Consider the following 57,671-nt stretch of genomic DNA (forward strand, 5'->3'; position numbering starts at 1 on the left):
GGGTGCTCTTCGCCGGCGACGCGCGAGGGGCCGCCGTCTTGGTGCGGAAACTGCGCGAGGCCGGTTTCGAGGGCGCCTTCGTCACCATGGACGGCTCGATGACCGAGGAATTCGTCGACGAGGCCGGCGGCGCAGCCCGCGATGCCCTGGTGTCGTGTCCCTGTGCGCCGGCTCCTCCGGAGTTCGCCGATGAGTACAAGAGCACCTTCGATCAGCTGCCGGGCCCGTACGCCGCCGAGGCCTACGACCTGGGCACCATTCTGCTCAAGGGGATCGATTCGGGCGCCATCACCCGTGCGGCGCTGCTGGACTTCGTCGCAAGCTACGACGGGCAGGGGATAGCCCGGCGATATCAGTGGGTCGCGGACGGGGAGCTGGCGAATCCCTCGGTCTGGCTCTATCAGGTGCGGTGATTTCTGCGCCCCGGACGGGAAGCGGATTCAGCGCGCGACGACGACTGAGGACCCGTGGCCGAACAGACCCTGGTTGGCGGTGATGCCGACCTTGGCACCCTCTACCTGGCGTCCCGTCGCCTGACCCCGGAGTTGCCAGGTGAGCTCACAGACCTGGGCGATGGCCTGGGCGGGGATCGCCTCGCCGAAGCTGGCCAACCCACCCGAGGCATTGACCGGGATCCGGCCGCCGATGGTCGTCGCTCCGGTGCGCAGCAACTGCTCTGCCTCACCCCGGGCGCACAGCCCCAGGTGCTCGTACCAGTCCAGCTCCAGCGCTGTGGACAGGTCGTAGACCTCGGCCAGGCTCAGGTCTTCGGGTCCGAGCCCGGCCTCGGCGTAGGCGGCGTCGAGGATCTGGTCCTTGAATACCCGTTCCGGCGCGGCGACCACGGCGGTGGAATCGGTGCCGATATCGGGCAGTTCGGGCAGGTGCTGCGGATAACGCGGCGTGACGGTGCTGATCGCGCGCACCGAAGGTACCCCTTCCAGTGACCCGAGATGCTTTTCCGCGAACGACCTGCTGGCCACGATCAGCGCGGCCGCGCCGTCGGAGGTCGCGCAGATGTCGAGCAGCCGGAGCGGGTCTGATACCACCGGGCTGGCCAGCACGTCCTCGACGGAGGCTTCCTTGCGGTAGCGGGCGTTGGGGTTGTCCAACCCGTGGCGCGCGTTCTTGACCTTCACCTGTGCGAAGTCCTCCAGCGTCGCGCCGTAGAGGTCCATCCGCCGGCGAGCCAGCAGCGCGAAGTACACCGTGTTGGTGGCACCGATCAGGTGAAAGCGTTGCCAGTCGGGGTCGTTGCGGCGTTCGCCGCCGACAGGCGCAAAGAATCCCTTGGGCGTGGTGTCGGCGCCGATCACCAGCGCCACGTCGCAGAACCCGGCCAGAATGTGGGCGCGGGCGCTCTGCAGCGCCTGGGAACCGCTGGCGCATGCTGCATAGCTCGAGCTGACGGACACGCCGTTCCAGCCCAGCTTCTGGGCGAACGTCGCGCCCGCCACGAACCCCGGATAGCCGTTGCGGATGGTGTCGGCACCGGCCACCAGCTGGACTTGACACCAGTCCAGTCCGGCCTCCGCCAGTGCGGCGCGCGCCGCGACAGTGCCGTACTCGGTGAAGTCGCGACCCCACTTGCCCCACGGGTGCATCCCCGCACCCAGGATGTAGACCGGTTCGGGAGGTGATGTCGCCGCCGGGGCGGCTCCGGATCCTGATGTCGCCGCCGGGGCGGCTCCGGGCATCACGCGGGCCTCCAGGCGTGCACGACGCGCTCGACGCCGTCGTCATCAACGTAGAGCGGCATCATCACCAGTTCCATCTCGATACCGATCTTCAGGTCGGCGGCCAGCGTGCCTTCGACAACTTTGCCCAGCACGATCAGGCCCTCCTCGGCCAACTCGACAGCAGCGACAGCGAACGGCTCGAAGGGGTCGGCCTGCGGGTAGGGCGGGGGCGGCTGGTATCGGTTCTCGGTGTAGCTCCACAGCCGGCCCCGGCGCGAGAGCGGCACCTGCGCGAGTTCATCCCCGCCGCACCCGGGGTTGGGGCAGTTGTCGGCGCGCGGCGGAAAAACGTAGGTGCCGCACTGATGGCACTTGCCACCGATCAGATACGGGTCACCGGCTCCATCGATGGCGAACCATCCGTCTACTGCAGGTTGCATCGTGAGTCCGGAATCTGACACGCGGTCAGCGTACCCAGTCCGGCCCCCAAACTGAAACGTGTTCCAATCCGTGACTCGCACCAGCGGGACCGGACACGTGTCGCAGCCGGTGCTTAGAGTAAAGGTCGTGAGCCCAGCCAATACCGCATCGGACAGGAAGGCCGGCAGTAAACCAGCTGCTGATCAGAACGCCGAAAAGCCGACCCTGATGCTTCTTGACGGCAATTCGTTGGCCTTCCGGGCGTTCTACGCGCTGCCCGCCGAGAACTTCAAGACCCGGGGCGGGCTGACCACCAACGCGGTCTACGGTTTCACCGCCATGCTGATCAATCTGCTGCGCGATGAGCAACCCGGCCACATCGCGGCGGCCTTCGACGTTTCTCGGCAGACGTTCCGGTTGGAGAAGTACCCCGAGTACAAGGCCGGCCGGTCGGCGACACCCGATGAGTTCCGCGGCCAGATCGACATCGCCAAGGAAGTGCTTGCTGCACTGGGTATCACAGTGCTCGCCGAGGTCGGCTACGAAGCAGATGATGTGATCGCCACGTTGGCCAAACAGGCAGAGAAGGACGGTTACCGGGTGCTGGTCGTCACCGGCGATCGCGACTCGCTGCAGCTGGTCAGTGAGGACGTCACCGTTCTGTACCCGCGCAAGGGCGTCAGTGAGCTGACCCGCTTCACACCCGAGGCCGTCGTTCAGAAGTACGGGCTGACGCCGCTGCAGTACCCGGATTTCGCCGCTCTGCGAGGCGACCCGAGTGACAACTTGCCGGGTATCCCGGGGGTGGGGGAGAAGACGGCGACCAAATGGATCGTCGAATACGGTTCGCTGCAGGAACTTATCGACAACGCCGACAAAGTCAAGGGCAAGGTGGGTGATTCACTGCGCTCCCACCTGTCCAGCGTCGTGCTCAACCGCGAACTCACCGACCTCGTCAAGGATGTGCCGCTGGCGCACACGCCCGACACCCTGCGGATGCAGCCCTGGGACCGTGATCAGATCCACCGCTTGTTCGACGACCTCGAGTTCCGCGTACTCCGTGACCGGCTCTTCGACACGCTGGCGTCGACGGACCCCGAGGTCGAAGAGGGGTTCGAAGTGCGTGGCGGCGCGCTGGAAGCGGGAACTCTGGCGGCGTGGCTGGCCGAGCACAGCAACGGTCAACGTTTCGGCCTGGCGGTGGTGGGCAGCCACCTGGCCTTCGACAGCGACGCTTCCGCGGTGGCGATCGTTGCGGCCGACGGTGACGGCCGCTACATGGACACCTCGGGCTTGAACCCCGAGGATGAGGCCGCGCTGGCATCCTGGTTGGCCGACCCCGGCGCGGCAAAGGCGCTGCATGAGGCCAAGCTCGCGATGCACGACGTGCAGGGTCGCGGCTGGACGCTGGCCGGGGTCAGCGCCGACACCGCGTTGTCCGCCTACCTGGTCCGTCCCGGTCAGCGCAGCTTCGCGCTCGATGACCTGTCGCTGCGCTACCTGAAACGCGAGTTGCGCGCAGATCGCCCTGAGCAGCAGCAACTTTCGCTGCTCGATGACGAGAGCAGCGTCGATGATCAGACGGTACAGACGTTGTTGTTGCGGGCCGGCGCGGTGAAGGACCTCGCTGAGGCGCTCGACGAAGAGCTGGCCCGAATCGATTCCTCGGCGCTCCTGAGCAGCATGGAATTGCCGGTTCAGCGGGTGCTCGCCCAGTTGGAGACCGTGGGTATCGCCGTCGACCTGGAACGGCTCTCGGAGTTGCAGAGTGAGTTCGCGGGCCAGATCCGCGATGCCGCCGAGGCGGCTTATGCCGTGATCGGGAAGCAGATCAACCTCGGCTCACCCAAACAGCTTCAGGTCGTGCTGTTCGACGAGTTGGAGATGCCGAAGACCAAGCGCACCAAGACCGGCTACACCACCGACGCGGATGCGCTGCAGTCACTTTTCGACAAGACCGGCCACCCTTTCCTGCAGCATCTGCTGGCGCACCGTGATGCCACTCGCCTCAAGGTGACGGTGGACGGGTTGCTGAACGCGGTCGCCTCCGACGGGCGCATTCACACGACGTTCAACCAGACGATCGCGGCGACCGGTCGGTTGTCGTCCACCGAGCCGAACCTGCAGAACATCCCGATTCGCACCGAGGCCGGACGCCGCATCCGTGATGCGTTCGTCGTGAGAGGCCCCGCTCCGGGCGCCGGCAGCGGGCCGGAATTCTCCGAATTGATGACAGCGGACTACAGCCAGATCGAGATGCGGATCATGGCCCACCTGTCGCAGGACGAGGGTCTGATAGAAGCGTTCAACACCGGTGAGGACCTGCACTCGTTCGTCGCGTCGCGGGCATTCTCGGTAGCGATCGACCAGGTCAACGCCGAACTGCGGCGTCGGGTCAAAGCGATGTCGTACGGATTGGCCTACGGATTGAGCGCCTACGGTCTTGCCGCGCAGCTCAAGATCTCGACCGAAGAGGCGAAGGTGCAGATGGAGCAGTACTTCGACCGGTTCGGCGGAGTGCGCGACTACCTGCGTGACGTTGTCGACCAGGCCCGCAAGGACGGCTACACATCGACGGTGTTCGGCAGGCGGCGTTACCTGCCAGAACTGGACAGCAGCAATCGCAACGTGCGTGAGGCGGCCGAACGGGCTGCCCTCAACGCGCCGATCCAGGGCAGTGCCGCCGACATCATCAAGGTCGCGATGATCAACGTCGATCAGGCGATCAAAGACGCCGGGCTGGCCTCACGCATGCTGCTGCAGGTGCACGACGAGTTGCTGTTCGAGGTGGTCGACGGAGAGCGTGACGTGCTCGATGCGCTGGTGCGCGAGCATATGGGCAATGCCTATCCGCTCGATGTGCCGCTGGAGGTCTCGGTGGGTTACGGCCGTAGCTGGGATTCCGCGGCGCACTGAGCCAGGGGTGCACTGAGCCAGGGGCGCACTGAGCCAGCGGTGCACTGAGCGCTGCTCACCGACTGCGGTAGCCCGCCATCCGAGCCAGGGCGGGCGATGCGTTCCGCGTCGCGTACACCCCGTAGGTCTCTTCGTTGAGCAGTGCCGCCACCCGTTGGTCACCGAAACCCCGGTCGATGCGATCCCGCACGAACGCCAATTCGACGACCTGGTGAGAAAAGTCCCGCACCGACCTTCCGGCCTGCTTGCCGCCGAATCGGGTCGCCTCTGCGACGGCCAGCTTGCGCGTTCGGATGGACCCCAGCCAGGTCGCCTCGTTGGGTGTCACCACGCCCGCGGCCACCATGCCGGGCAGTTTGGCGGCGACCACTCGCTGTTCGCGGCGCCGACTGCCGATGGCGATCGTGATAGCCAGCCCGAAAATCGGCATCATCCAGAACACATACAGACCGAAGTAGGCCTCGACGCCCAGCAGCGAGGACCCGTTCCACATTGCGTGCAGCAGCACCGCACCGAAGTAGCCGAGCAGAATGCAGCCGGCTTTTCCGATGCCGCTTCGCTTGTGCAGGGCAAACCACACGCCCAGGCCGAACAGCGTGGTGAACAGAGAATGTGCGAAGGGCGCCATGATCAGCCTCAACGCCGCGGTGACCAGTGAGTCGGCAGTCGATTCGCCGTTGGCGATGTAGAGGATGTCTTCCAGCCACGCGAAACCCGCGCCGACCAGCCCCGCGTAGACCAGGCAATCAGTCAATGAGTTCAGCTCTTTGCGTCGTGCACCCGTCATCATGAGCAGCAGGAACATTCCCTTGGCCGCCTCTTCGGTGACCGGTGCGCCGATCACCAGCGTGACGGCGTTGCTCCCGGTTGTCGCGGCAGTGTCCGCCATCCCGGGATAGAGCCAGGCCTCGAGGAAAATCTGCATGACGGAGGCGATGACGACTGCCGCCGAGGTGCCCCAGATGAACGCAAAAACGAGCAGGCGCGGCGGTTCGGGCTCCCACCTGTCGAGCCACACGTAGGCCAGGACCACGATGGTCATCGCGATGCTGGACAGTACGAAGCCGATTGCGGTGCCGACCGGATTGAGCGCAGTCAGCAGGATGATGATGAGACCCGCGACGGTGCCGAGCGCGATGACCACACCCAGCGGTGCGCCGACCGTGCGAACGCGGCGCGCTAACGGCGCAGGGAGTCGATGGGGCTGTCCTCGGGCACCGGTGTGTGACACGTCAGCAGGTTAGCCGCCGGCCCGGCACTAGTTTGTCCTGCGTGTGCCCCGTCGAGTAACCTCTACCGGTACCTGTGTGTGCGATTCGCGGGTACAACCAGAAAAAACACCCATTCCTACGATCACACCTGTCCGGAGCAACCCACCAAATGCCAAGTCCCTCCGTCACCTCGCCGCAAGTAGCCGTCAACGACATCGGCTCGGCTGAGGATTTTCTCGCCGCCATCGACAAGACCATCAAGTACTTCAACGATGGCGACATCGTCGAAGGGACCATCGTCAAGGTTGACCGTGACGAGGTCCTGCTCGACATCGGTTACAAGACCGAAGGTGTCATTCCTTCCCGCGAACTCTCCATCAAGCACGACGTCGACCCCAATGAGGTTGTGTCCGTCGGCGATGATGTCGAAGCCCTGGTCCTGACCAAGGAGGACAAGGAAGGGCGCCTGATCCTGTCCAAGAAGCGCGCTCAGTACGAGCGTGCCTGGGGCACCATCGAAGAGCTCAAGGAAAAGGACGAGGCCGTCAAGGGCACCGTCATCGAGGTCGTCAAGGGCGGCCTGATCCTGGACATCGGTCTGCGCGGCTTCCTGCCTGCATCGCTGGTCGAGATGCGGCGTGTCCGCGATCTGCAGCCGTACATCGGCAAGGAGATCGAGGCCAAGATCATCGAGTTGGACAAGAACCGCAACAACGTCGTGCTCTCGCGCCGCGCCTGGCTGGAGCAGACGCAATCGGAGGTTCGTAGCGAATTCTTGAACCAGCTCACCAAGGGCGCCATCCGCAAGGGTGTGGTTTCGTCGATCGTCAACTTCGGCGCGTTCGTCGATCTGGGCGGCGTGGACGGTTTGGTGCACGTGTCCGAGCTGTCCTGGAAGCATATCGATCATCCCTCCGAGGTCGTCAACGTCGGCGATGAGGTCACCGTCGAGGTTCTCGACGTCGATATGGACCGCGAGCGGGTTTCGTTGTCCCTCAAGGCAACTCAGGAAGATCCTTGGCGGCACTTCGCCCGTACCCACGCGATCGGGCAGATCGTGCCCGGCAAGGTCACCAAGCTGGTGCCCTTCGGCGCGTTCGTCCGCGTCGAAGAGGGCATCGAGGGCCTGGTGCACATCTCCGAGCTCTCTGAGCGCCACGTCGAGGTTCCCGACCAGGTTGTTCAGGTCAGCGACGACGCAATGGTCAAGGTCATCGACATCGACCTGGAGCGTCGCCGTATCTCGCTGAGCCTCAAACAGGCCAACGAGGACTACACCGAAGAGTTCGAAGCGTGGAAGTACGGCATGGCCGACAGCTACGACGACCAGGGCAATTACATCTTCCCCGAGGGCTTCGACGCGGACACCAACGAGTGGCTCGAAGGCTTCGAGAAGCAGCGTGACGAGTGGGAGGCGCGCTACGCGGAGGCAGAGCGTCGGCACAAGATGCACACCGCGCAGATGGAGAAGTTCGCCGCTGCCGAAGCTGCCGAGGCCGCGGCGCCCGCCTCGAACGGCTCCTCGCGTTCCGAGGAGCCTTCTTCGGGAGGGTCGTTGGCCAGCGATGCCCAGCTGGCGGCTCTGCGGGAGAAGCTCGCCGGCAACGCCTAGCCGGCCGCGGCGAAACTACCGGCGCGGTCTAGTCGTTCTGGGCGGAGGCGCCCGTTCGGGGCAGCACCCGGCGCACCACGTCGGTCAGCGTCACGACGCCGAGCAGTTGGTCGCCCCGCTCGACGACCGCCAGCTGGACCCGTTGATCCCGCATTCGCCCGAGTAACTCGTAGACCGGTGTCGTGGCGTTGACGCGGAAGGCCGCGCGCGCGAAGTCCTCGGCTCGCTGATCGTCGGGGGCATCGAGGGTGTCTCGAACGTGCACGACCCGCAGGAACCGGCCGCCGTCGTCCCTCAACAGGATGCGCAGGTGTCCGGACGCCAGCACTGCAGCACGGACATCGGCGACCACGGCTTCGGGACCGACCGAGGTGGGTGCCGCGTTCGGTGTGGTGATCGACTCGACGGTCAGCCCTTCCAGCGTGATGACCTCGCTGATCTGGTCCTGCAGGGTGGGTTTGAGCGTGCCTGCCTGCGTTGAGTACTCGACGAGATGCCGGATGGTTTCGGCGTCGCGGCCTCTGACGGCGGCCCTGTCGACGGGCGTCACGCCGGACCTCGCGACGAGCCAGTTGGCGATGCGGTTGACCCAGCCGAGGAACGGCCGGAACACCCAGATGAACCCACGCGACGGGATGCCGATGATGCGGGCGGCGAGCTCGGGGTGGGCGATCGCCCAGGATTTGGGTGCCATCTCCCCGATGACAAGGTGCAGAAACGTCACGGCCAGCAGGGACAGGGCGAAGGCAGCGCCGCCGGCGAGCCACGGGGGCACGCCCCAGGAGCCTAGAATCGGACCGAGCCGGGCATCGACTGCCGGCTTGGTCACCGCCCCGAGGGCGAATGTGCACGCCGTGATGCCGAGCTGGGCGCCGGCGAGCATGATCGTCAGCTCGTTCATGCCGCGCAGCGCGGCACGAGACGAGCGGCTATGCACCGCGCTCTGCTCGAGACGGTGCCGTCGGGCACCGAGTAGGGCGAACTCGATAATGACGAAGAACGCGCTGAGGGCGATGAGCGCGACCGTGATGGCGGCAACTGCCCACCCGTTCATCCTCGGTCCTCCTGCCCGGCCTCAGAACCCTGCCGGGCCTCAGAACCCTGCTGGGCCTCAGAACCCTGCCGGACGATGAGAACCCGCAGCAGGCTCGGCACAGAGCGTTGCACCCTCAGCACCTCGATCCGCAGCTGCCAGCTCACGGGCTTATCCCCGACGAGGTCGGCCGCGGTCGCAGGTAACTCGACGTGGATCGTGTCCCGCTCTGCGGGCAGACTGCCCACCTGGTGGATGACGAGCCCGCCGATGGTCTCGTAGTCACCCCTGGGCAGGTCGCGCCCGATGGTGCGTTCCACCTCGTCGAGGGGCAGGTCCCCGTCCATGACCCACGCCTCGCCGTCGGACTGGGCCGAGACCTCGTCGGTCGTGTCGTGCTCGTCGCCGATTTCGCCGACCAACTCCTCGGCGAGATCTTCCATCGTGAGGATGCCGCAGAACCCGCCGTACTCGTCGATGACGCACGCCAGCTCGTTTCTGGCCCGCGCGAGTTGCTCCAGCGCGTCTGGGAGCGGCATGGGCGTCGGGACGACGAGCGGCGCCCGCATCACGGCTGTGACCGGGCGTTCGTCGTCGGGTTCGACCGCCAGAATGTCGACGAGTTGTACCACGCCGACGGGCTCCTCGAGTTCGCCGATAACCGGGTAGCGCGTATGTCCGCTCGCCATCAGGGCTCGTAGTTGCGCAATGGAGGTCCCGGGCTCCACCACGTCCACCCGGGCTCGCGGTGTCATGGCGTGCCCGACGTCGCGGTCCGGGAAGTCGAGGATCCGGTCGAGCATGATCGACAGCTCCTCGGGCAGCTCGCCGCTGGCCCGGGAGTCGTCGATGATGTGCTCGAGGTCCTCCGCGGTGGCGCTGCTGTCGAGGTCGTGCACCGGCTCCACCCGCAGCATCCGCAGCACCGTGTTCGAGGCCAGGTCGAAGAACGCGATCAGCCACCCGAAGAGGGCCAGGTACACCTGCGTAGACCGGGCGAGCGACCGGGCGAGCGGCTCCGGGTTGGCGATGGCGAGGTTCTTCGGGTAAAGCTCGCCGAAGATCATCTGGACGACGGTCGCGAGGATGAGCGCGAGCACTGTGCCCACGGCGATGCCGACCCCCGTCGGGACCCCCGCCGTGCCGATCAGTGCGCCCAGCGACTTCCCGATGAACGGTTCGGCGACGAAGCCGACCAGCAGGCCGGTCACGGTGATGCCGAGTTGGGCGCCCGACAGCATGAACGACGTTCGCTGCGTGACAGCCAGCGCCCGCTTGGCCGCGGCGTCGCCGTCGGCAGCCTGCGCGCGCAACCGGACACGGTCCACGGACATGTAGGCGAACTCCTGCGCCACGAAGTACCCGTTGACGGCGATGATGAGCGCGGTCAGCAGCAGTCCGGCGAGCAGCACGAGCACAGTGGTCATGACTGCATCACAACGGAGCGCGAAGCGGCGTGCACGTGGTTGTCCAGCCTTCGAAGGAGTTGGTGGGTGGTTCACCAGCCTACGGTTCTGGGCGGCAATAACGTGTCAACCGGGTGCGGGTTCGTCAGAGCGCGTTGTGTTGCCCTCGGCTTCGTGTGCCTCAGACGCAACAGTTGCGCCATTCGAGCCCGGCTGCTGTCAGACTTATGCCGTGCTGCGTATCGGGTTGACCGGAGGAATCGGTGCAGGCAAGTCCACGGTGGCCGCCACATTCGGGGAGCTGGGGGGCATCGTCGTCGACGGTGATGTGATCGCCCGGGAGGTTGTCGAACCGGGCACCGAGGGTCTGGCCGGTCTGGTCGACGCGTTCGGCGAAGGCATCCTGCTGCCCGACGGAGCGCTGGACCGGCCCGCATTGGCCGCAATCGCCTTCGGCGACGATCAGAAGCGCGCAACGCTGAACGGCATCGTGCATCCCCTTGTGGCGCATCGGCGTTCGGAGCTGATCGCGACTGCGCAGGAGGCCGACGAGAACCCGATCATCATCGAGGACATCCCGCTGCTCGTCGAATCGCAGCTGGCGCCGATGTTCCCGCTGGTGGTAGTCGTCCATGCCGACATCGAAGCGAGGGTGGAAAGACTCATCCGCCACCGGGGCTTCAGTGTGGAGGACGCGAGGGCGCGCATCGCCGCGCAAGCCGACGAGGAACAGCGCCGGGCGGTTGCCGATGTCTGGCTGGACAACTCCGGTAGCGCCGGGGAGCTGGTCGAACGGGCCCGCGCGCTGTGGCACGACCGGATCCAGCCATTTGCCCACAACCTTCACGCCGGCCGGCCCGCGCATTCCGAGCCGCGTCTGGTGCCCGCCGACCCGAGCTGGCCTGCTCAGGCGGAACGGATTCTGGCACGGCTGCGGACCGCGTGCGGTCACCGTGCGGCACGCATCGACCACATCGGCTCTACCGCGATTACCGGGATGGACGCCAAGGATGTCATCGACATCCAGGTCACCGTGGCTTCGATCGAGGTCGCCGACGACCTTGCCGGTGGGCTGCTCGCGGCCGGATACCCACGCACCGCCATCAGTCAGGACGTCGGCAAGCCGGATGGCCGCAGCACCGTCGGGGAGTTCGACCGCGTGGACGACGATTCGCTGTGGGCCAAACGGCTGTACTGCTCGGCCGATCCGGCGCGGCCGACCAATGTTCATGTGCGGGTGGAGGGTTGGCCCGGTCAGCAGTTCGCGTTACTGTTCGTCGACTGGCTGAGGGCGAACCCGCAGGCCCGGTCAGACTATGCGGCGCTGAAGCGCGCCGTGGCCGTGCCGGGCCCGGTCGACGTCGGCGCCTACGCCGAGGCGAAGGAGCCGTGGTTCCTGGATGCCTATCGCCGGGCGTGGGAGTGGGCGGACACCACCGGCTGGCGACCGTGAAGGTGTGTTCACTCCCGTGGCCCAGCGTGACGCTGTCTTCACGGTCGACCCGTCACCACCGGTAACCCTTGCGTCACCACGGGTAATGCTTCCGTTGCCGCCGGCGGTTGCCCTTCCAACGGCGGTTGCGCTTCTGCCGGTGCTTCAGCAGGGTCCACCGGTGCTTCAGCAGGGTCCACCGGTGCGGCAGGGTCCACCGGTGCGGCAGGGTCCACCGGTGCGGCAGGGTCCACCGGTGCAGCAGGGTCCACCGGTACCTCATTGGCGATCCCGCTCACCGGAACCTGGCAGGTCAGCGTACCGAAATCGGGGTCGTCCCGCTGGGGCGTCGCCCGCGGGCCGATGAAATCGTCGGCCTGCGCGACCAGCGCGTCGTCGACCAGGATCTCGCAGTGCAGGTTGGCTGAGTACGGCCATTCGATCGAAACCCGCATGTTGGCGATCTCAGATGCGGGCAGCACGGTGTTGGCCTCGAAAACCCGACCCGGAATCATCGTCGGCTCGGCGGTCTGAAGTTCGTTGCCCTCGGCCCGGTACCTGATCTTCGCTCCGCGGGACACCCCGTCCACCCGGGCCCGGTAGATGACGTTGTGGAGCACCTCGGCGGTTTGGGCGGGCTGCGCTTCGGTGGGCGTTTCGGGGGTCGGCTCGGCCAGCGCTGCCGCCGGGGTCCAGATCACCCAGGATCCGGTCACAGCGACGGCCGCCAATCCCAGCCAGCTCCGCTTGGTGACGCTCATGCCAGCCGACATTACAATCCGGACCCCGTTCGAGGCATCTCGGCGGCGGCGCGCGGTAGGCATCATCAAGGTTATCCGCGTGGCGCGACCGATCGTTACCGCGAATCGGCTCCCCGCCACGTCAGGGCCATGCCGATACCCGCCAACCACCGGTGAAGATCGTAATCATGCCTGGCCAGCGCTTCGACGGTGGCGATCGCGGTGCGAACGGCACGGTTGCCGCGCTCGGGGCTCAGGAGTCCTTGCCCGACCGCAGCAAACAATTCATCGACGTCGGTGACCTGTACGCCGGCGCCGGTCCGCAGGATCAGGTCAAGGTAGTGATCCTCACCACGCCAGCTGGTCGGTCCCGGGACGTACTGACCGATATCGAGGTAGAAGTCCTGGTCGCGTTCGTGGCCGGGGTTGAAGTGGAACACCGTCACGCGCAGGTCCAGCGAGGGCAGCAGCCAGGATTCGATGTAGTGGAATTGGAGGCGCCCGGGTGTGGGCCGGGCCATGTAGAGGCCCCACGGTTGGACGGTGTAGACGTCCACGGCTCGGACGACGCCCTTGGGGTCGGTGTTGGTTTTGGCCGTGAGGTCGAAGGTCTCGTGCTTGGGAGGGTGGATGCCGACCAGGATATGCGCTGATAGGACACCGCAGGGTGATTGTGGAGCCGAGCATGGACCGACGGTGTCGGGGCCGGGTTCTAGGCTGGTGAACATGGCCTTCGCGACTGAACACCCCGTGCTCGCGCACTCGGAGTACCGCGCCGTGGATGAGATCGTCCGCGAAGGCGGTCGTTTCGAGGTGGTCAGCGAGTACGAACCTGCCGGCGATCAGCCCACCGCGATCGAGGACCTGGAACGCCGGATCCGCTCGGGCGAGCGCGACGTGGTCCTCCTTGGCGCCACCGGCACCGGGAAATCGGCGACCACGGCGTGGCTGATCGAGCGTCTCCAGCGGCCCACCCTGGTGATGGCGCCGAACAAGACGCTGGCGGCCCAGCTGGCCAATGAACTTCGGGAGATGTTGCCACACAACGCAGTCGAGTACTTCGTGTCGTACTACGACTACTACCAGCCCGAGGCCTACATCGCTCAGACAGACACCTACATCGAGAAGGACAGCTCGATCAACGACGACGTAGAGCGGTTGCGTCACTCGGCGACTTCCAGCTTGCTGTCGCGCCGCGACGTCGTGGTGGTGGCGTCGGTGTCCTGCATCTACGGGCTCGGAACACCGCAGTCCTACCTGGACCGCTCGGTGGAGTTGACTGTCGGCGACGAGGTGCCGCGCGACGCGCTGTTGCGGCTGCTTGTCGATGTCCAGTACAACCGCAACGACATGGCGTTCACCCGGGGCTCGTTCCGGGTTCGCGGGGACACCGTCGAGATCATCCCGTCCTACGAAGAGCTCGCCGTCCGCATCGAGTTCTTCGGCGACGAGATCGAGGCCCTCTACTACATGCATCCGCTGACCGGCGACATCGTGCGCAAAGTCGACTCGCTGCGGGTGTTTCCGGCCACCCACTACGTGGCCGGGCCGGAACGGATGACGCACGCGATCTCGACCATCGAGGCCGAGCTCGAGCAGCGGCTGGCCGAGTTGGAGGGCCAGGGCAAGCTGCTGGAGGCTCAGCGGTTGCGGATGCGCACCAATTACGACGTCGAGATGATGCGTCAGGTCGGGTTCTGCTCTGGCATCGAGAACTATTCGCGCCACATCGACGCCAGGGCAGCGGGGACGGCGCCGGCGACCCTGATCGACTACTTCCCGGAGGATTTCCTGCTGGTCATCGATGAGTCGCACGTCACAGTGCCGCAGATCGGTGGCATGTACGAGGGCGACATGTCGCGCAAGCGCAACCTCGTCGACTTCGGATTCCGTCTCCCCTCGGCGGTGGACAACAGGCCGTTGACGTGGGAAGAATTCGCCGACCGGATCGGCCAGACGGTCTACCTGTCGGCCACGCCGGGGGCGTTCGAACTGAGCCAGGCCGGCGGGGAGTTCGTCGAGCAGGTGATCCGACCGACCGGTCTGGTCGACCCGCAGGTCGTTGTCAAGCCGACCAAGGGCCAGATCGACGACTTGATCGGCGAGATCCGCGCGCGCACCGAGCGCGACGAGCGGGTGCTGGTCACCACCCTGACGAAGAAGATGGCCGAGGATCTCACCGACTACCTGCTCGAGATGGGGATTCGGGTTCGGTACCTGCATTCGGAGGTCGACACATTGCGCCGGGTCGAGTTGCTGCGCCAGCTGCGTCTGGGCGAGTACGACGTGCTTGTCGGTATCAACCTGCTGCGTGAGGGTCTTGACCTGCCCGAGGTATCGCTGGTTGCGATTCTCGATGCCGACAAGGAGGGTTTTCTGCGATCGCCGCGAAGCCTGATCCAGACCATCGGCCGCGCTGCCCGAAACGTCTCCGGCGAGGTCCACATGTACGCCGACAGGATGACCGACTCGATGCAGCAGGCGATCGACGAGACGGAGCGCCGGCGGGCCAAGCAGATCGCCTTCAACGAAGAGCGAGGCATCGACCCAAAGCCGTTGCGTAAGAAGATCGCCGACATTCTCGACCAGGTCTACCGGGAGGCGGACGACACCGAGTCCGTCGAGATCGGCGGCTCCGGCCGCAACGCCTCGCGGGGCAGACGTGCCCAAGGCGAGCCCGGTCGGGCGGTGAGTGCGGGTGTGTTCGAGGGCCGCGACATAGCCAGCATGCCGCGCGCCGAGTTGGCCGACCTCATCAAGGAACTCACCGCGCAGATGATGGCCGCCGCACGAGATCTCCAATTCGAGTTGGCCGGCCGTATCCGAGACGAGATCGCCGACCTGAAGAAGGAACTGCGCGGTATGGATGCTGCGGGTCTCAAATGACTTGATTCCACATGCTGTTGAGGTCCTGCGTGATGGTGTTGAGATCCTGCGGTAGTCCCTGACCGACAGCTGTGGCGCAGGCACGTTATTCGGCGCCAGTGTGACGTTGACGACGCGGCAGTGCCGAATCCTGGGCGAATACCGTCCCGGTGTAGTGATTCGTACCCATGTTCGGCCGATACCGGGTTAGTGTCTGTGGCGTTGCATCTGACACTGGGAGGATATGGATGAGCGCCTATCAAACCGTTGTGGTTGGTACTGACGGGTCAGATTCGTCGTTGCGTGCCGTTGACCGCGCCGGCCAGATCGCAGCCGGGGCCAACGCGAGGGTTATCGTCGCCACGGCCTACTTCCCGCAGAGCGAGGATCAGCGAGCCGCTGACCTTCTCAAGGACGATGGCTACATGGTGTCGGGCAATGCCCCGATCTACGCGATCCTGCGGGATGCGAAGGATCGTGCGAAGGCGGCCGGCGCCGAGAACGTCGAGGAGAATGCCGTAGTCGGCGCACCGGTGGATGCACTCGTCGATCTTGTCGAGGAAGTGGGCGCGGACCTGCTGGTGGTGGGCAACGTCGGACTGAGCACCATCGCCGGGCGGTTGCTCGGGTCGGTGCCCGCCAATGTCGCGCGGCGATCCAAGTGCGACGTGCTGATCGTGCACACCTCCTGATCGGAGGCCGACTATCGGGCGACCCCGGGCCGGTGATCTGCCGGCCCAGGGGCTTCGCACGTCACCAACCGCGAGCGCGCCATTCGCCCAGATGTGGGCGCTCTGCCTGAAGCGTGGTGTCGTCGCCGTGCCCCGGATACACCAGCGTGTTGTCTCCGAAGACGTCGAACACCCGGCTGCTCACGTCGTCCAGCAGTTGCTCGAAGTCACCTTCTTGCCAGGTCTTGCCGACACCGCCGGGAAACAGGCAGTCACCGGTGAACAGTTGGACATCATCGCCGGCGGCCGGGCCGCCCAACGCCAGCGCAACGGAGCCGGGCGTGTGACCGCGTAGGTGGATGACAGCGAAACTGAGCTCGCCGACATTGATCGTGTCACCGTCGGCCAGCAGCAGGTCGGGGGTGACGGGCAGCGGTTCGGCATCCAATCGGTGAGCGGCGGTCGGGGCGCCGGTGGCAGCGGCGACCTCCGCCAGCGCCATCCAGTGGTCCGGATGCTGATGGCTGGTGACGATCAACGACAACTTCGGCGCATGCTGCGCGATCAGGTCGAGCAGAATGGCGGGGTCGTTGGCGGCGTCGATGAGCAAGGTTTCGCCGGTTCGGGAACAGGTCACCAGGTAGGCGTTGTTGTCCATGGGGCCGACGGACACCTTGAGGATCGAGGCGCCCGGGAGTGTGCGCCGAGCTGCTTTCTGGGGTTCGACGTGTCCGGTGTAGTTCTCATCGACGACGGTCATGGTGACCCAGGTTACTGCCCGCCGCCGAGGTACTGCCGAGACTGTCGTCAGCGGCTAACGACAGCTGGACGGGGACCTGTCGGTACCGGCACCTAGCATGGGTCTGTGTTGCACCTGCCGGACGAAATGGCCTACCAGTGAGCAGCGCCGATGATTGTTGGGAAGGACATCTCGTGGGGAAGGACGCAGTTGGCTGACCGCTTGATCGTTAAGGGTGCCCGTGAGCACAATCTGCGTGGCGTCGATCTCGACTTACCGCGCGACGCGATGATCGTGTTCACCGGGCTCTCGGGCTCGGGCAAATCATCGTTGGCGTTCGACACGATCTTCGCCGAGGGGCAGCGTCGCTACGTGGAATCGCTGTCGGCATATGCGCGGCAATTCCTCGGTCAGATGGACAAGCCCGACGTCGACTTCATCGAGGGACTTTCACCTGCGGTGTCCATCGACCAGAAATCCACCAACCGCAACCCGCGCTCGACGGTCGGCACCATCACCGAGGTCTACGACTACCTGCGGCTTCTCTATGCCCGGGCCGGCACACCGCATTGCCCGGTGTGCGGACAGCGCATCGCCCGTCAGACTCCCCAGCAGATTGTCGACCAGGTGCTCGCCATGGACGAGGGCCTGCGATTTCAGGTACTCGCACCGGTGGTTCGCACCCGCAAGGGGGAGTTCGTCGACCTTTTCGACAAGCTCAACACGCAGGGCTACAGCCGGGTCCGGGTCGACGGTGTGGTGCACTCCCTGGCCGAACCGCCGAAGCTGAAGAAGCAGGAGAAGCACGACATCGAGGTGGTCGTCGACCGCCTGGCGGTAAAGGCGAGCTCCAAGCAGCGGCTCACCGACTCTGTGGAGACCGCGCTGAACCTGGCCGACGGCATCGTCGTGCTGGAGTTTCCCGACGATCGAGATCTCGAGACCGATGCACCGCGCGAGCAGCGCTTCTCCGAAAAACTGGCCTGCCCCAACGGCCATGCACTGGCAGTGGACGATCTCGAGCCCCGATCGTTCTCGTTCAACTCGCCCTACGGTGCCTGCCCGGAGTGCGTCGGCCTGGGCATCAAGAAAGAGGTCGACCCCGAGCTGGTCGTGCCCGACCCCGACCTGACTTTGGCCGAGGGCGCCGTGGCGCCGTGGTCGATGGGACACACCGCCGAGTACTTCACCCGAATGCTGTCCGGCCTGGGTGACCAATTGGGGTTCGACGTCGACACGCCGTGGAAGAAGCTTCCCGTCAGGGCCCGCAAGGCGATCCTCGAGGGTTGCGATGAGCAGGTCCACGTGCGGTACAAGAACCGGTACGGGCGAACCCGGTCCTACTACGCGGACTTCGAGGGCGTCATGGCGTTCCTGCACCGCCGCATGGAGCAGACCGACTCCGAACAGACCAAGGAGCGCCTCGAAGGCTTCATGCGGGACGTGCCGTGCCCGGAATGCGACGGCACCCGGCTCAAACCAGAAATTTTGGCCGTCACATTGACCGCGGGGGATCTCGGGACGAAATCGATCGCGCAGGTCGCTCAGTTGTCCATCGCCGATTGTGCGGCGTTCCTCAACGGGCTCACGTTGGGAACCAGAGAGCAGGCGATCGCCGGCCAGGTCCTCAAAGAGGTTCAGTCGCGGCTGGGGTTCCTGCTCGATGTCGGTTTGGATTACTTGTCGCTATCCCGTGCGGCCGCGACGCTGTCCGGTGGAGAGGCGCAGCGCATCCGGCTGGCCACCCAGATCGGGTCCGGACTGGTGGGCGTGCTCTACGTGCTCGACGAACCGTCGATCGGGTTGCACCAGCGCGACAACCGTAGGTTGATCGACACCTTGGTGCGGCTGCGCGACCTGGGAAATACCCTGATCGTGGTCGAGCATGATCTCGACACCATCGCCCACGCCGACTGGGTCGTCGACATCGGCCCGGCAGCCGGTGAGCACGGCGGTCAGATCGTGCACAGCGGTCCGTACGACGAGTTGGTCAAGAATCCGAATTCGATTACCGGAGCGTATCTTTCAGGAAAAGAGGAGATCCAGGTCCCGGCGCTGCGGCGGCCGGCCGACCGCAAGCGCCAGCTCACGGTCGTCGGTGCGCGCGAGCACAATCTGCGGGAAATCGACGTGGCGTTCCCGCTGGGAGTGCTGACCTCGGTAACGGGCGTTTCCGGATCCGGTAAATCGACCCTGGTCAACGACATCCTCGCGTCGGTGTTGGCCAACAAGCTCAACGGAGCCCGGCAGGTTCCCGGGCGGCACACGAGGGTGACCGGCTTGGACAAGGTCGACAAGTTGGTCCGTGTCGACCAGTCGCCGATCGGCCGGACGCCGCGCTCCAACGCCGCCACCTACACCGGCGTATTCGACAAGATCCGCACGCTGTTCGCGGCGACCACCGAGGCCAAGGTTCGCGGCTACCAGCCCGGGCGGTTCTCCTTCAACGTCAAGGGCGGTCGCTGCGAGGCGTGCTCCGGCGACGGCACCATCAAGATCGAGATGAATTTCCTGCCCGACGTGTATGTGCCGTGCGAGGTCTGCCAGGGTGCCCGCTACAACCGAGAAACTCTCGAGGTGCACTACAAAGGCAAGACCATCGCCGAGGTGCTTGACATGTCCATCGAGGAGGCAGCCGAGTTCTTTTCGCCGATCACGTCGATCCATCGCTACCTGAAGACGTTGGTCGACGTCGGACTGGGTTACGTCCGGCTGGGCCAGCCCGCACCGACACTGTCCGGCGGCGAGGCGCAGCGGGTGAAGCTCGCCTCCGAGCTGCAAAAGCGCTCGACCGGTCGCACGGTCTACATCCTGGACGAGCCGACCACCGGGCTGCACTTCGACGACATTCGCAAGCTCTTGATGGTGATCAACGGCCTTGTCGACAAAGGCAATACGGTCATTGTCATCGAGCACAACCTGGACGTGATCAAGACTTCGGACTGGATCGTCGACATGGGTCCCGATGGCGGGTCCGGTGGCGGCACCGTGGTTGCGACGGGCACCCCCGAAGACGTCGCTGCCAACCGCGACAGCTACACCGGCGGTTTCCTGGCGGAGTCGTTGGGTCTGCCGCGCCGGAAACCGGCCAAAGCTCGCACCCGCCGCAAGGTCAGCGCCTGACGGGGCGAACGTCCCGGTGCGCGGTGTCAGCAACGGCAGGCCGGGCACGGCCGACTGTGATCAAGATCGTCACGGGGGCTATGCAATCGAGGTAGCGTGCGCCGAGTGATCGGCCACGCCATGAAGGAACTCACCGCCCGGCTTCTGTGCGCGGCGGGTATTGGCGCGCTCGCGCGTCGCCGGCGGCGTGGGCAACTCACCATTCTGATGTTTCACGGCGTCGAGGCGCAGAGGCTTTCGCCGCCCTGCTGGCACGTACTCGACGTGGCCACGCTGCGGCGCCAGCTGGACTTCGTCCGGCGACGTTTTCATGTCCTGCCACTGGATGAGGCCCTCGAGCGGTTGCGCACCGGCACGCTGCCAGACCGGGCTGCCACCGTGACCTTCGACGACGGAACCCGAAACCTGGCGACACACGCCGCACCCGTGTTGCGCAGTCTCGGGTTACCCGCTGCCATCTTTCTTGCTACGGGTCCGATGGGCAGTGCGGAAGCGCTGTGGCCCGATCGGCTGTGGCTCGCGTTTGCGAACACGACACTGCACGAGGTCGATCTGACCGAACTCGGCCTGGGCACGCGCAGCCTCCGGAGTGCCGCAGATCGCGGCGAAACCTACGGGCTGGCCGTGCACAGCATGAAGGAGTTGCCCGACGACGAGCGGATCACGCGCCTGGAGGCGCTGGTCGCAAGACTGGGCGCAGATCCCAACACCGGGCCGGGTCCGTTCCGGTTGCTCTCGTGGGACGAGGCGCGTGCCGTCGCCAGGGACGCCGACGTGACGCTGTATCCGCACACCGTGACCCATCCCATCCTGTCCCGTTGCTCCGACGAAAAGGTCGAACGCGAGGTCGTGGAGTCCTGTGTGACGCTGGAGCGCGAGACGGGGCGCGCGCCGACGGTCTTCGCCTACCCCAACGGCCGTGTTCGGGATTTCGACGAGCGTGCCAAGGACGCATTGCGTCGCCGTGGCGTGCGGTGGTCCTTGGCGACAACCGAAGGGTTTGCCTACCCCGACTCCGACCCACTGGCGCTGCCACGCTTCGGGATTGGCAGCGACCTCTCGTTTGCCCGGTTCTGTCTTCTCGTTTCCGGTGCACACCCCTGGCGTTGAGCCGATCCTGGGGAACAAGCCGTCACTTGGCTATCAGGGGTCAAGTCGGAGAAGAAAACCCGACCGTGGGTTACCCGGAGTCCTCGGATTCGGAACCCTCACCGCGCATGGAAGCGCGAATCTGCGCCAGACGCTCGGCGGCCGCCTCCTGGTGCGCGTCGTAACGCTCCTCGACGCTGCGTCCCTCCGGAGTCTCGGCCGCGAGTTCCGCTGATCCGATCGAGGTCGCGTATCGGGTCTCGATCTTCTCGCGGACCGACTCGAACGTCGGGATGCCGCCCGCGGTGTAGCCGGCGTCGACGGGCGCAGCGGGCGGTCGGGCCACATCCGGAGCCGCGATGTCGTCGGATTCGGGCGTGGGGTCAGGCTCGCTACGAGGTTCGTCGGCCATGCTGACCACGCTACCTCGCGAAGCCTTCCCGGCGGCGCTCGATGCGGCCGCTTCAGCGCGGTTTGGCCAGGGGGAAAGGCAAGGTCTCGCGGATGCTTCGCCCGGTGATCAGCATGACCACCCGGTCGACACCCATGCCCAGTCCGCCTGTCGGCGGCATGGCGTACTCCATGGCCTGCAAGAAGTCTTCGTCGAGTTCCATCGCCTCGGGGTCGCCGCCGGCCGCCAGCAGCGATTGTTCCTGCAGCCGGCGGCGCTGCTCCACGGGGTCGGTCAGCTCGCTGTAGGCGGTGGCGAGTTCGACGCCCCAGGCGACGAGATCCCAGCGCTCGGCAACGCCGGGGATGCTGCGGTGCGGTCGGGTCAGGGGAGACACCGTCGTCGGGAAGTCCTTGTAGAACGTGGGCTCGCCGGTGCGATCCTCGACCAGCTGTTCATAGAGTTCAAGCACCAGCGCGCCGGTATCCCAGTGGGTGAGGTAGGCAATCCCGGCGGCGTCGCACAGTCGGCGCAGCGTGGCCAGGTCGGTCTGCGGTTCGATGTCTTCGCCCAGCGCCTCGGAGACCGCACCGTGCACGGTCTTGACCGGCCACGGTCCGGAGATGTCGACCGGGTCCAGCGTTCCGTCCGAACCGGGCCTCAGGAACACTTGCGCCCCGTTGGCGGCTACGGCGGCGTTCTGAATCAACTCACGGCATCCGTCGATCCAGACGTTGTAGTCGGCGTGCGCCTGGTAGGCCTCCAGCAGGGTGAACTCCGGGTTATGGCTGAAGTCCACGCCCTCGTTGCGGAAGGCGCGGCCCAGTTCGAACACCCGCTCAACTCCACCGACGCACAACCGTTTCAGATACAGCTCGGGTGCGATGCGCAGATACAGGTCGAGATCGTAGGCATTGATATGAGTCAGGAACGGCCGGGCGTTGGCGCCGCCGTGGATCTGCTGCAGGATCGGCGTCTCGACCTCCAGGAAACCCTTGGCGACAAGGGTTTCGCGGATCGCGTGCAGAACCCCGCTGCGCGCCTTGATCAGGTCGCGCGCCTCGGTGTTGACCGCGAGGTCGACGTAGCGAGTTCGCACGCGAGCCTCCTGGTCGGTCAGGCCCTTCCATTTGTCGGGCAGCGGACGAAGACATTTGCCGATCAGGCGCCACTGGGTCACCAGCACCGACCAGGCGCCAGATCGGCTGTGCCCCATGGCGCCTGTCACTTCGATGAGGTCGCCCAGGTCGATCGTGCGGGTGAAGTCGGCGGTGCTGCCGTCGGCGAGGAGGGAGTTGTCGAACAGCAGCTGAGTCTCGCCGGACCAGTCCCGCAGCTGGGCGAACAGCACGCCGCCGTAGTCGCGCAGCCGCAGAACCCGGCCCGCAACCGTTACCGCGGAGCCACTTTCGGCGGCCAGCGCCTGCGCGACGGTGTGGCTTGGCGGCCGACCTACCGGATAGGCGTCGACACCGGCGTGCTGAAGTGCCCGGAGTTTGGCCATGCGTACCCGGACCTGTTCGGGAAGCCGAGGCAGCTCGTCGGTATCGGCCAGATCGGCCTGGAGGCTGCTGAGGTCGGGGGCGGTGCCGTCGGAGTGGAGTACCCCCGAAGCCACCAGGGTTCCGGGCGCGGCGATGTGCTGGCCGGTGTGCGGCTGTTCGTGGCGCCGCGAAAAGGGAAGCACCAGAAAACCTTCCGCGATCACCGACGCCACTCCGACGCGCGGTACCAGTCTGGCGTCTTCGTAGCAGGCGAAGCGCGGCACCCACTCGGGCTGGTACTTCATGTTCGACCGGTACAGCGTCTCCAGCTGCCACCAGCGGGAGAAGAACACGAGCAACCACCGCCACAGCCGGGCTACCGGTCCGGCGCCCAGTTGGGCGCCCTGTTCGAAGGCCGAGCGGAACATCGCGAAGTTCAGCGAGATGCGGGTCACCCCGATGTCCTCGGACTGCAGGCACAGCTCGCTGACCATCAATTCGATGCTGCCGTTGGGAGATTGGGGCGATCGGCGCATCAGATCCAGAGACACGCCGTTGGTGCCCCACGGCACCAGCGACAGCATCGCCACGACCTGCTCTCGCCGGCCGTCATCGCCCTGGCCGGCGTTGTGCAGGGCTTCGACCAGCAGGCAGTCGCCGTCGGCCGGGTCGCCGATCCGGCCCAGCGCCATCGAGAAGCCGCGTTCGTCGTCGGTGTCGCGCCACGCGTCAGCCCGAATGACCAACTGCGCCATCTCGGCGGCGTCGATGTCGCGATGTCTGCGGATCCGCACGGTGGTGCCGGCGCGCCGGGCGCGGGTCACCGCCTGGCGGACCGCGCGCATGTCGGGTCCCGAGAGCCGGAAACCGTCGGGGTGCAGGATCGCCTCATCGCCGAGCTGTAGCGCGCTGAGGCCGGCCGCACGGAAGGCCTGCGCAGCCGTTGAGCTGGCGCCCATCACGCCGGGCGCCCACCCGTAGCTCTGGCACAGACCCAGCCAGGCTTCGATGGCTTGCGGCCAGGATTTCTGATCCCCGACAGGATCGCCGCCGGCCAGGCACACGCCGACCTCGACGCGGTAGGCGATCGCCGCGCGGCCGTTGGGCGCGAACACCGCGGCCTTGTCGCGGCGGGTGGCGAAGTAACCCAGTGAGTCGTTCTTGCCGTAGAGCTCGAGCAGGCCCCGGATGGCCGATTCATCCTCACCGGTCAGCGCATTATCGGCCCGCTGTGATTGAAACAGCACGATCGCAGCCGCCATCAGGGCCAGCGCGCCGAACAGCCCCAGTAGCGCGTTGACGAATACGTGCGGATGACCGGTGAACGAGTTCGCGTCGGCGCCGCTGAACGCGCTGACCCGGTTCAGGGCGTACCAGAGCCGTTCCGGGCGGGGCAGCGTGCCGGGGAAGAGTTCCAGCAGCGCCCATCCGGTCAGCGTTCCGATGGCCATCGCGGCGACGAGCACCCCGGCCGCCTTGAGCAGTGCGCCGCGGCGCACCCTTGCCCAGAACTCCTTGCGGGCCAACAGCAGAAAAGCGATCGCCGCCACATGGAATGCCAGGCCGATGAACTCACCGATCTCCTGCACCCATGACTCATCGCCGCTGAGCAGTTCGCCAACGTTCAAGCCGACCGCCGCGAGCAGGTAGCCGACCAGGATCAGCCAGGCGATCCGCTTGCGGGCCGCCAGTGCGGCGGCAAGTAGCACCAGCACAAATGCCCACGCGAAGCTGGTGTCGGGGAAGTTGAAGATGTATTCGTTGACGAACTCACGCGGGACTGCGATGGCCGACCGGATCAACGGCGAGATACTGGCCAGCAGGGACAACGTCGCGATGACGCCCACCACCCAGCCGGCGACCGCGGGTACCCACCGGAACCTGGTGGTCGGGCGCGCCCTCGCGGGGGTGGTCAAAGTCATGGGCGGCGAGGATTCAGGGTCATGGGCGGCGAGGATATTGCGTCATCATGGGAAATCGGTGCTACCAGACCGGGCCGGTGTACTTCTCACCTGGACCGTGTCCGGGGTCCTCGGGTGCGGCGCTGGCCTCACGAAACGCCAGCTGCAGCGTTTTGAGCCCATCGCGGACCGGCCCGGCGTGCGGTCCCAGGTACTCCGCCGACGCGGAGACCAGCCCGGCCAGGGCAGTGATCAGGCGGCGGGCCTCGTCGAGATCGCGGTAGGGGCTCTCTTCGGGATCAGCAGCCGACAGTCCGATCTTCTCGGCGGCAGCGCTCATCAGCATCACCGCCGCGCGGGTGATCACCTCGACTGCGGGGATATCAGCGAGCTCGCGGGTGTGCGGGGCCGCCTCTGCAGCGCGAGTTGGGTCATCGGTCATGCCTGCTAGACTGACATGCGCGACCGTCCCGGCAAACGTCAGGGACAGCAAGTGGAGTCCCGCTCCCACCGTTGGCCACCGATTCACTCGAAGGTACAGCGGTCCGGTCACAGACATCCCTGATGTCTGTCCTGGTCGGCTTTGGGCCCTGCTATGAGCAGGGCTTATCTGTTCTTCGGGGCAGAACGTCGGCGGCGTGGGGGACTCCTGAGGACAACATAGGAGGCCCCATCAGCACTGAGACCCGCGTCAACGAGCGTATTCGCGTACCTGAAGTTCGCCTGATCGGACCGGGCGGTGAGCAGGTAGGCATCGTGCGCATCGAAGATGCGCTCCGCGTCGCCGCGGATGCCGATCTCGACCTTGTCGAAGTAGCCCCGGACGCCAAGCCGCCGGTATGCAAGATCATGGACTACGGCAAGTTCAAATACGAGACGGCGCAGAAGGCGCGCGAGTCTCGCAAGAACCAGCAGCAGACCGTCGTCAAGGAACAGAAGCTCCGACCCAAGATCGACCCGCACGACTACCAGACCAAGAAGGGCCACGTGATCCGCTTCCTGGAGGCGGGGTCGAAGGTCAAGGTGACGATCATGTTCCGGGGACGTGAGCAGTCGCGGCCCGAACTGGGCTACCGACTCCTGCAGCGCCTGGGCGCCGACGTCGCCGATTACGGCTTCATCGAGACGTCCGCCAAGCAGGACGGACGCAATATGACGATGGTGCTGGCGCCGCACCGCGGCGCGAAGACTCGTGCCCAGGCGGCCCATGACGCCGATGAGCCGCTGGCGCGAAGAGCATCCCGCACCGATGCTCAGCCCAACCGCTAACCCCGTTACCACCGAGCAGACACCAAGCAGACACCGAGCAGAACTGAGGAACCTATGCCCAAGGCGAAGACCCACAGCGGCGCTTCCAAGCGATTCCGCCGCACCGGAACAGGCAAGATCGTGCGCCAGAAGGCCGGGCGCAGGCACCTGCTCGAGCACAAGGCGAGCAAGCGCACCCGGCGCCTCGAGGGGCGTACCGAGGTGGCCGCCAATGACAAGAAGCGCGTCGCGAAACTGCTGGACGGCTGAACTCTTCGAAACCTTTCGGCACCTTTCGAAACCTTTCGGCACCCCGGGCGCCGAACCCCACCCGAACGATAGGAAGACCTATGGCACGCGTGAAACGCGCAGTCAACGCGCATAAGAAGCGGCGCACCGTCCTCAAGGCCTCCAAGGGCTACCGCGGTCAGCGGTCGCGCTTGTACCGCAAGGCCAAGGAGCAGCAGCTGCATTCGTTGACCTATGCCTACCGTGACCGCCGTGCCCGCAAGGGCGAGTTCCGCAAGTTGTGGATCTCACGCATCAATGCGGCGGCCCGCGCCAACGGCATCACCTACAACCGGCTGATCCAGGGCCTCAAGGCCGCCGGAGTCGAGGTGGACCGCAAGAACCTCGCCGAGCTTGCAGTGAGCGACCCGGCCGCGTTCACCGTGCTGGTTGGGGTCGCCAAGGATGCGCTGCCGGCCGACGTGAATGCTCCCTCCGGCGCAGGCGAGGCTGCCTGACGGAGGGTCGGAGCGTAGCGACCCGGGAAATGTCGACGCTCACCGAACGATCTGCCCGGGTGGCCGCGGCAGTCAAGCTGCACCGCCACATCGGGCGCCGCCGCGCCGCACGCTGTCTTGCCGAGGGTCCGAACCTCGTCGAGGCCGCGTTGCGGCGCGGAGTCGTATCTGAGGTATTCGCCACCGAGATCGCCGCGGAACGGTTCAGTGGGCTGTTGGCCGACGCGTCGGTCCAATTGGTCACTGAGCGTGCGGCAAAAGCGTTGTCGGATACGGTGACTCCCGTCGGCCTGGTCGCAGTGTGCTCGATCCCCGAGGTCGATCTCGGCGATGTGCTGGCCGGCCGGCCCATGTTGTTGGCGGTGCCGGTGGGCGTATCGGAGCCCGGCAACGCGGGCACCGTGATCCGTGTCGCCGATGCCATGGGCGCCGACGCGGTGGTGCTCGCCGGCCATAGTGTCGATCCCTACAACGGCAAATGCCTCCGCGCGTCAGCGGGAAGTATCTTCTCCATTCCGGTTGTCAGCCGGCCCGAAGGCCCCGACACCGTCACTGAGATACGGAAGGCCGGGTTGCAGGTGCTGGCCACCACGCTGGACGGCGACGTCAGTCTCGATACCGTCGACCTGACGATCCCGACCGCGTGGCTGTTCGGACCGGAAGCGCACGGTCTGCCGGTCGACCTCGTGGATCAGGCCACTCACCGTGTGCACATCCCGATGCGCGGAAGCGCCGAAAGCCTCAATATCGCCTCAGCCGCATCGATCTGCCTTTACCAGAGCGCGCAGGCCCACCGGCGAACGGGCTAATCGGACTTCATTATCCGCTCTGACACCGCGAGCATCAGCTTTCTGGGCGCCAGCCGGTACCCGTGAGCCATGATGCTGTTGCGCAAGCCCGAAACCACTGTCGGGGACGATTTGTCGAGCGCTGCCAGGGCGGTGTCGACAACCTCTTTCGAGGTCTGCCGTCCGTCGGTGAGGAACTCCTCGCCGGTGCGCGTGAAGAACTCGGTTTCGGTCGCGCCGGGACAGAGGGTGAGCACTTTGACCCCGGTTCCCCTGCAGTCCTGCCAGAGTGCTTCGGTGAAGGACAGCACGAAGGCCTTGGTTGCGCCGTAGACGGCCATCCCGGGGGTCGGCTGGAAGGCTGCCGTCGAGGCGACGTTGAGCACGACTCCGTGCCTGCGTTCGGTCATCGACGGCAGGAATCGCGCGGTGAGGTCGACCAGTGTGACGCAGTTCAATTGGATTTGAGCGGCATTTGGCTCCGGTGCCTGGTCTTGGAACTTGCCGTGCAGCCCGACCCCGGCGTTGTTGATCAGGACATCGACCGTTCGCCCAAGCTCACGAACTTTGGTTTGGAGTTCGGCCGCGGACCCGGGCACGGCGAGGTCGGCGGTGATGACGTCGACCACAATCCCGGGATGCTTGGCCACGAGCCTGTCCCGCAACTCTTCGAGTTTGTCGGCCCGCCGCGCGACCAGCACGAGATTTGCTCCGCGCTGGGCAAGCTGGACGGCGAATTCCTCGCCTATCCCTCCGCTCGAACCGGTGATCAATGCGGTGTCGTTCGTGAAATCCACCTAGTGCTCCTGCGGTAGTCGGCGACCCAACGCTAGTCGCTCAGCAGACCCTTGGCTACGTGCGTGATCTGCACCTCATTGCTGCCGGCGTAGATCATCAACGATTTCGCGTCCCGGGCGAGTTGCTCGACCCGGTACTCGGTCATGTAACCGTTTCCGCCGAAAACCTGGATGGCCTCCATCGCGACATCGGTCGCGGCCTGGGAGCAGTACCATTTGATCGCCGAGGCCTCCGCCAGCGATATCGACGTGCCCGTCTGCGCCGCCTCGATCACCCGGAACAGCATGTTGCGCACATTCATTCGTGCCACCTCCATGGTGGCCAGCTTGAGTTGAATCAGCTGGAACTGGCCGATCTCCTTGCCCCAGAGCGTGCGGGTCTTGGCGTAGTCGACGCACAGTCGCAGGCATTCCTCGATCACGCCGAGGGCCATTGCCGCCACGCCGATGCGTTCGGCCGAGAAGTTCGACCGTGCGCTGTCCCGCCCGTCGCCCGCAGCGATGTTCTCGGACTCACCCAGTAACCGATCTCGCCCGAGGCGGACGTCGTCAAAGAACAACTCCCCGGTCCGGGATGAGTGAATACCCATCTTGTGGAACGGCTTTGACTGCGTGAATCCATCCATGCCGCGGTCCAGGACGAAGGTCAGGACCTTGCGGTTCCGCGGGTTCGAGGAGGAATCACCTGCCTCACCCTCCTGGAGCTTGGCGTACACGACGACGACGTCGGCGTCCGGGCCGTTGGTGATGAATGTCTTCTGGCCGTTGAGGATGTATTGCTCGCCGTCGCGCACGACGTAGGACTTCATGCCCCCGAACGCGTCGGAGCCCGAATCCGGTTCGGTGATCGCCCATGCCCCCACCTTGTCGTAGGTCACCAGATCGGGCAGCCAACGTTCCTGCTGGGCAAGGGTGCCGCGACCCATGATCGTGGGCACGGTGAGCCCGAGGCTGACACCCATCCCGGTGACCACACCCATCGACACCCGGCACAATTCGCTGAGCACGACAAAGCCCATCCCCGCGGAACCGCCGTCGCCGCCGAACATGCCGCCTGACGAGGGCTTTGCCCCGGTTGGGGCGTCGCCGGCGCGCAGTCTGGCCAGCCGTTTGTTCAGCGAGTCGCGGGCCATGTCGGCGATGCCGAAGGTCGCGAAGAGCTTTCGGATGATCCCGTAGGGCTCCATCTCGCCGCTCTCGAGCGCGTCGATGTGTGGACGAATTTCCTTGTCGACGAACTCGCGCACGGCATCGCGCACGGCGATGTCGACGTCAGACCATTCGAGCATGTACTCAGGCTGCCTTACCGCGTCCGCGTGCCGGACGGCCGCCCGCCAATGAGAACGTCGTGTGCACCAGGGACCCGACCCGGTCGAGCAGCGACTTGTGCGGTGGCACGTAGTGCATGGGCATGTTCCTGCGGTCGCGCGGGGGAGCCATGAAGGCTGGAGCCTCGACCAGCGGAGCGTCGGCGGGAAGCCTGCCCTCAGCGCGGCGGTAGGCAGCCACCGCTCGCGGATGCAGCCTGACTTCGTCGGGCACGGCGACAAACGCGAGCTCGACGATCTTGCCGAACAGGCGTAGCACGACTTCGTCGCCCGCTGTCCATCGCATTCCCGCCCGCTCGCGCACGGCTGGGTCGAAAAGCCCTGCGGCAATCCAACGTTGAGCGCCCACCATCGGTTTGAACATCTGATCCCACAGCGGTGTGGGCATCAGTACGAACCACGGTTTGGGGATGCGTATCGAGAAGATATCCAGCGTCGCATGGTTGATTTCCAGCTCGTCGCGGCACTTGCGGTCCCAGTACTCTTGGAAGTCTTCCCACGACTCCGGCACGGGGCTCATGCTCATCCCGTACATCCGGTACCACTGGACATGCTCATCGAACAGTTGACGCTTCTCGGCTTCGGTCAGCCCGCCGCAGAAATACTCGGCAGTCTTGATGATCAGCATGAAAAAGGTGGCATGGGCCCAGTAGAAGGTCTCGGGATTGAGCGCGTGGTAGCGCCGTCCAGTGGCGTCAACGCCCTTGATCGCCTTGTGGTAACTCTTGATCTGGTCGCCGGTTTGCCTGGCCCGATCTCCGTCGTATACGACACCCATGATCGGGTACACCGATCGAGCCACTCTCTGCAGGGGTTCACGCAGCAGGATCGAGTGGTCCTCGACGCCGGCCCCGAGTTCGGGATACATGTTCTGGATCGCGCCGATCCACACACCCAACATGCCCGTCCGCACGTCACCGAAGTACTTCCAGGTCAGTGAATCCGGGCCGAGTGGATTGCCGGCCGTCGTCGTTGCCATCCCCATTGATCGCACCAACCCAATCTAGTTGTTGACAACGGTCGTTGTCTACGGCTTCGAGGCCTCGGCGGGAGGGTGTTATTCAGCTGCTGCCACCACTCCACACTGTCGTGACCTGCTGGTTTATCGCCGCGATAGTGCGCAGATTAGGCTTGCGTGCGTGGACGAGGCCCCGCCGAGTGATCGCGTGGGCGCGGATTCGTCAGGGCCGATCAGCTGGTTGAAAGAGGCCAACCACAGTCCCACGGTCATTTCGTTCCTTCGGCGTGCCCGCCGCGTGTTGCCCGGCGACCCGGAATTCGGTGATCCGCTCTCGGCCGCCGGAGTAGGTGGACCGCGCGCGGCTGCCCGGGCCGCCGACCGCATCTTGGAGCGTGATGCGGCATCGCGCGAGGTCAGCCTCGGAGCCCTGCAGCTCTGGCAGGCACTGACCGAGCGAGTTTCGGGCCGGCCCGCCAATACCGAGGTGACGTTGATGTTCACCGACCTGGTCAAGTTCTCGTCGTGGTCACTGGGCGCGGGGGACGAGGCCACCCTGAAGTTGCTGCGCCGGGTATCCCAAGTGGTCGAGCCGCCCTTGTTCGAATCGGGCGGCCAGATCGTCAAGAGGATGGGCGACGGGATCATGGCGGTGTTCGCCGATCCGACCAACGCGGTTCGCGCGGCTCTGGCCGCCCGGGAAGCCCTCGATGCCGTTGAAGTGGAGGGCTACCGGCCACGAATGCGCGTCGGTATTCACACCGGTCGCCCGCAACGCATCGGTTCGGACTGGCTGGGCATCGACGTGAACCTGGCCGCTCGCGTGATGGAACGTGCGCCCCGGGGTGAGCTGATCGTCTCCGAGGCAACCCTGGAGCGGATAGACCCGGCAGATCTCGAGGCGCTGGGAGTGACGGCCCGAAAGCTCCGCAAGCAGGTGTTCGGGGCCAAGCAGGAGGGCGTGCCCCCTGACTTCACCATGTACCAGTTGAGAATTCGCCGGCAACTGCCGGTTGACGGCGATGATGAGGAGGCGGAGGACGACGCGGTAACCAGTTCGTAGTGGGCGGGTTGTCGGTCACTTCCAGTGAGCCGTTTGCGGGTTCACTGGAACCTCTCGGCGGACGCCTCGATCCAGTCCGACAGCCACGCCTGCGGAGGGCCATCGAGCAGTTCGCCCGGCATCAGCCAGTCATATATCTCGGCGTAGGTCCGCGCCCCCTGGCCCTCGGTGCGGCGGTTGAGCATGGCGGGGGACAGCTCGTGCAATCCCGTCAGTCCCATCGATGCCACGATCTGGGCGGCGCTGGCCACGGTGGCACGCTGGAAGTTGAATACCCTGGCCGTCTTGTCGGCGACATCGAGTGCCCTGGCGCGGGCAGGGTCCTGGGTGGCAACCCCGGTCGGACAACGGTTGGTATTGCACTTGAGCGCCTGTATGCAGCCGACCGCGAACATCATGGCCCGCGCGGACAACGTGAAGTCCGCCCCCTGGCAGATCCGGCTGACGATGTCGACACCGGTGGCCACCTTGCCCGACGCACCGATTTTGATCTGGTCCCGCAGTCCGGTGCCCACCAGGCTGTTGTGCACCAGCATCAGCCCCTCGGTGAGCGGCATCCCCACGTGATCCTCGAATTCCTGCGGCGCGGCCCCGGTTCCGCCCTCGGATCCGTCGACGATCACGAAGTCCGGAGCGATCCCGGTGGCCAGGATGCCCTTGCAGATCGACAGGAACTCGGAGCGGGAGCCGACGCAGAGTTTGAAACCCACCGGCTTGCCACCGGACATGCTGCGCAGGGACCCGATGAACTCCATGAGTTCAATCGGGGTCTGGAACGCGCCGTGCGCCGGTGGCGAGATCACCGTGTGTCCCACCGGGACCCCGCGTGTGGCAGCGATCTCCGGGCTGACCTTGGCGCCAGGAAGCACCCCGCCAAGACCTGGCTTGGCTCCCTGTGACAGTTTCACGGACACGGCTTTGACCGAGGGCATCGTCGCCTTCTCGGTGAACGGGGCGGGGTCGAAGCGTCCTTCGGTGTCGCGGCACCCGAAGTACCCCGATCCGATCTCCCAGATCAGGTCCCCACCGCCGCGCAGGTGATACGGGCTGATGCCACCCTCCCCGGTGTCATGAGCGAAGCCGCCGCGGGCCGCGCCCGCGTTGAGCGCCTCGACCGCGTTGGCAGACAACGACCCGAAGCTCATCGCCGACACATTCAGCAGTGCGATGTCGTAGGGCTGGCTGCACTCGGGACCGCCCAATCGCACCCGAGGATCGAGTTCGTCGGCGAAACGAGCGCGCAGCGAGTGCCTGAGAAACTCATAACCGACTGCGTTCACGTTGCGCTCGGTGCCGAAGGGTTCGGTGCTCTTGGTGCCCTTGGCGCGTTCGTAGACCATGTCGCGGGTCTCACGGTCGAACGGCGAGGCCTCGGTGTTGGACTCGATGAAGTACTGCCGGATCTCGGGTCGGATGAGCTCCATCAACCAGCGGATATGCCCGAAAATCGGATACAGCCGCAGAATCGTGTGCTGCTTTTGCGCCAAATCCCACGTGCCCAACGCGGCCAATGCCAGCAGCGGAACCGCGAGCACTGCCCACCATCCGCTGTGGAACGCCGCCAATGCCATGGCGGCGACGCCCAGGACCCATACTGCGCCGACGGTGAGGAGCCGATTCAACACCGCGTGAGGGTATCGCGCCGCGCGCCAAATGCAGGCGAAGTACGCCTAAGAGCATCGCCTATGATCGCCGGGTGGCTGATCAGCCAGTAGACCTATCAGACGGAGCGCTGGCCGAAGCGGTCAGCGCGGCCCGACATGCCTTCGCCCAGGCAACCACCCTGGAGGAGCTTGCCCACGCCAAGACCGAACACCTCGGTGACCGGTCGCCGATCGCGCTGGGGCGCCAGGCGCTCGGCTCGCTGCCCAAGGCCGACCGCGCCGACGCCGGAAAACGGGTCAACGTGGTGCGGGCCGATGTGCAGCGCGGCTACGAGGAGCGATTGGCGGTCCTGCGTGCCGAGCGGGACGCCGCGGTCCTGGTCGCCGAGCGAATCGACGTCACGCTGCCCTCGACCCGGCAGCCGATCGGCGCCCGGCACCCCATCACGATTCTGGCCGAGAACATCGCGGACACGTTCGTCGCGATGGGCTGGGAACTGGCCGAGGGCCCCGAGGTCGAGACGGAGCAGTTCAATTTCGACGCCCTGAACTTCCCGCCCGACCACCCGGCCCGCAGCGAACAGGACACGTTCCACGTGGCACCCGAGGGCTCCCGGCAGGTGTTGCGCACTCACACCTCGCCGGTGCAGATCCGCGCCCTGCTCGAGCGTGAGTTGCCGGTCTACATCATCTCGATCGGACGTACGTTCCGCACCGACGAGCTCGACGCCACCCACACCCCGGTGTTTCATCAGGTCGAGGGGCTCGCGGTGGACAAGAACCTGACGATGGCCAACCTGCGCGGCACCCTGGATGCGTTCGCGCGGGCCCAGTTCGGGCCGCAGGGACGGACCAGATTCCGGCCGCACTTCTTCCCCTTCACCGAGCCATCGGCCGAAGTCGACATCTGGTTCTCGAACAAGAAGGGCGGGCCCGGCTGGGTGGAATGGGGCGGCTGCGGAATGGTCGATCCGAACGTATTGCGCGCCTGCGGGATCGATCCCGAGGTCTACTCGGGCTTCGCCTTCGGCATGGGCCTGGAGCGCACCCTGCAGTTCCGCAACGGCATCCCCGACATGCGGGACATGGTCGAGGGCGACGTGCGCTTCTCGCTGCCGTTCGGGGTGGGGGCCTGATGCGCCTTCCCTACAGCTGGCTCCGCGAAGTCGTCCAGGCCGGCACGCCGGGCTGGGACGTGTCACCCGAGGAGCTGGAACGCACGCTGATCCGCATCGGCCACGAGGTGGAGGAGATCATCCCGGTCGGTCCCGTCACCGGTCCGCTGACCATCGGCCGGGTGGCCGAGATCGAAGAGCTGACCGAGTTCAAGAAGCCGATCCGCGCCGTCAGAGTGGACGTGGGCTCCCAGAACATCGGCGGTCAGCCGCGTGAGATCGGCGGTCAGCCGCGTGAGATCGGCGGTCAGCCGCGTGAGATCGTCTGCGGAGCAACTAATTTCGCTGTCGACGATCTCGTGGTTGTGGCCCTGCCGGGAACCGTGCTACCCAACGACTTCACCATCGCCGCGCGCCAGACCTACGGCCGTACTTCCGACGGAATGATCTGCTCGACGGCCGAACTCAATCTTGGCACCGACCATTCCGGCATCCTGGTCCTGCCCCCGGGTACCGCAGACCCGGGCGCACCCGCGGCCGAGGTGCTCGGCCTCGATGATGTGGTGTTCCACCTCGCGATCACCCCCGACCGCGGCTACTGCCTGTCGGTGCGTGGCATGGCCCGCGAAATCGCCACCGCCTATGACCTCGACTACGTCGATCCGGCCGACGTCGCGCCGTTGCCGATTGGCGGTGAGTCGGTACCGGTGACGGTCGAACCGGGCACCGGGGTGTTGCGGTTCGGGTTGCGACCAGTCACCGGAATAGATCCTGAAGCCCTGTCGCCGTGGTGGATTCAGCGCCGACTGTTGCTCAGCGGTATCCGGGCCATATCGCCTGCGGTGGATGTCACGAACTACGTGATGCTGGAGTTGGGCCACCCGATGCATGCCCACGACCGCAGCCTGATCACCGGCGGGTTCCGGGTGCGCTTCGCAGGCGCCGGAGAGACGGTCGTGACCCTCGATGACGTCGAAAGGCGCCTGGACCCCGCCGACGTGCTGATCGTCGACGATGTCGCCACCGCTGCGCTCGGCGGCGTGATGGGGGCGGGTACCACCGAGGTCCGTGGGAGCACCACCGACGTGTTGCTCGAGGCCGCAGTCTGGGATCCCGCCGCGGTGTCGCGCACCCAGCGGCGTCTGCACCTGTACAGCGAGGCCGGTCGCCGCTACGAACGCACGGTCGATCCAGCGGTATCGGTTGCCGCTCTGGACCGCTGCGCGGCTCTGCTCGCCGACATCGCCGGCGGCACGGCCGAACCCACGCTGACCGACTGGCGAGGCGACCCGCCCACCGACGATTGGTCGCACCCACCGGTGAGCATGCCAATCGACCTGCCCGATCGGACTGCGGGCTTCACCTATCCGCCGGGCACCGCGCAGAAGCGATTGCGGCAGATCGGCGCCGAGGTGACCGAGCACGGCGATCAGGTAACGGCCATACCGCCGAGTTGGCGTCCCGACATCCGCCGGCCCGCGGACCTGGTCGAAGAGGTGATGCGGCTCGAGGGCCTCGAGGTCATTCCGTCGGTGCTGCCGCCCGCACCCGCCGGACGTGGGCTCACTGCGGCCCAGAAGCGTCGTAGGTCGATCGGGAAATCGTTGGCGCTCAACGGCTACGTCGAGATCCTGCCGACCCCGTTCCTTGCCGAAGATATTTTCGATCGGTGGGGCCTACCGATCGATGATATTCGGAGGCAGACCACGCGGGTGGTCAATCCGCTGGAGTCCGATCGGCCCGAGTTGGCTACCACGCTGTTGCCCGCATTGCTGGAAGCCTTGGTGCGCAACGTGTCTCGGGGTGCGGCCGACGTCGCACTGTTCGCCGTCGCCCAGGTCGTCGAACCCACATCAGAAACCCGCGCCGTCGAACGTATCCCGAATGACCGTCGTCCCACCGACGATGAGATCGCAGTGCTCGATGCGTCGCTGCCCCGGCAGCCGCAGCACGTCGGGGCGGTACTTACCGGCGTGCGCGAACCGGCCGGCCCCTGGGGTCCTGGCCGCCCGGCCCATCCATCCGATGCGTTCGAGGCGGTGCGGATAATCGGGCGAGCCTGCGGTGTCGAGTTGACTTTGCGGCCGGCCCAGCGGCTGCCGTGGCATCCCGGTCGGTGCGCGAAGGTTCTGGCCGGTACTTCCGGGGGTGACAATCCAGAGGACTCGGTGGTAATCGGGTATGCCGGACAGCTGCACCCCGCGGTGGTCGAGCGCTGCGGTCTGCCCAAGGGCACCTGCGCGCTCGAGCTGGATCTCGACGCCATTGCGATCACCGAGCGCCTGCCGGTGCCGTCGGTGTCGCCATTTCCCGCGGTGTTTCAAGATGTCGCCGTCGTCGTCGGCGACGATGTCGCTGCCCAGAGCGTTGTCGAGGCTGTCCGCGCCGGTGCCGGAGAACTGCTGGAAGACGTTCGGCTGTTCGATGTCTACACCGGCCCCCAGGTCGGTGACGGGCGCAAGTCTCTGGCGCTGGCACTGCGGTTTCGCGCGCCCGACCGCACCCTCACCGAGGAGGAGGCCAGCGCGGCCCGGGACGCGGCCGTCGCGAACGCCGGTGCCGTCCTGGGAGCGGTGCTGCGCACGTGAGCTGAGTCCGGGAGTGGCCGGAACTCCCCGACGCGCCAAAATTGATTTGCAGCCAGATGCATAACGATGCACAATCGGCGGTATGACATCCGTTGCGGTGGCCGGTGCGAGTGGCTATGCCGGGGGCGAGATCCTGCGCTTGCTCCTCGGTCACCCGGCGTATGCGGCGGGCAGGCTGACCATCGGTGCGCTGACCGCGGCCACCAGCGCGGGCACCACCGTGGCCGAGCATCACCCGCACCTGCTGCCCCTGGCAGACCGGACACTGGCGCCTACCGACGTCGGGCTGCTGTCCGGTCACGACGTGGTGTTCCTGGGGTTGCCCCACGGGCACTCGGCGGCGCTGGCCGAAGAGCTCGGACCGGACACGCTCATCATCGACTGCGGGGCAGACTTCCGGCTCACTGAATCGGCCGACTGGGAGCGGTTCTACGGCACCGAACATGCCGGCAGCTGGCCTTACGGACTGCCCGAGTTGCCCGGTGCCCGTGAGCGACTGCGGGGTGCCAAGCGTGTTGCCGTGCCGGGCTGTTATCCGACCGCTGCGCTGCTGGCGCTGTGGCCCGCGCTTGCCGAGGGACTCATCGAACCCGCGGTTACCGTCGTCGCGGTCAGCGGCACCTCGGGCGCCGGCCGCGCTGCCAAAGTGGATCTGTTGGGTTCTGAGGTCATCGGTTCAGCGCGCGCGTACAACATCGGCGGCAAGCACCGGCACACCCCGGAGATCGCGCAGGGCCTACGTGCGGTCACCGCAGGCCAGGTCACCGTGTCGTTCACCCCGGTCTTGATCCCCACGGCCCGCGGCATCCTGGCCACCTGCACCGCGCGCACTTCTGCCGGGCTGCCCCAACTGCGTGCCGCCTACGAAAAAGCCTACCGAGACGAGCCTTTCGTGCATCTGCTGCCAGAGGGGCAGCTTCCCAAGACGGGGGCGGTGATCGGCAGCAATGCCGCCCAGGTCGCCGTCGCGGTCGACGAGGACGCGCAGACATTTCTCGCGATTCTGGCCATTGACAACCTCACCAAGGGCACCGGAGGTGCGGCAGTGCAGTCGATGAACCTCGCGCTGGGCTGGTCCGAGACCGACGGACTCTCGACGGTGGGAGTGGCTCCGTGACCCGGATGCTGCGCACCCAGGGCGTGACGGCGCCGGAGGGGTTCCGGGCGACTGGAATAACCGCCGGCATCAAGGCCTCCGGCGATCTTGACTTGGCGCTGGTGTTCAACGAGGGACCCGACTACTCCGCGGCGGGCGTATTCACCCGCAACAAGGTGAAGGCCGCCCCGGTGCTGTGGTCTCAGCAGGTGCTGGCCACCGGACGGCTCCGGGCGGTCATCCTGAATTCCGGGGGAGCCAACGCCTGCACCGGCCCGGCGGGCTTTCAGGACACCCACGCCACCGCAGAGGCCGTTGCGGCCGCGCTGTCGGACTGGGGCACCGAGACCGGGGCGATAGAGGTTGCGGTCTGCTCGACGGGGTTGATCGGTGACCGCCTGCCGATGGACAAGGTGCTCGCCGGTATCCAGGAGATCGTGCACGAGATGGCAGGTGGCCTGACCGGCGGCGAGGAGGCTGCGCGGGCCATCATGACCACCGACACCGTACCCAAACAGGTTGCGCTGCATCACCATGACAACTGGACTCTGGGCGGGATGGCCAAGGGCGCGGGGATGCTGGCCCCCTCGCTGGCCACCATGCTCAGCGTCATCACCACCGACGCCGTGGCCGATTCGGCTGCCCTGCGGTCCGCACTGGATCACGCGGTCTCGCGCAGCTTCGACCGACTCGACGTGGACGGCAGCTGCTCGACGAACGACACGGTGCTGCTGTTCTCCTCGGGCGCAAGCGAGATCACGCCCACCCAGGACGACCTCAACGCCGCGGTGTTGAAGGTCTGCGACGACCTGTGCGACCAATTGCAGGCCGATGCTGAAGGCGCCACCAAGTCGATCGTGGTCACCGTCACCGGCGCGGTCAGTGAGCACGACGCCCTCACCGCCGCCCGAGTGGTGGCGCGGGACAGCCTGGTCAAGACCGCACTGTTCGGCTCCGACCCGAACTGGGGACGAGTTCTCGCGGCCGTCGGCATGGCGCCGGTGACTCTGGATGCAGAACGGATCACCGTCTCCTTCAACGGCTTCCCGGTGTGCATCGACAGCGTCGGTGCACCTGGCGCGCGTGAGGTCGATCTGTCGGGGGAGGATATCGCGGTGACCGTCGACCTGGGTGTCGGAACAGCTTCGGCCGAGATCCGCACCACCGACCTCTCCCACGACTATGTCGAAGAGAACTCGGCCTACAGCTCATGAGCGTGACGATGCCCGACAAGGCGAAGGTGCTCGCCGAGGCGTTGCCGCGACTCAAGGCGCTGCACGATGAGATCGTCGTAGTGAAGTACGGCGGCAACGCCATGACCGACGACACACTCAAGGCTGCTTTCGCCGCCGACATGGTCTTCCTGCGAAACTGCGGGATCCATCCCGTCGTGGTCCACGGTGGCGGCCCGCAGATCAGCGCCATGCTCGAGAAACTGGGGATCGCAGGTGATTTCAAGGGAGGCTTCCGCGTCACCACCCCCGAGGTGCTCGACGTCGCACGCATGGTGCTCTTCGGTCAGGTCGGCCGGGAACTGGTGAACCTGATCAATGCCCACGGCCCGTACGCCGTCGGGATCACCGGAGAGGACGCGCACTTGTTCACCGCGGTACGGCGCACCGCGGTGGTCGACGGCATCGCCACCGACATCGGTCTGGTGGGTGACGTCGCCCGGGTCAACACCCATGCGGTGCTGGACCTGATCGATGCCGGCCGGATACCCGTCGTGTCGACGATCGCGCCCGACACCGAAGGGCGCGTCTACAACGTCAACGCCGACACCGCGGCAGCCGCTTTGGCCGAGGCCCTCGGTGCCCAGAAACTGATCATGCTCACCGATGTCGAGGGCTTGTACACCAACTGGCCGGATCGCGGCTCGCTGGTCAGCGAGATCGATGTGACCGCTCTGACACAGCTGCTCCCCAGACTGGAATCGGGCATGGTGCCCAAGATCGAAGCCTGTCTGCGCGCGGTCGGCGGCGGGGTGCCGAGCGCGCACGTCATCGACGGACGCATCGAGCACAGCGTGCTGGTCGACCTTTTCACCAACGAAGGCGCAGGCACGAAGGTGGTGCGTCCGACGCCGAAGCCGGAGCCGGGTACGAGCTCCGGTGACAAGTCGAACCACGGGGGCGCAGCGTGACAGACAAGACCCCGCTGCTGGACCGGTGGTCGGCGGTGATGACCAACAATTACGGCACCCCGCCGCTAGCACTGGCCAGCGGCGACGGTGCCGTGGTCACCGACGTGGCAGGCAAGTCCTACCTGGATCTTCTGGGTGGCATCGCGGTGAACATCTTGGGACATCGCCATCCCGCGATCATCGACGCGGTGACGGTACAGCTCGCCACGCTGGGTCACACGTCCAACCTGTACGCCACCGAGCCGGGCGTTGCGCTGGCCGAAGCGCTCGTCGGACTCCTCGGCGCTCCGGCGCGCGTTTTTTTCTGCAACTCGGGCGCCGAAGCCAACGAGGCCGCCTTCAAGATCACCCGGTTGACCGGCCGGACGAAACTCGTTGCCGCCCAGGGCGCCTTTCACGGTCGCACGATGGGTGCGCTCGCGCTCACCGGCCAGCCATCCAAGCAGGCCCCGTTCGCCCCGTTGCCCGGCGAGGTCACCCACGTGCCCTACGGGAACGTCGAAGAACTTGCCCGCGTGGTGAATACCGATACCGCCGCGGTCTTCCTGGAGCCGATCATGGGGGAGGGCGGGGTTGTCGTTCCGCCGGCCGGATACCTGTCAGCCGCACGTGAGATCACCGCCGCGCAGGGCGCCCTGCTGGTCCTCGACGAGGTCCAGACAGGGGTCGGTCGGACCGGAACGTTCTTCGCACATCAGCATGACGGGATCACCCCCGATGTCGTGACGCTCGCCAAGGGGCTGGGCGGGGGCCTGCCCATCGGCGCCTGTCTGGCCGTCGGCCCGGCGGGCGACCTGCTCACCCCTGGGCTGCACGGCAGCACGTTCGGGGGTAATCCGGTGTGTGCGGCGGCGGCGCTGGCGGTCCTCGAGGTCCTTGCCGACGGGTGCCTGATCGACCGCGCCGACACGCTGGGCAAGACGATCCGCCAGCGAACCGAAGCGCTGGGCCATCCCTTGGTCGACCACGTTCGTGGCCGAGGGCTGCTCCTGGGCCTGGTGCTGACCGCCGATGCGGCCAAGCCGGTGGAGATTGCCGCGCGCGACGCGGGCTTTCTGGTCAATGCCGCAGCCCCCGACGTCGTCAGGCTGGCCCCTCCATTGGTGATCACCGAGACCCAGGTCGAGGACTTCCTGTCCGCCCTGCCGGCCATCCTGGATGAGGCGAACACCAAGGTGAATGCCGGTGGAGAATAGACGTGGAGAATAGAAGATGACCCGACACTTCCTGCGCGACGACGACCTGACTCCCGGGGAGCAGGCTGAGGTGCTGGCGCTGGCCGCGGAACTGAAGCAGACACCCTTCGCGCGCCGTCCGCTCGAGGGCCCCCGTGGGGTCGCAGTGATCTTCGACAAGAACTCCACCCGAACCCGGTTCTCTTTCGAGGTGGGCATCGCACAACTGGGCGGCCATGCCGTGGTGGTCGACGGCCGCAGTACCCAGCTGGGTCGGGACGAGACGCTGGAGGACACCGGCCGGGTGCTGTCCCGCTACGTCGACGCCATCGTGTGGCGGACCTTCGCGCAGGAGCGACTCAGCGCCATGGCTTCGGGGGCCTCGGTACCGATTGTCAATGCGCTGTCCGACGACTTCCACCCGTGCCAGGTGTTGGCCGACCTGCAGACGCTGGCCGAACGTAAGGGTGCTCTGAAAGGACTGCGGCTCAGCTACTTCGGGGATGGGGCCAACAACATGGCGCACTCGCTGATGCTGGGCGGGGTCACCGCCGGTGTCGACGTCACCGTCGCCGCCCCACCTGAATTCGAAACCGATCCCGTGTTCGTGGCCGCCGCCGAGGCTCGCGCCGCGGAGACCGGGGCCACCGTCACGCTCACCAGCGACCCGATCCAGGCGGCCACCGGCGCGGACGTTCTGGTGACCGATACGTGGACGTCGATGGGGCAGGAGAACGACGGCCTGGACCGGGTGCGTCCGTTCCAGCCGTTCCAGCTGAATACTGAGTTGCTGGCTCACGCGGATTCAGAAGCCGTTGTGCTGCATTGTCTTCCCGCACATCGCGGTCATGAAATCACCGATGAGGTGATCGACGGTCCACAGAGCGCGGCCTGGGACGAGGCGGAGAATCGGTTGCACGCCCAGAAGGCTTTACTGGTCTGGCTGCTCGAGCAGGGTCCGCGATGACCAGCGCAGCTACCCGGGCCGGACGGCAGGCCAGGATCATCGCACTGCTGTCTGCCCTGGCGGTCCACAGTCAGACCGAACTGGCCGCGCTGCTGGCCGACGAGGGAATCGACGTCACACAGGCCACCTTGTCCCGCGACCTCGAAGAACTCGGCGCGGTCAAGCTTCGGGGTGCCGACGGCGGGGTCGGAGTCTATGTGGTGCCCGAGGATGGCAGCCCGGTGCGCGGTGTCACCGGAGGCACCGAACGGGTGTCGCGACTGCTCGTGGAACTACTGGTGTCCACTGATGCCAGCGGAAACCTCGCCGTGCTGCGTACGCCGCCGGGGGCGGCACACTATCTGGCCAGCGCCATCGACCGTGCCGCCCTACCGTACGTGGTCGGCACGATCGCCGGCGATGACACCATCCTGATGGTGGCCCGCGAGCCGATGACCGGCGCGGACTTGGCCGCTACGGTCGAAAGCCTGTCACGAGCCTGAAGTAGCTTGAACGAGAAGGAGTTCCATATGCCGCAGTCGGGGTCCGAGCGCGTCATTCTCGCGTATTCCGGCGGTCTGGACACGTCGGTCGCGATCAGCTGGATCGGTAAGGAGACCGGTCGTGAGGTGGTCGCGGTCGCCATCGACTTGGGCCAGGGTGGCGAGGATATGGAGATCGTGCGCCAGCGCGCACTGGACTGCGGCGCCATCGAGGCGGTCGTGGTCGACGCCCGGGACGAGTTCGCCGATCAGTACTGCCTGCCGGCGATTCAGTCCAACGCGCTCTACATGGATCGCTATCCGCTGGTGTCGGCCCTGAGCCGGCCGTTGATCGTCAAGCACCTGGTGGATGCCGCCCGGGAGCACGGCGGCGGCATCGTGGCACACGGATGCACCGGCAAGGGCAACGACCAAGTGCGCTTCGAGGTCGGATTCGCCTCATTGGCACCCGATCTCGAGGTTCTTGCACCGGTGCGCGATTACGCCTGGACTCGCGAGAAGGCCATCGCCTTCGCCGAGGAGAACGCCATCCCGATCAACGTCACGAAGCGCTCGCCGTTTTCCATCGACCAGAACGTCTGGGGCCGTGCGGTGGAAACCGGCTTCCTCGAACATCTTTGGAATTCGCCGACCAAGGATGTGTACGACTACACAGAAGACCCGACGGTCAACTGGGGGGTCCCCGACGAGGTGGTCATCGGCTTCGACAAGGGGGTTCCGGTGTCGGTGGATGGACGCAGGGTTTCCGTTCTCCAGGCCATCGAAGAGCTCAATCGTCGCGCGGGGGAGCAGGGCGTGGGTCGGCTCGACGTGGTCGAGGACCGGCTGGTCGGCATCAAGAGCCGGGAGATCTACGAAGCACCCGGTGCGATGGTGCTGATCACTGCCCACACCGAGCTCGAACACGTCACGCTTGAGCGTGAACTGGGTAGATTCAAGCGCAGTACCGATCAGAAGTGGGGCGAGCTGGTCTACGACGGCCTCTGGTATTCGCCCCTGAAGACGGCGCTCGAGTCGTTCGTGGCCAAGACCCAGGAGCACGTGACCGGTGAGATCCGGCTGGTGCTGCACGGCGGGCACATCGCGGTGAACGGGCGCCGCAGCGCGGCATCGCTGTACGACTTCAACCTCGCCACCTACGATGAGGGCGACACCTTCGATCAGTCTGCGGCCAAGGGATTCGTGCACGTGCACGGTCTGTCATCGAGCCTCTCGGCCCGCCGGGACCTCGCCCAATGACCGCGAGCGCGCGTGTCTGCACGCCGGCGCGCCGCAAACTCTGTACCGACGCGCGCGCTCGCGCCACCACGAGGGTGACATAAATGAGCACCAACGATGGTTCCCTGTGGGGTGGCCGATTCGCCGATGGCCCCTCGGATGCGTTGACCGCACTGAGCAAGTCGACGCACTTCGACTGGGTGCTCGCGCCCTACGACGTTGTGGCCTCGAAAGCCCACACCCGGGTGCTGTTCCGGGCCGGCTTGCTCACTGCGGAGCAGCGTGATGGTCTGCTCGCGGCCCTGGACGACCTTGGCGCTGATGTCCGCGACGGCAGCTTCGGCCCGTTGGACAGCGACGAGGACGTGCACGGAGCGATGGAGCGCGGGCTGATCGACCGCGCCGGTGCCGATCTGGGCGGCAGGCTTCGTGCTGGCCGATCACGAAACGATCAGGTCGCCACCCTGTTTCGGCTTTGGCTGCGCGACGCGATCCGCCGTGTCGCCGACGGCGCTCTGGAGGTCGTGTCGGCGCTGTGTGCCCAGGCGGTCGAACATCCCACCGCGATTCTGCCGGGCAAGACCCACCTGCAGTCCGCGCAGCCGATTCTGCTGGCGCACCACCTGCTGGCGCATGCGCATCCGCTGCTGCGCGACGTCGACCGGCTCATCGACTTCGACAGGCGCGCCGCGGTGTCGCCGTACGGCTCGGGCGCGCTGGCGGGCTCCTCGCTCGGCCTGGATCCGGACACAATTGCCGCGGAGCTGGGTTTCCACACCGCCGCGGATAATTCTGTCGACGCCACCGCATCGCGGGACTTCGCCGCCGAGGCGGCGTTCGTCTTGACCATGATCGGCGTTGACCTATCACGGCTGGCCGAGGATATAATCCTCTGGAGCACAACAGAATTCGGCTACGTGGCGCTACATGATTCATGGTCGACGGGTAGCTCGATCATGCCGCAGAAGAAGAACCCCGACATCGCCGAACTGGCCCGGGGCAAGTCGGGCCGGTTGATCGGAAACCTGACCGGCCTGCTGGCCATGCTGAAAGCGCAGCCGCTGGCCTACAACCGCGACCTTCAGGAAGACAAGGAGCCGGTGTTCGACTCCGTGACGCAGTTGGAGCTGCTGCTTCCCGCGATGGCCGGCCTGGTCGCCACTTTGCGCTTCGATGAGGGCCGGATGGCCGAGCTTGCCCCGCTCGGATACACCCTGGCCACCGACGTTGCCGAATGGCTGGTGCGGCGCGGAGTGCCGTTCCGGGTGGCCCACGAGGCGGCCGGAGCCGCGGTGCGGGCAGCCGAGGCCCGGGGCGTCGGGTTGGAAGACATCGGGGACGCCGAACTGGCCGCGATCCACCCCGATCTCACTCCCGAGGTGCGCACCGTGCTCACGGTTGCAGGATCGGTGACTTCCCGCGATGCCCGGGGCGGGACCGCGCCCGTGCAGGTCGCCAGGCAACTCGGCACGGTGCAAGACACCAGCGACCGGTTGCGGCAGCGGCTGGAGCGCCCGGGACGGTAGCGCAGGGGTCTGCTCAGGGGTGTCCCTCTGGGATGCGTCTTTGGAACATTGCTCGGTGGCCCTCCTCTGATGACGTTTATGGCCTTGGTGCCGGCCGGTATCAGTCGTGCTCGTGCTCGTGGACGTGGTGGTGTGGTGGTTCCGGCGCTGGGGGCTGCGGCGTGGTGGGAGGGCTGTCGATTTGCGGTGCATCGGGAGGTATGACGGTGGGAGAGCGATGGTGGTCGTGGTACCCGTGGGAGCCACTTGGCAGGTGGTGGCCATGCTCTAGACCAGAGATCACGCCGATCGTGACGGCCGTGGCGACGGCGGTGCCGGCAGCTGCCAGCACACTTCCGGACGTTATCGCTGACACGCTGCCGGCGCGGTTGCGCCGAGACCACGCCCAGCCAGCACTGATGATCAACGTGGTCTCCAGGAGCGCGGCGGCAACGTCAGCTGCCTGCGTCGTTTCGGGTTCGCCCGCGTGCTCGCCGAACGGCATGCCTGCGGTGCGAGACAGTGCCCACAACGCGATGGTTCCGACATTCACGGCGATTCCGGTGGCGAGGACCGTCGAATTCGGATGGGCAAGGATGACGATCGCCCAGCCGAATTGGAATGCTGCGATCAGTGCGAAGAAGATGCCGGACAGCGCCCATTCTTCCCAGTGCCCCGGCAGCACCGCAAAGTGAATGAGCGCCACTCCTAGCGAGGCGGCGGCCGCCACCCACAATGCCACCGCACTGTCCGTCTTCGGGGCTGCGCTCAAGACCTCTGCCCACGACGTGGTCGGACCCGATCACGGTGAAGCCCATGAAATCCTGCGTCTGGACTACTGGGGCATAAGCCGTGGCGGGTTGCTCCGAGCAGCCGCACTACGTTGCCTCGGCAGATTCGAGTACCGACTGTGGCGTGCCCCGTGCCAACAGCCACTTCACCATGGGATAGGCGGTGAGAAAGCCCAGCATGATCCCGCCCCACATCACCAGCCAGAACGCGATCGTGGAGTGCGAATAGCCCAGGACGAAGGCCACGATTAGCATCGCGGCGCCCATGCCCAGGTCGAAAGCGATAATCGCCAGTACCGAGATGAACGTGGCCACCCGAAGACGCTTGCCCGGCGTCGAACGCCCTTCGTAGGCGACGCTCAGCGCGTAGTACTCGTAGGCGATCAGCAGCGGCAACGCGAACACCGCAACCAGCAGGATCATCGGCCACACGTGCTCGCCGGCGATTGTGATGCCAGTTAGGCCTACGATCGGCACCGCTATCGCGTGGCCGACAAACGAGGCGGCTCCGCCCGGTACGGTCTCGACGGCGGCCTGCTCCCGAAGTCCGAGTTCTGGTGTGGCGCCGTTGCGCCTTTGCCACTTCTGGGTGGCTGGGCGACCCCATCGGTAGTAGGCCCACAGCCCCAGCGGACCCGCCCAAATGGCGGTGATGGGCCACACGATCTCCATCGGTGTAAGACGCTGGCGATACCCGGCCAAATAGGTATCAGCGAGAATCCAGGCCGCGAACAGCACCCCCAGCCCGGTGTACACCCAGCCAGATACCGTCACCCACGTAGGGGCCATGGAGACAGACATCTCGTGCATCTCATCCATTCAACGTCCTCTCTCTCGGCTGGCGGCCACGACTCTCTCGGCTGGCGGCCACGACAGCCCCGCGCGTCAGTGGCTTGTCGCGGTCGTCGACGCGGGGTCCACCAGGTGGTTACGACACCGAGACTCAACAGCCGACCAGTTCTCCGTATCTACTACGTACGTAGATATACAGTGTTTGTTCTCGGCGGTCAAGGAGGGTATTACATGCCGCACATCAGCACGCCGGAGGCGGCCAACGCGGCGATGAGTAACGGCCCGGCGACGATTGCCACCACGGTGCTCGTCAGGGCGGCCGCGCATCGTGCGGTAATCATCCGATTGGGGAGCGATGATTCGGTAAGGCGTTCAGCGCGCTCAAGTACCGCGACATCAGCCGCACCAAGCGCGCCCACGGGGGCTGCGCCCGACATGGTCAGCAAGCCCGCCAACAGCGGTTCTCGGCCGTGGCGGCGGGCGGCGACGTCGTCGGCGCACATCTCCAACAAACGCGAAACATGTTCGGCGCCTTCGGTCATCAGCGCAAGGCGCGGGAAGGCGCCGGCCAGGCTGCGCAGAGTGGCAACGATACGAGGATGACGCCCGGCTAGATGAGCGCGTTCGTGGGCAAGCACCGCGTCAAGTTGGTGTTCGTCCAGCGCGGCCATGGCGGCGCTGGTGACCACGATCGCCGACGGGCGACCCGATATGCAGTACGCGGCGGGTGTGTCGCCGTCGAGAACGCGCACATCCGGCGCCGACGTTCGACGGCCCACCACATGAACGGCCTCTGCATGCTGATACGAGCGGCGGCGCATGCTGGCAAATGTGCGCGTCAGCCGGGCGGCGGCGACGCTCATCGCAACGATCGCGGCAAGGCCGAGGCCGAGCAGCGCGATCTGCGGCAACGGTCCCGTCTGCCCGGTGGCGATCACCCGCAACTGGGCGACACAGGACGCGATGAGCGACTGGCGATGGTTGCCGTGGGCGATGAATTGGGCGACGAGGGCGATCACCGCTGCCGCTGTCCCGATCAGCACCGTGCCGATTGCGGTCAGCCATGCCGCCACGGCTAAACGCGGCGCCAGGCCGCCGCGGGTCAGCCGGCCCAACACCGGGGGCCCACCGATAACAATCAGCAGGCTGTAGAGCAGCAGGCAAGCGGCAATGGTCACTTTCGTCTCGCCCGCTTCGATAACCGTTGCAGCGCTGCACGCAACCCTTCGGATTCCTCGGCGCTGATCTGTTTCACGAAGTGACTCAGCACTAGGTCGGGGCGTCCACCGCCGTCGAGCGCATCTCGCATCAACCGCGCGCTGTGTTCTTCGCGCGACAGTGTCGCCCAATACCGGTAGGCCTTACCTTCGCGCTCCCGCGCGAGCCAGCCCTTGGTGTGCAAGTTGTCCATCGTCGACATCACCGTGGTGTAGGCGATGTCGCGCTCGGTGACGAGCTGGTCGAAAATGTCGCGCACGGTCGTCGACGCTTCAGGGTCACGATCCCAGATGCGGTCCATGATGACCGCTTCGAGATCTCCAAAACTCCTTACCCGCACCGCTGCCTCCCAGCCTGACCTGTCGGCAGTGTAGTCCCTCATCGGACTGCCTCCTCGGTATTGAACAGCGCCGCAGATCCGCTTGCGCCTCGTCGAGAGTAAAGTACTATCTGCGTACGTAGAACGTAGATAGGTGAGTTTGGCGCATCCGCCGAGCGCACCCAATGAGCCCGACGTTGAGTCGGGAGAGTGCACTGCGACCGATGACGGGACAGATATGGCGAACACCTTTGAGAGGCGCACGACCTATAGGCCTGGCGCGAACATGACACCGGGCGCGAAGCGGCAGGGCGTGGTGGTGATCGGCGCCGGGGTGAGTGGGCTCACCACCGCATTGGTGCTGGCGCGGCGTGGCTGGCGCGTCACTGTGCTCGCCGACGCTTTCGGCGCGGACACGGTGTCGACGGTGGCCGGGGCGGTTTGGGAGTTTCCACCATCAGTATGTGGGCGCCACCACGACCAAGCTGTATTGGCCCGTTCGGCGGGCTGGGCGATGACGTCCTATCACCGCTTCGCCCAGCTGGCCGCCAACCCCCACGCCGGAGTGAGCCTGCGACCTGCGGTGTTCTACTTCTGCCATCGTGTCGAGGACCACCCCGCCGAACTCCATAAAATGCGGCAACTCGAGCAGCGCCTACCTGGGTTTCTCTACGACCCCGAACTCATCACCGCACACGGGATCAACCCCGACACCGGAATCATCGATGCCTACTCTCACCTCACCGCTACCGTCGACACCGACCGCTACCTTGTCTGGTTGACTCAGCAGGCCCAAAGGTGCGGCGTGGCGATCATTCACCGCACGGTTCGTGGACCGCTTGTCTCCCGTCAGCAGCAGTTGTGCGCTGAGTTCGGCGCCGAGGTGATCGTCAATTGCACCGGCCTAGGATCGCTCGAACTATGCCCCGACACCACGATGGACCCGCACCGCGGCGCAGTGTTGCGCGTGCTCAATGACGGGACCACGATGCCACGCATCAACGCCGTGCACGCGGTGGCCAACGACCCCGACACCGTCGGCCAAAACATGATCTTCATCGTCCCCCGCGGTGAGGACAGGTTGCTCATCGGCGGGCTGGTCGAGCCCGGCGAATGGGGCACTGACGTCAACGCCGAGGACCAGGCGATCCGCGACATGCTCGCCCGCGCAGTCGAATTCCTGCCGGCCCTGGGTGATGCCCAACCAGACTCCGCCGACCCGCTACGCGTCGGGCTGCGCCCGTTCCGCGCCGCCGGCGTACGCGTTCAGCCCCAACCCGGCACCTCAATTTTGCACAACTACGGCCACGGCGGCGCCGGAGTAACCCTGTCCTGGGGCTGCGCCGAAGAGGTCGCCGACCTCGCCGAGGGCGTCGGGGCAAACAACGCGGCAACACCCGGGCCAACCAGGCACGCTGAGCCGATCGGAGGCACCCGACCATTTGCTTGAACGACTTCATAGCAGCAATCAGCCCACTTGAATCAGCATCGTCCATATGACGGAGGAATCGACCCATGACCGAATCGCCAGAGTCCTCAACCCAGTCCGCTGGCGCAAGCCCATCGTCACCCATGCTTGGCGCCGCCTCCAACGAGCAACACTCTGGCCCGCCCAGTCGGCTTAATCAGGTCGCAGCATGGGTTGGGATTATCGCTGGTGTGCTTTTCATTGTCGCGGTGATTTTCTTCGCCGGGCTGGTCATCGGCCGGTCCGCCGGGGGGTACTACGACTGGCAGCACGGCTATCACAGCGCCCAGATGGCGCCTTGCAAAGCCCAGCACGGCGGCCCGATGGGACGAGGCGGCATGATGAATCCCCGCGAACCGGGGTCGGGTCAAATGCGGCCGGGTCAGACCGGGCCGGGCGAGCATGCGTCGCCGTCCCGAATGCCCAGCCCGGCTCCACAACCATAGGCCTGGAACACATCATCGGGAACACATCATCCGGTGCCAATGCAGTGACCGGGTCACGGTAACCCATGTGATGTTGGGTGCACCCCAAACGCTATGTCAGAAAAGGGAATTCAGCCGCTATCCTCGGCAGCAGCCAGCCAAGCCCCTTCGAGGGAGTCCTTGCGGGCCAGCAGCTCACCCAGTGCGGCGTTGAGTTCACCCGCGCGTACGTGATCGGCGGCGGCCTGCGCCATCGACTCGTGTAGCGAGGCGATCTGGTCGTCGAGCTTCACCAACTGGTTCTCGATGCGGGCCATCTCCTTGCCGGCGCGGCGTTCGCGTGCGGCCGCGGACTCACCGCGGGCCGGCTGCGCCGATGCCGGCGCCGGCGTGGGGGTCACGGATCCGGCTGCCGCACGGTCGGTCAGGTACTGCTCGACGCCGCCCGGCAGCAGATCGCAGCGTCCACCTCCGGTCAGCGCATACGTCACATCGCTGACGCGCTCCAGAAAGTACCGGTCGTGCGAGACGACGATCAGCGTGCCGGGCCAGCCGTCGAGGTAATCCTCGATGACCGTGAGGGTGTCGATGTCGAGATCGTTGGTGGGTTCGTCGAGCAGCAGGACGTTGGGCTCGTCGAGCAGCAGTCGCAGGAACTGCAACCGGCGCCGCTCCCCGCCGGACAACTCGGCGATGCGGGCGGTCAGTTTGTCGCCGACGAATCCGAAATCCTTCAACAGGGTGTCCGCGCTGATCTCCCGACCGCCGGCCAATGCTGCGATTCTGCGGTGGTCCTGCACGGCGTCAATGACTCGCTCTGTGCCGTCGACTTCGTCGAGAGCCTGACTCAGATGGCCGATACGCAGTGTCAGGCCCCTCTTGATTTTGCCGGCGGACGGTTTCACAGCACCGGCGAGCAACCGCAGCACCGAGGTCTTGCCGCTGCCGTTGACGCCGACCAACCCGATGCGTTCCCCGGGCCCGATCGACCAGTCGATGCCCTCGAGCAGCGTGCGCGGTGGATCGCCGACGTCGAAGCGCACCCGGTGCATGTCGAAAACATCCTTGCCCAGTCGTGCTGCGGCAAAGCGCTGCAGGACAAGGGAATCCCGCGGCGGCGGTTCGTTGGCGATGAGTTCGTTGGCCGCCTGGATGCGGAACTTCGGTTTCGATGTCCGCGCGGGAGGTCCGCGCCGCAACCACGCCAACTCCTTACGCATCAAGTTTCTGCGCCGCGCCTCGGTGCCGGCGGCTACCCGCATGCGTTCGGCGCGGGCCAGCACGTAGGCGGCGTACCCGCCGTCGTAGGCGTCGACGACGCCGTCGTGGACCTCCCAGGTCCTGGTGCATACCGCATCGAGGAACCAGCGATCGTGGCTGACCACCACCAGTGCCCGCGCCGGACGAGAGCTCAGGTGCCCGGCCAGCCAGCCGATCACCTCCACGTCCAGATGGTTGGTGGGTTCGTCGAGCACCAGCACGTCATGCCCGGCCAGCAGCACCTCGGCCAGCGCGACCCGGCGGCGCTCGCCGCCCGACAGGCTGGTCACCTCGGTGTCGAGGCCGATACCGGATAACAGGTTCTCGACCACGGATCGGGTGTTGGAGTCGGCCGCCCAGACATGGTCGGGGTGGTCGCCGGCAATCACGCCGCGGACGGTGGCGCCGGGGGCGAAGTCATCGGCCTGGTGCAGGTACCCCACCGACAGGCCCGAAGTGTGCGTGACTCGGCCGGTGTCGGGATCCTGCACGCCGGTCAACACTTTCAGCAATGTGGTCTTGCCGTCGCCGTTACGGCCGACCACGCCGATCGCGTCGCCGTCCTCGACTCCGAGGCTGACAGAGTCGAGCAATGTGCGGGTGCCGTAGCCGACCGTGGCGCGTTCGACGTTGATCAGGTTTGCCATCAGCCGCCGATGATAGGCGCGCCCGTGCCATGATGACGACACGCAGTCCGGGGATCAGAACAGCCGATACAAGCGATAGGGGAACGCGGAGTGGTGGACCTCTCGGCAATCACCAGGCCGGTGGGGCGGCTCGTCGCTACCGCGCAGAACGGCCTGGAGGTCCTGCGATACGGCGGGCTCGAGACCGGCGCCGTTCCGTCGCCGTTCCAGGTCATCGAGAGCGTTCCGATGTACCGGCTGCGGCGCTATTTCCCGCCCGACAGCCGTCCCGGCGCCAAGCCCGCAGGACCGCCGGTCCTGATGGTGCACCCGATGATGATGTCGGCTGACATGTGGGACGTCACCCGACACGAGGGCGCCGTCGGAATCCTGCACGAGGCCGGCGTCGACCCGTGGGTCATCGATTTCGGGTCACCGGACAAGGTCGAGGGCGGGATGCAGCGCAACCTGGCCGACCACATCGTGGCTCTGAGCGAGGCCATCGACACGATCAAGACAGTGACGGGACGCGACGTCCACGTTGCCGGCTATTCGCAGGGCGGCATGTTCGCCTACCAGACGGCGGCGTACCGCCGGTCCAAGGACATGGCAAGCATCGTCGCGTTCGGCGCACCTGTCGACACGCTGGCCGCGCTACCCATGAACCTGCCGGCCAGCCTGGCACCTGCAGCCGCGGACTTCATGGCCGATCATGTGTTCAACCGGATCGACGTCCCGGGCTGGCTGGCACGAACCGGCTTCCAGATGCTGGATCCGATCAAGACCGCGCAGTCGCGGCTGGGCTTCCTGCGCCAGCTGCATGATCGCGAGGCGCTGCTGCCACGCGAGCAGCAGCGCCGCTTCCTGGCCTCAGATGGCTGGATCGCCTGGTCGGGTCCGGCGATCTCCGAGCTGCTCAAGCAGTTCATCGCGCACAACCGGATGATGACGGGCGGCTTCTCGATCCATGGGGATCTGGTCACGCTGTCTGACATCGACTGTCCGGTGCTCGCTGTCATCGGCGAGGTCGACGACATCGGGCAGCCGGCGTCGGTGCGCGGAATCAAGCGCGCGGCGCCGCAGTCCGATATCTACGAATACCTGATCCGCGCAGGACATTTCGGCTTGGTCGTGGGATCCAAGGCGGCGAATCAGACGTGGCCTACTGTCGCTGCCTGGGTACGGTGGCTGGATGCCGGCGGTGGTATGCCCGAGGGCGTGTCACCCATGGCGCTGCAGCCCGCCGAGACCAGCGAGAGCGGCGTCTCGTTGACCTCGCGGTTGGCGCACGGTACCGCCGCCGCCACTGAGATGGCTTTCAGCCTGGCCCGATCAGCGGCGGATGCGGTCGTCGCCGCCAATAAGTCGGCCCGCACTCTGGCCATCGAGACCGCGCGCACGCTGCCCCGGCTGGCACGACTGGGTCAGGTCAACGACCATACCCGAATCTCGCTGGGCCGCATCATGTCCGAGCAAGCGAGTGATGCCCCATTCGGGGAGGCTTTGCTCTTCGACGGGCGCGTGCACACCTATGAGGCCGTCGACCGGCGCATCAACAACGTCGTGCGGGGCTTGATCGAGGTGGGCGTCCGGCAGGGCGCCCGCGTCGGGGTGCTGATGGAGACCCGGCCCAGCGCACTGGTGGCCATCGCCGCGCTATCCCGCCTGGGTGCGGTCGCGGTGCTGATGCCGCCCGACGCCGACCTGGCTGCCGCGGCCCGGCTGGGCGCGGTGTCTGAAATCATCGCCGACCCCATCAATCTGGATGCCGCACATGCGCTGAATATGCGAGTCCTGGTGCTCGGCGGCGGTGAATCCCGCGATCTGCACCTGGCTGACGGCGGCGTCGCCGATGTCGTCGATATGGAGAAGATCGACCCCGAAGTCGTCGACCTGCCCGGCTGGTACCGGCCGAACCCCGGACTGGCGCGTGACTTGGCGTTCATCGGGTTCAGCACGATCAGCGGGGAACTCATCGCCCGCCAGATCACCAACTTCCGGTGGGCGCTGTCGGCGTTCGGCACCGCCTCGGCCGCCAACCTCGGCCGCAACGACACCGTGTACTGCCTGACGCCGCTGCACCATCAGTCGGGCCTGCTGGTCAGTCTCGGCGGTGCCGTCGTGGGCGGGGCCCGTATCGCGTTGTCGCGGGGACCTCGCCCGGACCGATTCCTCCAGGAGATCCGCCAATACGGCGTAACGGTGGTGTCCTACACCTGGGCGATGTTGCGCGAGGTAATCGACGATCCGGCGTTCTCCCTGACCGGTAGCAGCCATCCGGTCCGACTGTTCATCGGCTCGGGAATGCCGACGGGGTTGTGGAAGCGCGTCGTGGACTTGTTCGACCCGGCTCACGTTGTCGAGTTCTTCGCCACCACGGACGGGCAGGCCGTGCTGGCCAATGTCTCGGGCGCCAAGATCGGCAGCAAGGGCAGGCCGCTGCCCGGCAGTGGCGAGATTGCCCTGGCCGCCTACGACCCCGAGGACAACCTGATCCTCGAGGACGATCAAGGGTTCGTCCGCCGCGCCGAGGTGAACGAGGTCGGGGTGCTACTGGCGCGTCCCCGAGGGCCGGTCGACCCACTGGCCCCGGTAAAACGCGGTGTTTTCGCGCCCGCCGACACGTGGGTCTCCACCGAATACCTGTTCCGCCGGGACGAGGACGGCGACTACTGGCTGGTGTCGAACCGCGACGGGGTGATCCACACAGCGAGCGGACCGGTCTTCGCCGCAACGGTCAACGATGCCGTCGGGCGGCTAGGTGCCGTCGACATGGCCGTCACCTACGCCGTTCAGGCGGGCGGTGAGACCGGCGAGACGATAGCCGTCACAGCCCTGGGACTGCGCCCGGGCGGCAGCGTTCCCGCTGCCGAGTTGTCTGATGCGCTCGCCGAGCTTGCGGTGGGCGCCGCGCCCGACATCGTGCACGTGGTGGCGGACCTGACCTTCTCCGCGACCTACCGCCCGCTCGCCGGCCCGTTGCAACGGGCCGGCATACCCAAGCCGTCGCGTAACGCCTGGTATCGCGATCCCGATACCCATCGATATAGGCGGTTGACTGCCGCGGTGCGCAGCGAGGTCGTGGGCAGTCAGCAGTGATGCCGGGCGGCGGCCGCACTGTTAGGCTCGCGCTGGTACGGCCGTCCACGAGGAGGTATAGATGTCGTCACGCATCTGGCGCCGCCCGGTTGCGGCCGCGCTGGTCGGCACGGTGGTGGCCGGCGGCCTGGTATCGGGGTTCACCGCACCCGCGGCCCTGGCTCAGCCGAGTGACTCCTCGACCCAGTCCCAGGAGACGGCGTCCCAGGCGCAGCCAAGGCGGGTGTCTCCCGACCAGATTCTGATGGCGATCTCCCAGGACTACCAAACCGGTGCCGGGGGCGGTCAAGTGTCCAAGCTGATCGACCAGGTGATCACCCTGCGCAAGCGGGGTGTCCGAGTTTCGCGGTCCAATGCTCAGGCACTGGCGGCCGCGCTCGATAAACGCCCGAACCAGAAACCTCTGATCGATGCGCTCGAGGGGACGTTGTCCGATCAGCGCCGGCAGTTCGCACGGGGAGGCATCCAGGCGCCAGGCGGCGCGCCCCCCGTTGCGACTCCCGGCAGTCCGCATTCGCCGATGGGTGGCGGCTATTCACCGGGCAACCCGATGGATCGGGACAAACCGGTCTTCGAGACCCCCGGTCGCTGAGCGGGATGACACTGGACGACACGCTGCTCTCCATCCTGGTCTGTCCCGAGGATCGGGGTCCGCTCCTGCTGATCGACGATCAGCTCTACAACCCGCGCCTACGGCGCAAGTACCGCATCGACGGCGGCATTCCGGTGCTGCTCATCGATGAGGCCGTTGCCGTCGACGAGGACGAGCACCGGCGGTTGTTGGCGGCGGATCAGGCTTGAGGATCTGCACGGTGGGTAGAGACTCACTGGAGGTCGAGCCATTGCGCGCCGCGCATCAGCTCCTGGGAGCGGTCCTCATCGGCCGCGGCGTCGAAGCGGTGATCGTCGAGGTCGAGGGTTACGGAGGACCCGAAGACGGTCCGTGGCCAGACGCGGCATCGCACTCATTCAGAGGTCCGGGGCCGCGGCATTCGGTGATGTTCGGGCCGCCCGGAATGCTCTACACCTACCGGAGCCACGGCATCCATGTCTGTGCGAATGTCGTGAGCGCGACGGCCGGGGTGGCCGGCGCGGTGCTGCTTCGCGCGGCGGTGATCGAGGCCGGCACCGAAACCGCCCGGCTGCGGCGAGGCGACCGGGTCAGTCAGTCTGCTCTGGCGCGTGGCCCGGGAAATCTGTGCGCTGCGTTGGGAATCACCATGGGCGACAACGGGATCGACCTCTTCGACCCGGCGGCACCGGTCCGGCTCGCACTTGGCGAACTCAGAGAGAGCGTGTCCGGCCCCAGGGTGGGTGTCAGCAAGGCTGCCGACCGTCCATGGCGAATGTGGCTGGCAGGGCATGCCGAGGTGTCGGCGTATCGGCGCAGCCCACGGGCACCGGGTCCAGGTGAAAGCGACTAGTACGGAAAGATCGAAACCCGTGACTTCTGAGTTTTCTGGAGAGACACCGATCCTGGACGAGCTGACATGGCGAGGGCTCATCGCTCAGTCCACTGACCGAGATGCGCTGGCTGAGGCGTTGGCCTCCGGGCCACTAACGGTCTACTGCGGTTTCGATCCGACAGCGCCGAGTCTTCATGCGGGACATCTGATGCAGTTGCTCACGCTTCGGCGTTTCCAGCAGGCCGGGCATCGTCCCATCGTGCTCGCCGGTGGTGCTACCGGGATGATCGGGGATCCGCGCGACATCGGTGAACGCACCCTGCACACCGCCGACGTCGTCGCGGACTGGGCCGGCCGCATCCGGGGTCAGTTGGAGCGCTTCGTGGAATTCGACGATTCTCCGACCGGTGCTGTGGTCGCCGACAATCTGACCTGGACCGGTCAGCTCTCGGCAATCGACTTTCTCCGCGATGTCGGCAAGCATTTCTCGGTGAACGTGATGCTTGACCGTGACACCGTGCGCCGCAGGCTCGAAGGTGGGGGGATTTCCTACACCGAGTTCAGCTACATGCTGCTGCAGGCCAATGACTTCGTCGAGTTGAACCAGCGATACGGGTGCACGCTGCAAGTGGGCGGGTCCGATCAGTGGGGCAACATCATCGCCGGCGTGCGACTGGTCCGGCAAAAGACCGGAGCCACGGTGCACGCACTGACCACGGCGTTGGTGACCGACT

At 66.1% G+C, this 57,671-nt stretch carries 50 protein-coding genes (2 of these 50 running past the window's edge); 30 read left to right on the forward strand and 20 right to left on the reverse strand.

What is annotated here, in order from left to right; all coding sequences use genetic code 11:
- Positions 1 to 413: the 3' portion of a branched-chain amino acid ABC transporter substrate-binding protein gene (locus ACPGXI_RS03700; RefSeq protein ID WP_526649906.1), read on the forward strand. The gene continues 796 nt to the left of window position 1, outside the view; only the last 413 of its 1,209 coding nucleotides appear in the window; its start codon lies off the left edge, out of view; its stop codon occupies positions 411 to 413.
- A 27-nt stretch (positions 414 to 440) separates the two neighbouring features.
- On the opposite strand, the gene ACPGXI_RS03705 is transcribed toward ACPGXI_RS03700, so the two are convergent.
- Both ACPGXI_RS03705 and ACPGXI_RS03710 read right to left on the reverse strand, forming a co-directional pair.
- The gene (locus tag ACPGXI_RS03705) at positions 441 to 1,697 is read right to left on the reverse strand and encodes a lipid-transfer protein (protein ID WP_526649908.1); all 1,257 of its coding nucleotides are present in this window, start codon (positions 1,695 to 1,697) and stop codon (positions 441 to 443) included.
- On the reverse strand, positions 1,697 to 2,119 hold the full coding sequence (locus ACPGXI_RS03710) for a Zn-ribbon domain-containing OB-fold protein (protein WP_526650007.1): 423 nt from the start codon (positions 2,117 to 2,119) through the stop codon (positions 1,697 to 1,699). Before ACPGXI_RS03710 ends, ACPGXI_RS03705 begins: the two co-directional genes overlap by 1 nt.
- Before the next feature lie 208 nt (positions 2,120 to 2,327).
- Here ACPGXI_RS03710 and polA point away from each other — a divergent pair, with 208 nt between their 5' ends.
- A complete protein-coding gene (gene polA, locus ACPGXI_RS03715) occupies positions 2,328 to 5,015 on the forward strand; it encodes a DNA polymerase I (protein WP_526650009.1) in 2,688 nt (895 codons plus the stop codon).
- 55 nt (positions 5,016 to 5,070) lie between these two features.
- Here polA and ACPGXI_RS03720 read toward each other — a convergent pair whose 3' ends face one another.
- Complete coding sequence (locus tag ACPGXI_RS03720) at positions 5,071 to 6,246, reverse strand: PrsW family intramembrane metalloprotease (protein WP_526649910.1); 1,176 nt, start codon at positions 6,244 to 6,246, stop codon at positions 5,071 to 5,073.
- A gap of 149 nt (positions 6,247 to 6,395) precedes the next feature.
- Here ACPGXI_RS03720 and rpsA point away from each other — a divergent pair, with 149 nt between their 5' ends.
- The gene (rpsA, locus tag ACPGXI_RS03725) at positions 6,396 to 7,838 is read left to right on the forward strand and encodes a 30S ribosomal protein S1 (protein ID WP_526649912.1); all 1,443 of its coding nucleotides are present in this window, start codon (positions 6,396 to 6,398) and stop codon (positions 7,836 to 7,838) included.
- Positions 7,839 to 7,866: 28 nt separating this feature from the next.
- On the opposite strand, the gene ACPGXI_RS03730 is transcribed toward rpsA, so the two are convergent.
- Together ACPGXI_RS03730 and ACPGXI_RS03735 are read right to left on the reverse strand one after the other, a co-directional pair.
- The gene (locus ACPGXI_RS03730) at positions 7,867 to 8,892 is read right to left on the reverse strand and encodes a CNNM domain-containing protein (protein ID WP_526649914.1); all 1,026 of its coding nucleotides are present in this window, start codon (positions 8,890 to 8,892) and stop codon (positions 7,867 to 7,869) included.
- Complete coding sequence (locus tag ACPGXI_RS03735) at positions 8,889 to 10,298, reverse strand: CNNM domain-containing protein (protein WP_526649916.1); 1,410 nt, start codon at positions 10,296 to 10,298, stop codon at positions 8,889 to 8,891. The genes ACPGXI_RS03730 and ACPGXI_RS03735 overlap by 4 nt, the downstream gene beginning before the upstream one ends.
- A gap of 211 nt (positions 10,299 to 10,509) precedes the next feature.
- Here ACPGXI_RS03735 and coaE point away from each other — a divergent pair, with 211 nt between their 5' ends.
- Positions 10,510 to 11,730, forward strand: coding sequence for a dephospho-CoA kinase (gene coaE / locus ACPGXI_RS03740; protein WP_526649918.1), 1,221 nt, complete (start codon positions 10,510 to 10,512; stop codon positions 11,728 to 11,730).
- Between the two features lie 38 nt (positions 11,731 to 11,768).
- Here coaE and ACPGXI_RS03745 read toward each other — a convergent pair whose 3' ends face one another.
- Together ACPGXI_RS03745 and ACPGXI_RS03750 are read right to left on the reverse strand one after the other, a co-directional pair.
- A complete protein-coding gene (locus ACPGXI_RS03745; protein WP_526649920.1) occupies positions 11,769 to 12,470 on the reverse strand; it encodes a hypothetical protein in 702 nt (233 codons plus the stop codon).
- Positions 12,471 to 12,565: 95 nt separating this feature from the next.
- Positions 12,566 to 13,081 carry a ribonuclease FAU-1 family protein gene (locus ACPGXI_RS03750; RefSeq protein ID WP_526650011.1) on the reverse strand — a complete coding sequence of 172 codons (516 nt, stop codon included), beginning with the start codon at positions 13,079 to 13,081 and terminating at the stop codon, positions 12,566 to 12,568.
- Positions 13,082 to 13,175: 94 nt separating this feature from the next.
- On the opposite strand from ACPGXI_RS03750, the gene uvrB reads away from it, so the two are divergent.
- The gene (uvrB, locus tag ACPGXI_RS03755) at positions 13,176 to 15,335 is read left to right on the forward strand and encodes an excinuclease ABC subunit UvrB (protein ID WP_526649922.1); all 2,160 of its coding nucleotides are present in this window, start codon (positions 13,176 to 13,178) and stop codon (positions 15,333 to 15,335) included.
- A 227-nt stretch (positions 15,336 to 15,562) separates the two neighbouring features.
- Positions 15,563 to 16,006 (forward strand): universal stress protein, encoded by a 444-nt coding sequence (locus ACPGXI_RS03760; protein WP_526649924.1) that lies wholly within the window; start codon positions 15,563 to 15,565, stop codon positions 16,004 to 16,006.
- Positions 16,007 to 16,067: 61 nt separating this feature from the next.
- Here the strand turns inward: ACPGXI_RS03760 and ACPGXI_RS03765 are convergent, their stop codons facing one another.
- Positions 16,068 to 16,745: an MBL fold metallo-hydrolase gene (locus ACPGXI_RS03765; protein ID WP_526649926.1), complete on the reverse strand. Its 678-nt coding sequence runs from the start codon at positions 16,743 to 16,745 to the stop codon at positions 16,068 to 16,070.
- A gap of 189 nt (positions 16,746 to 16,934) precedes the next feature.
- Here ACPGXI_RS03765 and uvrA point away from each other — a divergent pair, with 189 nt between their 5' ends.
- Together uvrA and ACPGXI_RS03775 are read left to right on the forward strand one after the other, a co-directional pair.
- On the forward strand, positions 16,935 to 19,847 hold the full coding sequence (uvrA, locus tag ACPGXI_RS03770; RefSeq protein WP_526650013.1) for an excinuclease ABC subunit UvrA: 2,913 nt from the start codon (positions 16,935 to 16,937) through the stop codon (positions 19,845 to 19,847).
- A gap of 96 nt (positions 19,848 to 19,943) precedes the next feature.
- The gene (locus ACPGXI_RS03775) at positions 19,944 to 20,957 is read left to right on the forward strand and encodes a polysaccharide deacetylase family protein (RefSeq protein ID WP_526649928.1); all 1,014 of its coding nucleotides are present in this window, start codon (positions 19,944 to 19,946) and stop codon (positions 20,955 to 20,957) included.
- A 70-nt stretch (positions 20,958 to 21,027) separates the two neighbouring features.
- Here ACPGXI_RS03775 and ACPGXI_RS03780 read toward each other — a convergent pair whose 3' ends face one another.
- From ACPGXI_RS03780 to ACPGXI_RS03790, 3 genes are all read right to left on the reverse strand, one after another.
- The gene (locus ACPGXI_RS03780) at positions 21,028 to 21,348 is read right to left on the reverse strand and encodes a hypothetical protein (RefSeq protein WP_526649930.1); all 321 of its coding nucleotides are present in this window, start codon (positions 21,346 to 21,348) and stop codon (positions 21,028 to 21,030) included.
- Between the two features lie 52 nt (positions 21,349 to 21,400).
- Positions 21,401 to 24,733, reverse strand: a complete 3,333-nt coding sequence (lysX, locus tag ACPGXI_RS03785; RefSeq protein ID WP_526649932.1) for a bifunctional lysylphosphatidylglycerol synthetase/lysine--tRNA ligase LysX — start codon at positions 24,731 to 24,733, stop codon at positions 21,401 to 21,403.
- A gap of 61 nt (positions 24,734 to 24,794) precedes the next feature.
- Entirely contained in the window at positions 24,795 to 25,154 is a 360-nt protein-coding gene (locus ACPGXI_RS03790) for a DUF1844 domain-containing protein (protein ID WP_526649934.1), read from the reverse strand.
- A 230-nt stretch (positions 25,155 to 25,384) separates the two neighbouring features.
- On the opposite strand from ACPGXI_RS03790, the gene infC reads away from it, so the two are divergent.
- The 4 genes from infC (at position 25,385) to ACPGXI_RS03810 (ending at position 27,515) form a co-directional block, all read left to right on the forward strand.
- Positions 25,385 to 25,981: a translation initiation factor IF-3 gene (gene infC, locus ACPGXI_RS03795; protein WP_526650015.1), complete on the forward strand. Its 597-nt coding sequence runs from the start codon at positions 25,385 to 25,387 to the stop codon at positions 25,979 to 25,981.
- Between the two features lie 54 nt (positions 25,982 to 26,035).
- On the forward strand, positions 26,036 to 26,230 hold the full coding sequence (gene rpmI, locus ACPGXI_RS03800) for a 50S ribosomal protein L35 (protein WP_526649936.1): 195 nt from the start codon (positions 26,036 to 26,038) through the stop codon (positions 26,228 to 26,230).
- Between the two features lie 80 nt (positions 26,231 to 26,310).
- Entirely contained in the window at positions 26,311 to 26,706 is a 396-nt protein-coding gene (gene rplT, locus ACPGXI_RS03805) for a 50S ribosomal protein L20 (protein WP_526649938.1), read from the forward strand.
- Between the two features lie 59 nt (positions 26,707 to 26,765).
- Positions 26,766 to 27,515, forward strand: coding sequence for a TrmH family RNA methyltransferase (locus ACPGXI_RS03810; RefSeq protein ID WP_526650017.1), 750 nt, complete (start codon positions 26,766 to 26,768; stop codon positions 27,513 to 27,515).
- Here ACPGXI_RS03810 and ACPGXI_RS03815 read toward each other — a convergent pair.
- From ACPGXI_RS03815 to ACPGXI_RS03825, 3 genes are read right to left on the reverse strand one after another with little or no spacing between them, the layout of a single operon-like run.
- Positions 27,512 to 28,291: an SDR family NAD(P)-dependent oxidoreductase gene (locus ACPGXI_RS03815; RefSeq protein WP_526649940.1), complete on the reverse strand. Its 780-nt coding sequence runs from the start codon at positions 28,289 to 28,291 to the stop codon at positions 27,512 to 27,514. The genes ACPGXI_RS03810 and ACPGXI_RS03815 overlap by 4 nt on opposite strands.
- A gap of 32 nt (positions 28,292 to 28,323) precedes the next feature.
- The gene (locus ACPGXI_RS03820; protein ID WP_526649942.1) at positions 28,324 to 29,580 is read right to left on the reverse strand and encodes an acyl-CoA dehydrogenase family protein; all 1,257 of its coding nucleotides are present in this window, start codon (positions 29,578 to 29,580) and stop codon (positions 28,324 to 28,326) included.
- A 4-nt stretch (positions 29,581 to 29,584) separates the two neighbouring features.
- Positions 29,585 to 30,604 (reverse strand): oxygenase MpaB family protein, encoded by a 1,020-nt coding sequence (locus tag ACPGXI_RS03825; protein ID WP_526650019.1) that lies wholly within the window; start codon positions 30,602 to 30,604, stop codon positions 29,585 to 29,587.
- 154 nt (positions 30,605 to 30,758) lie between these two features.
- On the opposite strand from ACPGXI_RS03825, the gene ACPGXI_RS03830 reads away from it, so the two are divergent.
- Positions 30,759 to 31,640: an adenylate/guanylate cyclase domain-containing protein gene (locus tag ACPGXI_RS03830; protein WP_526649944.1), complete on the forward strand. Its 882-nt coding sequence runs from the start codon at positions 30,759 to 30,761 to the stop codon at positions 31,638 to 31,640.
- 41 nt (positions 31,641 to 31,681) lie between these two features.
- Here ACPGXI_RS03830 and ACPGXI_RS03835 read toward each other — a convergent pair whose 3' ends face one another.
- Positions 31,682 to 33,262 carry an FMN-binding glutamate synthase family protein gene (locus tag ACPGXI_RS03835; RefSeq protein WP_526650021.1) on the reverse strand — a complete coding sequence of 527 codons (1,581 nt, stop codon included), beginning with the start codon at positions 33,260 to 33,262 and terminating at the stop codon, positions 31,682 to 31,684.
- Positions 33,263 to 33,336: 74 nt separating this feature from the next.
- On the opposite strand from ACPGXI_RS03835, the gene pheS reads away from it, so the two are divergent.
- The 10 genes from pheS (at position 33,337) to argH (ending at position 45,554) form a co-directional block, all read left to right on the forward strand.
- Positions 33,337 to 34,380: a phenylalanine--tRNA ligase subunit alpha gene (gene pheS, locus ACPGXI_RS03840; protein ID WP_526649946.1), complete on the forward strand. Its 1,044-nt coding sequence runs from the start codon at positions 33,337 to 33,339 to the stop codon at positions 34,378 to 34,380.
- Positions 34,380 to 36,947: a phenylalanine--tRNA ligase subunit beta gene (pheT, locus tag ACPGXI_RS03845; protein ID WP_526649948.1), complete on the forward strand. Its 2,568-nt coding sequence runs from the start codon at positions 34,380 to 34,382 to the stop codon at positions 36,945 to 36,947. The genes pheS and pheT overlap by 1 nt, the downstream gene beginning before the upstream one ends.
- 82 nt (positions 36,948 to 37,029) lie before the next feature.
- Positions 37,030 to 38,064: an N-acetyl-gamma-glutamyl-phosphate reductase gene (argC, locus tag ACPGXI_RS03850; RefSeq protein WP_526649950.1), complete on the forward strand. Its 1,035-nt coding sequence runs from the start codon at positions 37,030 to 37,032 to the stop codon at positions 38,062 to 38,064.
- 5 nt (positions 38,065 to 38,069) lie between these two features.
- Entirely contained in the window at positions 38,070 to 39,257 is a 1,188-nt protein-coding gene (gene argJ / locus ACPGXI_RS03855; protein ID WP_526650023.1) for a bifunctional glutamate N-acetyltransferase/amino-acid acetyltransferase ArgJ, read from the forward strand.
- Positions 39,254 to 40,186 carry an acetylglutamate kinase gene (gene argB / locus ACPGXI_RS03860; protein WP_526649952.1) on the forward strand — a complete coding sequence of 311 codons (933 nt, stop codon included), beginning with the start codon at positions 39,254 to 39,256 and terminating at the stop codon, positions 40,184 to 40,186. The genes argJ and argB overlap by 4 nt, the downstream gene beginning before the upstream one ends.
- Positions 40,183 to 41,382, forward strand: coding sequence for an acetylornithine transaminase (locus ACPGXI_RS03865; RefSeq protein WP_526649954.1), 1,200 nt, complete (start codon positions 40,183 to 40,185; stop codon positions 41,380 to 41,382). Before argB ends, ACPGXI_RS03865 begins: the two co-directional genes overlap by 4 nt.
- Before the next feature lie 16 nt (positions 41,383 to 41,398).
- The gene (gene argF / locus ACPGXI_RS03870) at positions 41,399 to 42,328 is read left to right on the forward strand and encodes an ornithine carbamoyltransferase (protein WP_526649956.1); all 930 of its coding nucleotides are present in this window, start codon (positions 41,399 to 41,401) and stop codon (positions 42,326 to 42,328) included.
- Positions 42,325 to 42,810, forward strand: coding sequence for an arginine repressor (locus ACPGXI_RS03875; protein ID WP_526649958.1), 486 nt, complete (start codon positions 42,325 to 42,327; stop codon positions 42,808 to 42,810). The genes argF and ACPGXI_RS03875 overlap by 4 nt, the downstream gene beginning before the upstream one ends.
- A gap of 27 nt (positions 42,811 to 42,837) precedes the next feature.
- Complete coding sequence (locus tag ACPGXI_RS03880) at positions 42,838 to 44,049, forward strand: argininosuccinate synthase (RefSeq protein ID WP_526649960.1); 1,212 nt, start codon at positions 42,838 to 42,840, stop codon at positions 44,047 to 44,049.
- An 83-nt stretch (positions 44,050 to 44,132) separates the two neighbouring features.
- A complete protein-coding gene (gene argH / locus ACPGXI_RS03885) occupies positions 44,133 to 45,554 on the forward strand; it encodes an argininosuccinate lyase (RefSeq protein ID WP_526649962.1) in 1,422 nt (473 codons plus the stop codon).
- 100 nt (positions 45,555 to 45,654) lie between these two features.
- Here the strand turns inward: argH and ACPGXI_RS03890 are convergent, their stop codons facing one another.
- The 4 genes from ACPGXI_RS03890 to ACPGXI_RS03905 all read right to left on the reverse strand — a co-directional run bounded on the left by ACPGXI_RS03890 (position 45,655) and on the right by ACPGXI_RS03905 (position 48,674).
- Positions 45,655 to 46,305: a hypothetical protein gene (locus ACPGXI_RS03890; RefSeq protein WP_526649964.1), complete on the reverse strand. Its 651-nt coding sequence runs from the start codon at positions 46,303 to 46,305 to the stop codon at positions 45,655 to 45,657.
- A 106-nt stretch (positions 46,306 to 46,411) separates the two neighbouring features.
- A complete protein-coding gene (locus ACPGXI_RS03895) occupies positions 46,412 to 47,125 on the reverse strand; it encodes a DUF4396 domain-containing protein (protein WP_526649966.1) in 714 nt (237 codons plus the stop codon).
- A gap of 218 nt (positions 47,126 to 47,343) precedes the next feature.
- Positions 47,344 to 48,294: a M56 family metallopeptidase gene (locus ACPGXI_RS03900; RefSeq protein WP_526649968.1), complete on the reverse strand. Its 951-nt coding sequence runs from the start codon at positions 48,292 to 48,294 to the stop codon at positions 47,344 to 47,346.
- Positions 48,291 to 48,674 (reverse strand): BlaI/MecI/CopY family transcriptional regulator, encoded by a 384-nt coding sequence (locus ACPGXI_RS03905; RefSeq protein ID WP_526650025.1) that lies wholly within the window; start codon positions 48,672 to 48,674, stop codon positions 48,291 to 48,293. The genes ACPGXI_RS03900 and ACPGXI_RS03905 overlap by 4 nt, the downstream gene beginning before the upstream one ends.
- A 265-nt stretch (positions 48,675 to 48,939) precedes the next feature.
- On the opposite strand from ACPGXI_RS03905, the gene ACPGXI_RS03910 reads away from it, so the two are divergent.
- Entirely contained in the window at positions 48,940 to 50,103 is a 1,164-nt protein-coding gene (locus ACPGXI_RS03910) for an NAD(P)/FAD-dependent oxidoreductase (protein WP_526649970.1), read from the forward strand.
- Positions 50,104 to 50,312: 209 nt separating this feature from the next.
- Complete coding sequence (locus ACPGXI_RS03915; RefSeq protein ID WP_526649972.1) at positions 50,313 to 50,567, forward strand: hypothetical protein; 255 nt, start codon at positions 50,313 to 50,315, stop codon at positions 50,565 to 50,567.
- A 110-nt stretch (positions 50,568 to 50,677) separates the two neighbouring features.
- Here the strand turns inward: ACPGXI_RS03915 and ACPGXI_RS03920 are convergent, their stop codons facing one another.
- Positions 50,678 to 52,453, reverse strand: coding sequence for an ABC-F family ATP-binding cassette domain-containing protein (locus ACPGXI_RS03920; RefSeq protein ID WP_526649973.1), 1,776 nt, complete (start codon positions 52,451 to 52,453; stop codon positions 50,678 to 50,680).
- A 90-nt stretch (positions 52,454 to 52,543) separates the two neighbouring features.
- Between ACPGXI_RS03920 and ACPGXI_RS03925 the strand changes: the two genes are divergently transcribed.
- From ACPGXI_RS03925 to tyrS, 5 genes are all read left to right on the forward strand, one after another.
- Positions 52,544 to 55,531, forward strand: coding sequence for an AMP-binding protein (locus ACPGXI_RS03925; RefSeq protein WP_526649975.1), 2,988 nt, complete (start codon positions 52,544 to 52,546; stop codon positions 55,529 to 55,531).
- Between the two features lie 61 nt (positions 55,532 to 55,592).
- On the forward strand, positions 55,593 to 56,123 hold the full coding sequence (locus ACPGXI_RS03930) for a hypothetical protein (protein ID WP_526649977.1): 531 nt from the start codon (positions 55,593 to 55,595) through the stop codon (positions 56,121 to 56,123).
- Between the two features lie 5 nt (positions 56,124 to 56,128).
- Positions 56,129 to 56,332 (forward strand): Trm112 family protein, encoded by a 204-nt coding sequence (locus ACPGXI_RS03935; RefSeq protein WP_526649979.1) that lies wholly within the window; start codon positions 56,129 to 56,131, stop codon positions 56,330 to 56,332.
- An 11-nt stretch (positions 56,333 to 56,343) separates the two neighbouring features.
- On the forward strand, positions 56,344 to 56,955 hold the full coding sequence (locus ACPGXI_RS03940; protein ID WP_526649981.1) for a DNA-3-methyladenine glycosylase: 612 nt from the start codon (positions 56,344 to 56,346) through the stop codon (positions 56,953 to 56,955).
- Between the two features lie 49 nt (positions 56,956 to 57,004).
- On the forward strand, positions 57,005 to 57,671 hold the 5' portion of the coding sequence (tyrS, locus tag ACPGXI_RS03945) for a tyrosine--tRNA ligase (protein WP_526650027.1). It continues 596 nt past the right edge of the window; 667 of the gene's 1,263 nt are visible here — the first part of the coding sequence; its start codon is at positions 57,005 to 57,007; its stop codon lies beyond the right edge, outside the window.

Source organism: Mycobacterium sp. (genome assembly GCF_049608025.1).
Classification (GTDB): domain Bacteria; phylum Actinomycetota; class Actinomycetes; order Mycobacteriales; family Mycobacteriaceae; genus Mycobacterium.

Coding starts and splice junctions, on each gene's coding strand:
- ACPGXI_RS03710 (WP_526650007.1), bottom strand. CDS start 2,119: ATGCAACCTGCAGTAGACGGATGGTTCGCCATCGATGGAGCCGGTGAC.
- ACPGXI_RS03780 (WP_526649930.1), bottom strand. CDS start 21,348: ATGGCCGACGAACCTCGTAGCGAGCCTGACCCCACGCCCGAATCCGAC.
- ACPGXI_RS03875 (WP_526649958.1), top strand. CDS start 42,325: ATGACCAGCGCAGCTACCCGGGCCGGACGGCAGGCCAGGATCATCGCA.
- ACPGXI_RS03880 (WP_526649960.1), top strand. CDS start 42,838: ATGCCGCAGTCGGGGTCCGAGCGCGTCATTCTCGCGTATTCCGGCGGT.
- ACPGXI_RS03930 (WP_526649977.1), top strand. CDS start 55,593: ATGTCGTCACGCATCTGGCGCCGCCCGGTTGCGGCCGCGCTGGTCGGC.
- argC (WP_526649950.1), top strand. CDS start 37,030: ATGACATCCGTTGCGGTGGCCGGTGCGAGTGGCTATGCCGGGGGCGAG.
- rpmI (WP_526649936.1), top strand. CDS start 26,036: ATGCCCAAGGCGAAGACCCACAGCGGCGCTTCCAAGCGATTCCGCCGC.
- ACPGXI_RS03705 (WP_526649908.1), bottom strand. CDS start 1,697: ATGCCCGGAGCCGCCCCGGCGGCGACATCAGGATCCGGAGCCGCCCCG.
- pheT (WP_526649948.1), top strand. CDS start 34,380: ATGCGCCTTCCCTACAGCTGGCTCCGCGAAGTCGTCCAGGCCGGCACG.
- lysX (WP_526649932.1), bottom strand. CDS start 24,733: ATGACTTTGACCACCCCCGCGAGGGCGCGCCCGACCACCAGGTTCCGG.
- argH (WP_526649962.1), top strand. CDS start 44,133: ATGAGCACCAACGATGGTTCCCTGTGGGGTGGCCGATTCGCCGATGGC.
- ACPGXI_RS03920 (WP_526649973.1), bottom strand. CDS start 52,453: ATGGCAAACCTGATCAACGTCGAACGCGCCACGGTCGGCTACGGCACC.
- ACPGXI_RS03765 (WP_526649926.1), bottom strand. CDS start 16,745: ATGACCGTCGTCGATGAGAACTACACCGGACACGTCGAACCCCAGAAA.
- rpsA (WP_526649912.1), top strand. CDS start 6,396: ATGCCAAGTCCCTCCGTCACCTCGCCGCAAGTAGCCGTCAACGACATC.
- ACPGXI_RS03825 (WP_526650019.1), bottom strand. CDS start 30,604: ATGGGGATGGCAACGACGACGGCCGGCAATCCACTCGGCCCGGATTCA.
- ACPGXI_RS03895 (WP_526649966.1), bottom strand. CDS start 47,125: ATGTCTGTCTCCATGGCCCCTACGTGGGTGACGGTATCTGGCTGGGTG.
- ACPGXI_RS03790 (WP_526649934.1), bottom strand. CDS start 25,154: ATGACCGATGACCCAACTCGCGCTGCAGAGGCGGCCCCGCACACCCGC.
- argF (WP_526649956.1), top strand. CDS start 41,399: ATGACCCGACACTTCCTGCGCGACGACGACCTGACTCCCGGGGAGCAG.
- polA (WP_526650009.1), top strand. CDS start 2,328: ATGCTTCTTGACGGCAATTCGTTGGCCTTCCGGGCGTTCTACGCGCTG.
- ACPGXI_RS03735 (WP_526649916.1), bottom strand. CDS start 10,298: ATGACCACTGTGCTCGTGCTGCTCGCCGGACTGCTGCTGACCGCGCTC.
- ACPGXI_RS03910 (WP_526649970.1), top strand. CDS start 48,940: ATGACACCGGGCGCGAAGCGGCAGGGCGTGGTGGTGATCGGCGCCGGG.
- argB (WP_526649952.1), top strand. CDS start 39,254: ATGAGCGTGACGATGCCCGACAAGGCGAAGGTGCTCGCCGAGGCGTTG.
- uvrB (WP_526649922.1), top strand. CDS start 13,176: ATGGCCTTCGCGACTGAACACCCCGTGCTCGCGCACTCGGAGTACCGC.
- ACPGXI_RS03760 (WP_526649924.1), top strand. CDS start 15,563: ATGAGCGCCTATCAAACCGTTGTGGTTGGTACTGACGGGTCAGATTCG.
- ACPGXI_RS03745 (WP_526649920.1), bottom strand. CDS start 12,470: ATGAGCGTCACCAAGCGGAGCTGGCTGGGATTGGCGGCCGTCGCTGTG.
- ACPGXI_RS03730 (WP_526649914.1), bottom strand. CDS start 8,892: ATGAACGGGTGGGCAGTTGCCGCCATCACGGTCGCGCTCATCGCCCTC.
- rplT (WP_526649938.1), top strand. CDS start 26,311: ATGGCACGCGTGAAACGCGCAGTCAACGCGCATAAGAAGCGGCGCACC.
- argJ (WP_526650023.1), top strand. CDS start 38,070: ATGCTGCGCACCCAGGGCGTGACGGCGCCGGAGGGGTTCCGGGCGACT.
- ACPGXI_RS03935 (WP_526649979.1), top strand. CDS start 56,129: ATGACACTGGACGACACGCTGCTCTCCATCCTGGTCTGTCCCGAGGAT.
- ACPGXI_RS03820 (WP_526649942.1), bottom strand. CDS start 29,580: ATGCTCGAATGGTCTGACGTCGACATCGCCGTGCGCGATGCCGTGCGC.